This window comes from Agarilytica rhodophyticola (genome assembly GCF_002157225.2).
Taxonomy (GTDB): Bacteria; Pseudomonadota; Gammaproteobacteria; order Pseudomonadales; family Cellvibrionaceae; genus Agarilytica; species Agarilytica rhodophyticola.
Genome location: NZ_CP020038.1, coordinates 115,343 through 173,013, shown reverse-complemented (window position 1 = coordinate 173,013; position 57,671 = coordinate 115,343). Strand labels below are relative to the sequence as shown.

At 42.4% G+C, this 57,671-nt stretch carries 51 protein-coding genes (2 of these 51 running past the window's edge); 15 read left to right on the top strand and 36 right to left on the bottom strand.

What is annotated here, in order from left to right; genetic code table 11:
- The 4 genes from BVC89_RS00765 to BVC89_RS00750 form a co-directional block, all read left to right on the top strand.
- A protein-coding gene (locus BVC89_RS00765; protein WP_086929398.1) for a beta-ketoacyl synthase N-terminal-like domain-containing protein crosses the window boundary here: on the top strand, positions 1-500 show its 3' portion. The gene continues 754 nt to the left of window position 1, outside the view; the window shows 500 of its 1,254 coding nt (coding positions 755-1,254); its start codon lies off the left edge, out of view; the stop codon is at positions 498-500.
- Entirely contained in the window at positions 493-1,245 is a 753-nt protein-coding gene (locus BVC89_RS00760) for an SDR family NAD(P)-dependent oxidoreductase (protein WP_158657728.1), read from the top strand. The genes BVC89_RS00765 and BVC89_RS00760 overlap by 8 nt, the downstream gene beginning before the upstream one ends.
- 5 nt (positions 1,246-1,250) lie before the next feature.
- A complete protein-coding gene (locus tag BVC89_RS00755) occupies positions 1,251-2,273 on the top strand; it encodes a zinc-binding dehydrogenase (RefSeq protein WP_086934453.1) in 1,023 nt (340 codons plus the stop codon).
- 347 nt (positions 2,274-2,620) lie between these two features.
- Positions 2,621-4,579 (top strand): beta-galactosidase, encoded by a 1,959-nt coding sequence (locus tag BVC89_RS00750; protein WP_086929396.1) that lies wholly within the window; start codon positions 2,621-2,623, stop codon positions 4,577-4,579.
- Positions 4,580-4,629: 50 nt separating this feature from the next.
- Here BVC89_RS00750 and BVC89_RS00745 read toward each other — a convergent pair whose 3' ends face one another.
- Positions 4,630-5,052, bottom strand: a complete 423-nt coding sequence (locus BVC89_RS00745; protein ID WP_086929395.1) for a DoxX family protein — start codon at positions 5,050-5,052, stop codon at positions 4,630-4,632.
- Between the two features lie 132 nt (positions 5,053-5,184).
- Here BVC89_RS00745 and BVC89_RS00740 point away from each other — a divergent pair, with 132 nt between their 5' ends.
- From BVC89_RS00740 to BVC89_RS00730, 3 genes are all read left to right on the top strand, one after another.
- Complete coding sequence (locus BVC89_RS00740; RefSeq protein WP_086929394.1) at positions 5,185-6,054, top strand: LysR family transcriptional regulator; 870 nt, start codon at positions 5,185-5,187, stop codon at positions 6,052-6,054.
- A gap of 36 nt (positions 6,055-6,090) precedes the next feature.
- Positions 6,091-7,320 carry a nucleoside recognition domain-containing protein gene (locus tag BVC89_RS00735; RefSeq protein ID WP_086929393.1) on the top strand — a complete coding sequence of 410 codons (1,230 nt, stop codon included), beginning with the start codon at positions 6,091-6,093 and terminating at the stop codon, positions 7,318-7,320.
- Positions 7,321-7,565: 245 nt separating this feature from the next.
- Complete coding sequence (locus tag BVC89_RS00730) at positions 7,566-8,504, top strand: hypothetical protein (RefSeq protein ID WP_086929392.1); 939 nt, start codon at positions 7,566-7,568, stop codon at positions 8,502-8,504.
- Positions 8,505-8,598: 94 nt separating this feature from the next.
- Here BVC89_RS00730 and BVC89_RS00725 read toward each other — a convergent pair whose 3' ends face one another.
- Positions 8,599-11,418, bottom strand: coding sequence for a S8/S53 family peptidase (locus tag BVC89_RS00725; protein ID WP_086929391.1), 2,820 nt, complete (start codon positions 11,416-11,418; stop codon positions 8,599-8,601).
- A gap of 477 nt (positions 11,419-11,895) precedes the next feature.
- Between BVC89_RS00725 and BVC89_RS00720 the strand changes: the two genes are divergently transcribed.
- The gene (locus tag BVC89_RS00720; RefSeq protein ID WP_086929390.1) at positions 11,896-12,204 is read left to right on the top strand and encodes a hypothetical protein; all 309 of its coding nucleotides are present in this window, start codon (positions 11,896-11,898) and stop codon (positions 12,202-12,204) included.
- Between the two features lie 224 nt (positions 12,205-12,428).
- On the opposite strand, the gene glmU is transcribed toward BVC89_RS00720, so the two are convergent.
- The 10 genes from glmU to BVC89_RS00670 form a co-directional block, all read right to left on the bottom strand.
- Positions 12,429-13,787, bottom strand: a complete 1,359-nt coding sequence (gene glmU, locus BVC89_RS00715; protein ID WP_086929389.1) for a bifunctional UDP-N-acetylglucosamine diphosphorylase/glucosamine-1-phosphate N-acetyltransferase GlmU — start codon at positions 13,785-13,787, stop codon at positions 12,429-12,431.
- Positions 13,788-13,893: 106 nt separating this feature from the next.
- On the bottom strand, positions 13,894-14,316 hold the full coding sequence (locus BVC89_RS00710) for a F0F1 ATP synthase subunit epsilon (RefSeq protein ID WP_086929388.1): 423 nt from the start codon (positions 14,314-14,316) through the stop codon (positions 13,894-13,896).
- Between the two features lie 80 nt (positions 14,317-14,396).
- Complete coding sequence (gene atpD / locus BVC89_RS00705; RefSeq protein ID WP_086929387.1) at positions 14,397-15,809, bottom strand: F0F1 ATP synthase subunit beta; 1,413 nt, start codon at positions 15,807-15,809, stop codon at positions 14,397-14,399.
- Between the two features lie 119 nt (positions 15,810-15,928).
- The gene (gene atpG / locus BVC89_RS00700) at positions 15,929-16,792 is read right to left on the bottom strand and encodes a F0F1 ATP synthase subunit gamma (RefSeq protein ID WP_086929386.1); all 864 of its coding nucleotides are present in this window, start codon (positions 16,790-16,792) and stop codon (positions 15,929-15,931) included.
- 62 nt (positions 16,793-16,854) lie between these two features.
- Positions 16,855-18,399, bottom strand: a complete 1,545-nt coding sequence (atpA, locus tag BVC89_RS00695) for a F0F1 ATP synthase subunit alpha (RefSeq protein ID WP_086929385.1) — start codon at positions 18,397-18,399, stop codon at positions 16,855-16,857.
- A 147-nt stretch (positions 18,400-18,546) separates the two neighbouring features.
- A complete protein-coding gene (locus BVC89_RS00690; protein ID WP_086929384.1) occupies positions 18,547-19,083 on the bottom strand; it encodes a F0F1 ATP synthase subunit delta in 537 nt (178 codons plus the stop codon).
- A gap of 11 nt (positions 19,084-19,094) precedes the next feature.
- On the bottom strand, positions 19,095-19,565 hold the full coding sequence (locus tag BVC89_RS00685) for a F0F1 ATP synthase subunit B (protein WP_086929383.1): 471 nt from the start codon (positions 19,563-19,565) through the stop codon (positions 19,095-19,097).
- Between the two features lie 42 nt (positions 19,566-19,607).
- The gene (gene atpE / locus BVC89_RS00680; protein ID WP_086929382.1) at positions 19,608-19,847 is read right to left on the bottom strand and encodes a F0F1 ATP synthase subunit C; all 240 of its coding nucleotides are present in this window, start codon (positions 19,845-19,847) and stop codon (positions 19,608-19,610) included.
- A 59-nt stretch (positions 19,848-19,906) separates the two neighbouring features.
- Positions 19,907-20,839: a F0F1 ATP synthase subunit A gene (atpB, locus tag BVC89_RS00675; RefSeq protein WP_086929381.1), complete on the bottom strand. Its 933-nt coding sequence runs from the start codon at positions 20,837-20,839 to the stop codon at positions 19,907-19,909.
- A 24-nt stretch (positions 20,840-20,863) separates the two neighbouring features.
- Positions 20,864-21,244, bottom strand: a complete 381-nt coding sequence (locus tag BVC89_RS00670; RefSeq protein ID WP_245929271.1) for an ATP synthase subunit I — start codon at positions 21,242-21,244, stop codon at positions 20,864-20,866.
- 985 nt (positions 21,245-22,229) lie between these two features.
- Between BVC89_RS00670 and BVC89_RS00665 the strand changes: the two genes are divergently transcribed.
- Genes BVC89_RS00665 through BVC89_RS00655 form a run of 3 tightly spaced genes read left to right on the top strand, consistent with a single transcriptional unit; the run spans position 22,230 to position 24,320 of the window.
- Positions 22,230-23,825: a carboxypeptidase-like regulatory domain-containing protein gene (locus tag BVC89_RS00665; protein WP_086929380.1), complete on the top strand. Its 1,596-nt coding sequence runs from the start codon at positions 22,230-22,232 to the stop codon at positions 23,823-23,825.
- Between the two features lie 11 nt (positions 23,826-23,836).
- Entirely contained in the window at positions 23,837-24,061 is a 225-nt protein-coding gene (locus BVC89_RS00660; RefSeq protein WP_086929379.1) for a hypothetical protein, read from the top strand.
- Positions 24,039-24,320, top strand: coding sequence for a hypothetical protein (locus BVC89_RS00655; RefSeq protein ID WP_086929378.1), 282 nt, complete (start codon positions 24,039-24,041; stop codon positions 24,318-24,320). Before BVC89_RS00660 ends, BVC89_RS00655 begins: the two co-directional genes overlap by 23 nt.
- Before the next feature lie 35 nt (positions 24,321-24,355).
- On the opposite strand, the gene BVC89_RS00650 is transcribed toward BVC89_RS00655, so the two are convergent.
- From BVC89_RS00650 to BVC89_RS00625, 6 genes are all read right to left on the bottom strand, one after another.
- Entirely contained in the window at positions 24,356-25,819 is a 1,464-nt protein-coding gene (locus tag BVC89_RS00650) for a serine/threonine protein kinase (protein ID WP_086929377.1), read from the bottom strand.
- Positions 25,820-26,578: 759 nt separating this feature from the next.
- On the bottom strand, positions 26,579-27,298 hold the full coding sequence (locus tag BVC89_RS00645) for a PAS domain-containing transcriptional regulator (RefSeq protein WP_086929376.1): 720 nt from the start codon (positions 27,296-27,298) through the stop codon (positions 26,579-26,581).
- Between the two features lie 576 nt (positions 27,299-27,874).
- The gene (locus tag BVC89_RS00640) at positions 27,875-28,366 is read right to left on the bottom strand and encodes a demethoxyubiquinone hydroxylase family protein (protein WP_342752236.1); all 492 of its coding nucleotides are present in this window, start codon (positions 28,364-28,366) and stop codon (positions 27,875-27,877) included.
- Positions 28,367-28,628: 262 nt separating this feature from the next.
- Complete coding sequence (locus BVC89_RS00635) at positions 28,629-28,961, bottom strand: hypothetical protein (RefSeq protein ID WP_216825067.1); 333 nt, start codon at positions 28,959-28,961, stop codon at positions 28,629-28,631.
- 106 nt (positions 28,962-29,067) lie between these two features.
- Entirely contained in the window at positions 29,068-29,454 is a 387-nt protein-coding gene (locus tag BVC89_RS00630; RefSeq protein WP_086929373.1) for a VOC family protein, read from the bottom strand.
- 66 nt (positions 29,455-29,520) lie between these two features.
- Positions 29,521-30,384: a LysR family transcriptional regulator gene (locus BVC89_RS00625; RefSeq protein ID WP_216825066.1), complete on the bottom strand. Its 864-nt coding sequence runs from the start codon at positions 30,382-30,384 to the stop codon at positions 29,521-29,523.
- A gap of 117 nt (positions 30,385-30,501) precedes the next feature.
- Here BVC89_RS00625 and BVC89_RS00620 point away from each other — a divergent pair, with 117 nt between their 5' ends.
- Complete coding sequence (locus BVC89_RS00620) at positions 30,502-31,263, top strand: SDR family NAD(P)-dependent oxidoreductase (RefSeq protein ID WP_086929371.1); 762 nt, start codon at positions 30,502-30,504, stop codon at positions 31,261-31,263.
- Positions 31,264-31,312: 49 nt separating this feature from the next.
- Here the strand turns inward: BVC89_RS00620 and BVC89_RS00615 are convergent, their stop codons facing one another.
- The 14 genes from BVC89_RS00615 to BVC89_RS00550 form a co-directional block, all read right to left on the bottom strand.
- Complete coding sequence (locus BVC89_RS00615) at positions 31,313-31,720, bottom strand: hypothetical protein (protein ID WP_158657727.1); 408 nt, start codon at positions 31,718-31,720, stop codon at positions 31,313-31,315.
- A 38-nt stretch (positions 31,721-31,758) separates the two neighbouring features.
- Positions 31,759-32,184 (bottom strand): Dabb family protein, encoded by a 426-nt coding sequence (locus tag BVC89_RS00610; protein WP_086929369.1) that lies wholly within the window; start codon positions 32,182-32,184, stop codon positions 31,759-31,761.
- Between the two features lie 69 nt (positions 32,185-32,253).
- The gene (locus tag BVC89_RS00605; RefSeq protein WP_086929368.1) at positions 32,254-32,796 is read right to left on the bottom strand and encodes a GNAT family N-acetyltransferase; all 543 of its coding nucleotides are present in this window, start codon (positions 32,794-32,796) and stop codon (positions 32,254-32,256) included.
- Between the two features lie 98 nt (positions 32,797-32,894).
- The gene (locus BVC89_RS00600; RefSeq protein WP_086929367.1) at positions 32,895-33,977 is read right to left on the bottom strand and encodes a DUF4241 domain-containing protein; all 1,083 of its coding nucleotides are present in this window, start codon (positions 33,975-33,977) and stop codon (positions 32,895-32,897) included.
- A gap of 114 nt (positions 33,978-34,091) precedes the next feature.
- Positions 34,092-34,274 carry a hypothetical protein gene (locus BVC89_RS00595; protein ID WP_086929366.1) on the bottom strand — a complete coding sequence of 61 codons (183 nt, stop codon included), beginning with the start codon at positions 34,272-34,274 and terminating at the stop codon, positions 34,092-34,094.
- A gap of 127 nt (positions 34,275-34,401) precedes the next feature.
- On the bottom strand, positions 34,402-34,677 hold the full coding sequence (locus BVC89_RS00590) for a hypothetical protein (protein ID WP_086929365.1): 276 nt from the start codon (positions 34,675-34,677) through the stop codon (positions 34,402-34,404).
- Positions 34,678-34,989: 312 nt separating this feature from the next.
- Complete coding sequence (locus BVC89_RS00585; RefSeq protein ID WP_086929364.1) at positions 34,990-35,610, bottom strand: nucleotidyltransferase family protein; 621 nt, start codon at positions 35,608-35,610, stop codon at positions 34,990-34,992.
- 12 nt (positions 35,611-35,622) lie between these two features.
- Positions 35,623-36,429 (bottom strand): XdhC family protein, encoded by an 807-nt coding sequence (locus BVC89_RS00580; RefSeq protein WP_086929363.1) that lies wholly within the window; start codon positions 36,427-36,429, stop codon positions 35,623-35,625.
- Entirely contained in the window at positions 36,419-37,639 is a 1,221-nt protein-coding gene (locus tag BVC89_RS00575; RefSeq protein WP_086929362.1) for a vWA domain-containing protein, read from the bottom strand. The genes BVC89_RS00580 and BVC89_RS00575 overlap by 11 nt, the downstream gene beginning before the upstream one ends.
- Positions 37,636-38,538 carry an AAA family ATPase gene (locus BVC89_RS00570; protein WP_216825065.1) on the bottom strand — a complete coding sequence of 301 codons (903 nt, stop codon included), beginning with the start codon at positions 38,536-38,538 and terminating at the stop codon, positions 37,636-37,638. Before BVC89_RS00570 ends, BVC89_RS00575 begins: the two co-directional genes overlap by 4 nt.
- A complete protein-coding gene (locus BVC89_RS00565) occupies positions 38,538-41,681 on the bottom strand; it encodes an aerobic carbon-monoxide dehydrogenase large subunit (protein ID WP_086929361.1) in 3,144 nt (1,047 codons plus the stop codon). Before BVC89_RS00565 ends, BVC89_RS00570 begins: the two co-directional genes overlap by 1 nt.
- A gap of 18 nt (positions 41,682-41,699) precedes the next feature.
- Positions 41,700-42,218, bottom strand: coding sequence for a (2Fe-2S)-binding protein (locus tag BVC89_RS00560; protein WP_281260977.1), 519 nt, complete (start codon positions 42,216-42,218; stop codon positions 41,700-41,702).
- A gap of 20 nt (positions 42,219-42,238) precedes the next feature.
- On the bottom strand, positions 42,239-43,093 hold the full coding sequence (locus BVC89_RS00555; protein ID WP_086929360.1) for an FAD binding domain-containing protein: 855 nt from the start codon (positions 43,091-43,093) through the stop codon (positions 42,239-42,241).
- 380 nt (positions 43,094-43,473) lie between these two features.
- Positions 43,474-43,983, bottom strand: a complete 510-nt coding sequence (locus tag BVC89_RS00550; protein WP_086929359.1) for a winged helix DNA-binding protein — start codon at positions 43,981-43,983, stop codon at positions 43,474-43,476.
- Positions 43,984-44,325: 342 nt separating this feature from the next.
- On the opposite strand from BVC89_RS00550, the gene BVC89_RS00545 reads away from it, so the two are divergent.
- From BVC89_RS00545 to BVC89_RS00535, 3 genes are all read left to right on the top strand, one after another.
- A complete protein-coding gene (locus BVC89_RS00545) occupies positions 44,326-47,250 on the top strand; it encodes a TonB-dependent receptor domain-containing protein (protein WP_086929358.1) in 2,925 nt (974 codons plus the stop codon).
- Positions 47,251-47,498: 248 nt separating this feature from the next.
- Complete coding sequence (locus tag BVC89_RS00540; protein ID WP_086929357.1) at positions 47,499-51,137, top strand: hydantoinase B/oxoprolinase family protein; 3,639 nt, start codon at positions 47,499-47,501, stop codon at positions 51,135-51,137.
- A gap of 84 nt (positions 51,138-51,221) precedes the next feature.
- The gene (locus tag BVC89_RS00535; protein ID WP_086929356.1) at positions 51,222-52,439 is read left to right on the top strand and encodes an Nramp family divalent metal transporter; all 1,218 of its coding nucleotides are present in this window, start codon (positions 51,222-51,224) and stop codon (positions 52,437-52,439) included.
- Positions 52,440-52,544: 105 nt separating this feature from the next.
- On the opposite strand, the gene pelA is transcribed toward BVC89_RS00535, so the two are convergent.
- The 4 genes from pelA to BVC89_RS00515 form a co-directional block, all read right to left on the bottom strand.
- Positions 52,545-54,035, bottom strand: coding sequence for a pectate lyase (gene pelA, locus BVC89_RS00530; protein WP_086929355.1), 1,491 nt, complete (start codon positions 54,033-54,035; stop codon positions 52,545-52,547).
- A 414-nt stretch (positions 54,036-54,449) separates the two neighbouring features.
- On the bottom strand, positions 54,450-54,713 hold the full coding sequence (locus tag BVC89_RS00525) for a hypothetical protein (protein ID WP_086929354.1): 264 nt from the start codon (positions 54,711-54,713) through the stop codon (positions 54,450-54,452).
- A 71-nt stretch (positions 54,714-54,784) separates the two neighbouring features.
- Positions 54,785-55,105 (bottom strand): hypothetical protein, encoded by a 321-nt coding sequence (locus BVC89_RS00520; RefSeq protein WP_086929353.1) that lies wholly within the window; start codon positions 55,103-55,105, stop codon positions 54,785-54,787.
- Between the two features lie 668 nt (positions 55,106-55,773).
- On the bottom strand, positions 55,774-57,671 hold the 3' portion of the coding sequence (locus BVC89_RS00515; RefSeq protein ID WP_086929352.1) for a DUF5060 domain-containing protein. It continues 718 nt past the right edge of the window; only the last 1,898 of its 2,616 coding nucleotides appear in the window; the start codon falls outside the window, past its right edge — the gene reads right to left on this strand; it ends in the stop codon at positions 55,774-55,776.

Below are 57,671 nucleotides of genomic sequence, written 5' to 3'. Positions count from 1 at the left end.
CTAGAGGCGCTAATATATACGCCTCAATTAAAGGTTGCGCTAATGCTACAGATAATTTTCACCGAACTCGGAGTAATCCTAGCGGTGATGTTATTTTGCAGTGTATGAAGCATGCTTTAGCTGATGCCAATCTTAAACCTTCAGATATCCAAGTCATTAATGCTCATGGTACTAGTACACCCGAAAATGACAAAATGGAATCCTTGGGCATATCCAGATTATTTAAGAACAATTCGGATAGTTACTTCACAACCTCTAATAAATCGATGATAGGCCATACCTTAAGTGCAGCAGGTGCTATTGAGGCAGCTATTTCTGCATTAATGATTAAACATCAAACCATTGTGCCAACTATTAATGTAATGGATGAATGTGAGTTTGATGATGTTAATTTAGCTTCTAAATTACTCGAAAACATTTCCATTAATAATATTCTTTCGAATTCTTTCGGATTTGGGGGACAGAATGTTAGTTTGGTATTGGGAAAGGTACATGAATAAAACTACATCAAAAGTATTGATAACAGGGGGCGCTTCCGGCATTGGTAAAGCAATAGTAAGAGAGTTATTTAGCGAAGGCTATGACATAGTATTTACTCACAATCGTTCATCTGAAGAAGCTCAAACGCTACTCGCTGAGTTAGCCAATACAGGAAATAATCAAATCTCTGCGCATCAAGTAGATCTCTCTGACCTATCTCAGATAAATAACTTTTTAGCTTCAATTGAAAGTCACAGATTCTCTGGTTTTATTCATAATGCGGGTATGACTTACGATCAGGTGGTCGCGCTGCTCGATGCCGATCATATTACTCAACTTATGAATGTCAATCTTATTTCATTTATGTTAATCACTAAAACGATTATCAGAAACATGTCTCGACAAAAGGCCGGCAGTATTGTGGCTATAGGTTCCATTACGAGTGATACTCCAAATCAAGGTAATGCTGTTTACGCGTCTTCTAAAGCAGGGCTTGAAGCGTTCGTAAAATCGTTGGTTGCGGAATACGGCAGAAAAGGGCTCCGCGCAAACATTATTAAACCGGGTTATATAGAAACAGCTATGTTGAAAAAGTTTGATCAGTATAAAAAGACTATTTGTCATAACATCCCTCAAAAAAGATATGGCCAACCAGAAGAAATCGCGCAAATTGCTTCGTTTCTTATTAGTGAAAAATCGTCATATATTAGCGGGGCGAGTATCACTGCCGATGGCGGCCTCAGTGCCTGTCTTCAACATAGGTAATGTTTATGAAAGCGTTAAGATTACATAAAAATGAGGCTCTACAGTGGGATGATATTGAAGAACAAGTACCCTCAAAAAACACAGTAAAGGTTAAAATTTCACATATTGCACTGAACCACTTAGATTTATTTTCTTACAGGGGAATGGCCTTTGCACAACGGCAACTGCCCATAGTTGTGGGCGCTGAAGCAGCAGGGACTATTGTATCCCTTGGTGACAATGTAGATAGCGCGTTACTTAATAAACGTGTTGTCATTTATTCTGCTAAGGCATGTGGCCATTGTGATATGTGCCTCAAAGGCAAAGAAAATCTATGTACTCAAAATGCGGGCATCTATGGTTTTAATTTGGACGGATTCGCATCCGAAACGGTCGTCGTTCCCGCTAATTTAGTTATCCCAGTTCCTGACGATCTCGACAATCAATCCGCAGTATGCGCACCAATAACATTTGCAACAGTTCACCATATGTTGATGGACAATGCGAAATTACTCAAGGGTGAAACTATTTTGGTTCATGCCGGAGGAAGTGGTGTTGGTTCTACTGCGATATTAATGGCGAAGCATTTAGGTGCTACTGTTATTACAACGGTAGGTAGCAAGGAGAAAGAGCAAAAAGCTTATAATTTAGGGGCAGATTTTGTCATTAACTACAAAGAGAAACGATTTGAGCGGGAAGTAAGAAAATACACCAAGAAAGACGGCGTCGATGTTGTATTTGAACATATTGGCCCGTCTACTTGGTCAGGTAGCTTATTATCTTTAAAAATGGCTGGACGATTGGTTACTTGTGGTTCAACTAGCGGTGTAACTGCAGAAACAAACTTATTACATCTTTACAATAAACAAATCAGAATTATTGCTTCTTTTGGTAGTGCTATCAAAAATGTTGAGCAGTCTTTATTAATGATGTCCAAAGATAAACTACTACCTGTCATTGATGATGTGGTATCCATCGACAATTTTGAGCTGGGGTTAAATAAATTGCGTAGTAGAAATGTATTTGGGAAAATCATTTTAGCACTTTAGTAACGATCTATTAGGCTATGGCCTTTTGACAGGGTACTATAAACAATACTCAACAATTCCTCCAATAGCTCGGGACGACTGTGCCTCGGGCATTGGCTGATGCCGACTTTGCTGCAAATTGCATACTATAATCTGACTTAATGCTAGTACCTTTTCTTGTCTATAATTAAAAACTGCAAACATCTCGACAAGGCTGGTAGATAGTCTCATTACATAAATAAGGCTTACTTTGAAGTCTTCCGCTGCTTCTTGTCTCTTAACTTATTGGCGTAATAATGCTTGATTTCGTATTATTATATGATTAATGTCGGCACCCATATTTATTCTATTCAAAAATCAATCAGACCATGAATACATTTTCTTCTGACCATCTGACTCTTGGCGTTTGTGACTACCCTGAACATGTTCCTGCTGAAGACTGGCCCAAACACAGTGAACAGCAAAAACAAATCGGTCTGGCGATTGTTCGTCTGGCGGAATTTTCATGGACCAAACTTGAACCTGTCGAGGGTAAGTTCGATTGGCAATGGCTGGATGAGGCGATCAATATTTACGCGGATCAAGGATTAAAAATTGTATTGTGCACGCCTACTGCAACACCTCCCGCTTGGTTAATACAGAAATATCCGGAAATCCTGCCGGTAGATGAACAAGGAAGGATTAAAAAATTTGGTTCTCGGCGACACTACGATCACGCCAGCCCGATTTATCGTAAGGAATGTGTACGTATTGTCACTGCGATGGCACAGAGGTACGGTCAACACCCGGCGGTGATTGGCTGGCAAACAGATAACGAACTTGGCCATGAAGGAACCGGATGCTCATATGGCGGCGCTAGTGCTGCGGAGTTTCCCGCCTGGCTAAGAACAAAGTATGGTTCTTTAGACAATTTGAATGAGGCTTGGGGAACAAGTTTCTGGAGTCAAACCTACAACGAGTGGGATCAAATTGAACCTCCTAACCTGACCGCCGTTCGGCAAGCTAATCCCTCCCAGGTACTGGATTTCAAACGTTTTTGTTCGGCTATGATTGAACAGTTTCAGATATTGCAAATCGATGTGTTACGCGCATTGTCTCCAGGACGCTTTATTACCCATAACTTTGTAACATTTTCGGCCGAAAGTGATCTGTATCGTCTCTGTGAAAAGTTGGATTTTGTTGCATGGGACAGCTACCCCGTCGGCATGTTGGAGTTTTTTGCCACCTGGGAGTCTGAGGAAGTGAAGTCGAGCTATGCTCGTACAGGCCACCCCGATCTTGTCAGCTTACACCATGATCTATATCGCGGCTTAAAGGGCGGTACTGGTTTTTGGGTAATGGAACAGCAATGCGGCCACGCAAACTGGGCTCAATACAACCCGCTCCCTGCCGATGGTGCAGTGAAGTTGTGGAGTGCACAAGCTTGGTCTCACGGCGCAGATGTTTTGATGTATTTTCGATGGCGAGCATGTCATATGGCTCAAGAAATTATGCACTCCGGTCTGTTACATCAAAACGGTAAACCTGATAGAGGCTTTCATGAGGTAGCAGAATTAGATCCGTCTAATTTTCCATTAGCCCCTGTCGAAGCAAAAGTCGCCGTTTTACATGATTACGACAGTTTATGGGCCTACGATCAGCAACCTCATAATAAGGATCTAAGCTATTGGCTCCAGTTTACGATGTTTTATTCTGCTCTACGTAAATTGGGAGTCGATGTGGATATTATTCATCCAAGGCAGTTGGCAGATAAGCAATATAAATTGGTGGTTGCCCCTGCGTTAACCTTGATGACCGATGAGATCGCCGAAGCGTTGAATAAATATCATAAGGGATTATTTGTATTTGGTCCTCGAACCGCGTTTCGTAATGAAAGCGGGCGGGTAGCTGAACAGGGGCAATTTGAGAAGATCGAGGCGTTGGTGGGCTGTCAGCTAACCAACTTTGATTCTCTGCGACCTACACTGAAGCAAACCATTAAAGAGCACAATAGCAGCTCTACTATTGAGGCAAGTCTCTGGTGTGAAGGCTACGCACCGACAACAGGCGCTCCCATTTGGTGTTATCAGGGCGGGCCACTAGACGGCCAGGCGGCAGTAAACCAGAATGGCTTAGTCACCGTTGTTGGCGCGTTAAGTTTGGAGCTGATAGAAAAAGTGCTGGTGCATAATTTACAGAAAGCCGAGCTTGACTATATGCACCTGCCTGACGGTGTGAGAGTGAGTCAACGCGGTACTCGAAAGTTAGTTTGCAACTTTAATCAATCAGACGTCTGCTGGAACGGTGTAACGCTGCCGGCAGTAAGTTATCAGTGGCTTACTAACTAAGCCACTATAACGCCCAACCGTAAAAGCATATCAATAACTGCAGCATAGAGTTATGCACTTGCTGGTGATATTGATCGCAATGGCTTGAGCGACTCAACAGCAAAAGCACCATTACCAAGTAGGGCAACAGCGAGAGAAGTAGCCATTAAAAAGGCTGGATACTCCCACCCACCGCCCGCATTATTGAAACCCCAGCCATTGGCACCGTGAACCCATAAGATTGACCCCACAAGTATCGGCAATAGCGTTATTGCCACAAGAGTACTTTTAAATCCCAGTATCAGTGCAAGTCCACCGAGGATTTCAAACCATATTGTAAAATGGGCCAAAAAGTAGGGCAGACCCAGTGATTCAAAAAAGCCTGCTGTGCCGGCAGGTGTAAAGACAATGAGTTTAAGAAGTCCATGAGAAAGATAAACAAGACCAAGTGATATACGCAGTAACGCCGCTGCGTGGCGTGTCTGTGCATTCATAAGTATTCTCCGATTTGTTTAAGGCAAGAAGGAGAAGTATTGCTTTTAGTTAATAATTAAACAATAATCATTTTAGTTAACTCATTGTTAAATAATATTAAACAGTATTAGATAATTGTGGATAAGCTCAACATGATGCGGGCCTATATTGCTGTCTACGAGCAAGGTTCGATGACTAAGGCGGCAAGAATACTAGGCAAAACCAAGGCACTGGTGAGCACTCATATCACCCGCCTGGAGGATTTGCTGGAAACCCGATTGATCACTCGCTCAACCAGGAGTCTTCACTTCACACAAGCAGGTAAAACATATTATCTGCAGAGTAAGCAAATTATCGACAATATAACCAGTCTTGAAGCCAGCCTGAAGCAAAGGGAAACAGAGTTGGTGGGTAGACTACGAATTTCAGCACCCACAACTTATGGCGAACAAAAACTAATCCCTGTGCTTGCTAAAATGATGACGCAGCACCCACAACTTAATTTAGATATTGTTCTCACTGATCGCTATGTTGACCTTGTTGAAGAAGGTTTCGATGCAGCCATTCGCATTGGCCACCTGCCGGATTCTACTCTCATTGCAATCAAAGTCGGTGAAGTGAATATGTGTTGTTGTGCAAGCGCGCAAGCGCTGGATAGGATAAAATCGCCTCAGCATCCTCAAGAGTTAAGCGAGCTCCCTTGTATCCATGATACCAATAGCAATCAGGGAAGGCAGTGGCTATTTTATGAAAACAACTCCCCCTTAAAAGTAAAGTTATCACCATTAATCACCGCAAATGGCGCTGCTGCTGCTGCGAACCTTGCCAAACACCATGTTGGCTTTTGTTATGTACCAGACTTCGCAGTGGAGTCGTTTATTAAAACGGATCGCCTGTACAGTGTGTTAGAGTCTTATTTACCGCCACCACTTCCCATTAACCTTATATTTACTCATCGCCAATATTTATCCCATAAGGTAAGAGTATTAGCTAATGAAATTAAAGCTTATCTATATCAATAGTCATAATGAGTAATTACAAGAAGAGACAATAATCTTATGCTCAACTGGATTTGGCTGACATTTTTTATTTGTGCATTTTTATCCGGCCTAGGGCAATATTTTTTTAATGGAGATAAAGAAGTATTCACCCATTTAGTTACCTCCATGTTTGATATGTCAAAATTATCATTCGATATTGCTTTGGGGTTAGTGGGGATTTTATCTTTCTGGATGGGCATGTTAAAAGTCGCTGAACAAGCAGGCCTAGTTGAGCAGCTGGCAAAATTGTTGGCGCCACTCTTCAGACGCTTAATGCCAGATGTTCCTGCTGGCCATCCTGCCTTAGGCCACATCTCTATGAATTTGGCAGCCAACATGATGGGGCTAGATAATGCAGCCACGCCTATTGGCTTAAAAGCTATGCAGAGCTTACAAGAAATAAATGCAGAAAAAGATACCGCATCTAACCCGCAAATTCTTTTTTTGGTATTAAATACATCGTCAGTGACAATTTTTCCTATCACTATTTTGATGTATCGCGCGCAATTAGGTTCAAATGATCCTGCGGCCGTATTTTTGCCTATATTGTTAGCAACAAGTGCTTCAACCTTACTTGGCCTCCTTATGGTTGTATGGGTGCAAGGATTAAAAATATTTGACCGTGTAGTGGCAGTTTATTTTACGGGCATGGGGCTGTTTTTATTTATATTAATTAGCTACTTATCTCGCCTCCCTCCTGAGCAGCTATCACAAACATCATCATTTATCGCCAACACTCTTTTATTTAGCATTATTATTCTTTTTATCGTAGTAGCGACTATAAGGAAAATAAATGTTTACGAGAGTTTTATCGACGGCGCTAAAGAAGGATTTTCAGTGGCGATCTCAATTTTACCTTACCTACTCGCCATGCTTGTAGCCATTGGTGTGTTACGTGCAAGTGGAATGCTAGACTACTTACTTAGTGGTATACGTTGGTTACTGGAGGGAATAAATGTCGATACCGCTTTTGTTGATGCGCTACCCACTGCATTGATGCAACCATTAAGCGGTTCTGGTGCACGAGCCATGATGATAGAAACCATTAATACTCACGGCGTAGACTCTTTCCCAGCACAAGTTGCAGCAACGATACAAGGTAGTACAGAAACAACCTTTTATGTCATTGCGGTTTACTTTGGCGCTGTTGGTATAAAACGCATTCGCCACGCAGCAACCTGCGGTTTATTTGCTGACATTGTTGGCATTACTACTGCAATATTAGTGAGCTACTGGTTTTTTATGTAACAACTATAGAAAAGTTTATCGTTTTACTTCTGATTTTCTATGCCGTCGTCAGTTGTTTAATGCGACGACTAAAGAATAAAAGCGACACATGTGAAAACTTTTGAGTTCGCACCTCAGTCATTAATACGAGTTAAATATTATAGTAAAAAAATAACTATTAAAATTACCAGAAAAAAGTTTTCTACCTTAGTTTAGTCTCTATAATTGTGTGAAGTTTCGACAACAAATTTAAGGAAGAAAAACAGATGGGCATTACCAAAGCAGGCGGAGTTATCCCTAATAGTATTGGCATTCTAGTGTCTCAGAAACAACCACACATAAAAACTATAAAACAACGAAGAATTTCACCTAGGCGCTTCAAAAACGTAACAGAAACATCTATAAATCCTAATTCGCCTGTAATAACGTCATACTCAGAGGCAGATCAATTTTTTAACTTTCAAAATCGTATAGTCAATACTACAAAAATTCATATGACATACCCCACGATAGTTTATGCTGTTGAGAAACTACTAGGTATACATGGGGTTTTTCATATCGGAGGTGCAGGTATTCAAACATTAAAAGGAAGCAGCTACTACAAAGATAAGCAACTCGTTGGGATTCAAGGTGCCCACCTAAATTTAGGCAGTGGAAAATTTCAAGGTAAAAATTTAGTGCGGATGCTTGGAGATTATTTAGTTAAAAACCCGGATATCCAAGCCGAAAGCCCCTCGCTTAGTAAAGTATTAACTGAAGTATCTACGTTAGAGGGCCAAATAGTCTTCCAGCCAGCATTTATCAACCAGTCAGAACAAGCGATAGAAGTGCAGCTTCACAAGCAATCTATAAATATGACTCAAATAACTTCCGGAATTACCGAGCGATCGCTGCACGATAGAAATCAAATGGTATTGCACACATTGCTTCACAAATTTTCTCAAGGCGTCGCCTCAGATATTGCTGAAAGTGTACTGAGCGAGATTAATAAAGGCGATAGAAAAGAACATACACAACATCGGACCTGCCAACATTCAGAAATTTTTTCAGGTAAACAGTCAGAGTATTTTGACTATATGCTAGAAGAAAAAGGATTTGAAGCAGGAATAAGCGATATTTATCAAGGTGTTAGCAAATATGCTGCTTATCTAAATGAAAACACCGAAAAAGTAATAGAAGAGGTTGCAAAAGCAACAGAGTCTTGAGCTTATTATTCCAATAAATTAGTAGCCAGCACTACACCAAAAAAAAGCGAGCCAAAAGGCTCGCAAATATTACTAACAGAGGTGTTAGAAAGAATTAATTGGGACAAATATTTACATCATCGATACCACATTCGACAATATCACCAGCATTAGATCCATCAGAACATTGAATACGCATCACCACACTAGAACCAGCAGGAATCGCGGTAGTAACTGTATTCCATGCAGCATTTGACCTACTGTCACCATTGCTCACCAAATTAGAAAAGGTGTTACCGCCGTCAGTGGACACTTCTAATCGGAAAAAATCACCACTTGCATCATCGCCATTATCACGCTGACCATGGAAGTAAGCGACAGACAGAGTAGAATTACTGTTGACACTGTAGGTAGGTGAAGATGCGATACAGTTGCCAAGATCCACATCATTAGAACCTGCCGATGTATTAGTAGCGGTGAAGAAAGCATTAGCACCGCTATTGGCATTGCCTACTTGTGTAGTGACACCTCCACTACTTTCTTCAGTGGGTGATGCAACAACATAACTACCAGTGGAGCAGCTAGAAGCACTTGAATTACTCCAACCACCGCTACCGGATTCAAAGCCTTGTTGCACTGTACAAGTAGGCGTTGGCGTCGGTGTTACTGTGGGAGTAGGAGTAACAGAAGGTGTGGGGCCAGAGGAACCACCAGTGGCTACTAAGGCGTATACCGCATCGAGAGCTGAAGTCGCAGTGTGCCCATCCATAATAATGTCATCACCGAGCACCTCAATTGTCCAAGTGCCTGCTTGTGCTCTTTGCACAAATACATTTTCTACCGTATCAATAGTATTGGAGCTACCACCAGGTGTTGACTGATTACCGTTGCGTAAACCATTATTCCCCCAGTACACCGTACCGGAAGGGCTAGTAACTTTTAAACTTAAGTCATTAATTCTATGAACAGCCGCAGCAGGGTTGCCTCGCAGATCGCGATAGACCATGGTAGCTTTTAGAGTGGCATTGCCATTCATAGTCATTGAGTAACTATTGCTTCCTCCTGGTGTAACAATATCACCTTCATCTACCAAGATAGGCAAACGCCAACTATTATCCCTTGCAGTGTCGTATAGGTTTCTTAAATCGGGAGCTCCCCAACCTTGATGAACTCGGCTCATATTAGCAGAGTCTCCACCAGTAAAATCGTATCGATAGGCACTGTGAATCATGAGTGCTTTTGCTGTTGCAGCATGGGGACGTGTATCAAAAACATCTCGTCTTTTGCCAGGCCCACCATCAAAAACACCGTCGGCCCACATCTCAAACATAATGCCAAATGCACCAGCCACAGTTGGTGTGGCTCCGCTGGTGCCACCAAAATCACCATAGGCAGTGTTACTACCATCATCGATCGTTCGGATACCACCATACTGGCCTGCTAAGTCAGGTTTGATACGATTATCTGCAGCAGGACCAATACTTGCGCGACCCCAATTATCATCGCTGCGATCAACGGTACCTTCAGTGTCAAAGCCACCTACAGATACCACATTTTTAGACCAGGCCGCAGGGCGAGAGTCGCGGTTACCGGCATTACTTTGTGACTGCAATTTAACAAGATCTAACTCAAATAATACTTCATCGTATTCAGCCGACCACGTGGTGTATTCCGTCGTACGCGAATAGTCTGTACTGCTCGTTTGGAGCACTGCACGATAGGGCCCATTCGGGTCGACTAACTCAGCCAGATGGCCACGTAGCTGGGATTCTGTTGGCTGGTTATTACCGGGAAAACCACTAAAACGAGAAAAGACAATAGGGCGAGAAGCACAACTCAATAACCCTGGACTCATATTAATGCCTTCGGCATATAGAATACCGGCAATCTCAGTACCGTGATTTAGGCCTCCGGATCCAGAAGCTGCAGGACTGCGCACCAAAATATTTTGATTAGTTAATTCTTGATGGGAGAGGCGATAACCTCGATCATATACTTCAACCCCAACACCCTCACCACAATAGCCAGCTATTTGTTCAACGTAATTAAATTCTTCTCGTTCACGGACTTGATCTAAATCTTCTCCTTCTTCGCCGCGCAAATCAATAAATAATGTCTCGGCTCTTTTACTGACTTTTAATAATTGGGCCGGCGTCAAAGTCGCAGAAAATCTACTACTAGACGCATTTTTTGCCTCGAGGCTTGTGACATAAGCATTTGTAAAATCATCTTTTAAAATAATACCGCCGATAGATTGCGTATATTTAACAAGTTCGGAGCGGTGTTTTTTACTCACGCTCATTATGGAATAAAGCTGGGCTTTGCCGCTATCCGAAGCAATAACATTTTCCAAACCTTCTTGTAATTTGTAACTCGGCAGGTAATCGGCAGTAGCGCGTACAAAATCCATATTGCTAATTGCCGCTTTTGTTTTACCATTCATCAAAGCGATAACTGCATTAGGGGGGAGAGCACTGACAATTTCTACACCTAACTCTGTAAGCAATTTCTGATAACTAGGCAGTGCTTGCGTGTGAAATTGCACGATATATGCATCGATTATATTATTAGCATCGCGAGAATAAATCTCTGGCACCTGACTATTAAGAGTTTGCTGCACTAGAAGTTTATTTGGAACTAGTGGATCAAAAGCAGCAGATCGACGTAGGTGAATAAGCTTATCCGTTTTTCTAGGTCGACTTAATTTATCGCCGTCGATACGTATTTGATATGTTCCATCGGCATTAATTAAAGCTTGCGAACCCAAAGTATTAATATACTTTGAGTTGTTTTCAAGGTTATTTTTTCCTTCTACTTTTTCCTGTGCATCGACAGAAAAATGAAAACCTACACTAGCAAATATTAAAGTAGAGACAGCTAAACTTAATTTATGAAACTTGAAAAAACACTTCGTATTTTTGATATTTCTTTTCACGATAGGACTCCCAATGCTATATATTTTTAGTTGCACCAAGATCAGCCAAAAACTTTACTGGTAAGGCAAGTTAGTGATTGTAAGTTTGTGTTATAGCACGCCGTTTTTCATCTGCGCCTATTTACGTTAACACGTGAACCTAATCGAGATTATGCTATTTCAGAGATAAGTTATGAAGAAAACGCATTTGTCATTTATAGTTGTTTTTCAATTCGATAAAGTTACTCATCCTGGCATCAGATATTGAATACTATTAATAAAATACAATTTTGGAGAGTAATTGCCGGAAGCCATAAATCACATTTATTTTCCGGAAGATAAATTTCCGACGAGTATTACCTTATACAAAACCTTGTCATACTGAACAACACAGGTATTTTATCTACTAAGGAATATCGATACATAGAAAATATTACGTAATTTGAGCTCGTTGTCCGGCTTGCTTTATCTAATAACGAAAAGTAGGAATTATATTTTATGGCGATGAACAAAACACATAATGGCTCTTTTATTATAAGGGGGGCAGATACACCTCCCAGTACCAGAGTAGGTAGACTATATAGAGATAAAATTTATTCTTCTAATAGTGAAAACAAACATATTCTTACCACTACTGATCGTAGTCTAGCTACAAAGATGATGGGAGTAGGGGCTACTATCGTAAATACTAGTGATCCCGACCATGACGAGTCTCTTCATTACAATAATGACCCAAGCCCTGATCATTATCATCTTAGGTTTACTAGTGCTAAAAAAATGCTTTCTGCTGTTAAATCATTATCTTAGATCAAAACAAAAGAGGACTCAAACGATTACTGTGTAAGAAGCTCGAGGACATCGATAATCAAATAGAAAGATATGGAATTATTTTTAGAGCCTACAGATTTAAACTATAAAGTTTAAGATGGCGATCAAAAGCTTTGACTACTATCTTAGTAAAATTGCTTACTAGAGTGCTATCACGACATTAGCTTTTCGTATTATAAAGAACTAATGTCGCAATATTAATTTTATTTTTTTACAGGTCTTTTCCAGCCGCTAATATTTCTTTGGCGGGTACGCGCAACAGCAAGATCATTATCTTTTACATCAACTGTTACTACTGAGCCTGCACCTACAGTAACATTTTCACCCAGGTTTATAGGTGCAACCAGAGCAGTGTTAGAACCAACAAAAACACCATCACTTATTTTGGTTTTAAACTTATTAACACCATCGTAATTACAAGTAATTGTGCCGGCACCAATGTTTACGTCGCTGCCAATTTCTGCATCACCGATGTAGCTAAGGTGACTAACCTTACTACCTTTACCTATTACTGCTTTTTTAATCTCGACAAAGTTGCCAATTTTAGCACCTTCGTTTAACTCTGCTTGAGGCCGTAAACGGGCAAAAGGCCCCACGGTTGCATTATTTCCAACCTGTGCATTTTCAATAACAGTATGTGATTTAATTTCAACGTCATCACCGATGACAGCATCGCTAATATGACAATTAGGGCCAATTTTAACATTGTCTCCTAAGGTGACATCGCCTTCAAAAACGCAATTAATATCAACCAAGCAATCTTTGCCAACTTTAAGTGTGCCACGACAATCAAAGCGAGCAGGGTCTAGTAGCGTTAGTCCTTGGGCAAGTAAGTCCTTAGCCATATTAACTTGGTAAATACGTTCTAGTTCTGCTTGCTGCAAACGATTGTTAACTCCGAGTACCTCACTTTCTTCAGCGGGCTGTGCCGTTTCAATACTCATACCTTCGGCTTTGGCCATTGCGATGATATCGGGTAGTAAGTATTCTTTTTGTACATTATTATTATTTAATTGCGGCAACCAGCGTTGTAAATCTTGGCTTCTAACCGCCATCACACCAGTATTAACTTCTTTGACTTTTTGTTGTTCTAAATTCGCATCTTTATGTTCAATAATGCTAACAACACTGCCGTCTTGATCGCGAATGATACGTCCATAGCCGCTGGGGTTATCGAGATTTACCGTTAGCAAACCCAAAGACTTTTCACCCACTTGAGATACAAGATTTTTCAGTGTTTCGCTTTTTATTAAAGGAACATCGCCATATAAAATTAATACGGTGGAGTCTGCTTGTAGCTGGGGAAGCGCCTGTTTCACAGCATGTCCGGTGCCTAATTGCTCAGTCTGTTGCACATAAGAAATATTTTCACTACCAATTTCAGCGCGAACTGAATCTGCACCATGTCCTACGACAATATGAATATTGTCGGCATCCAGCTCACGGGAACGATCAACTACATGCTGTAAAAAGGGCTTTCCTGCAATGGTGTGTAATACTTTAGGTTTATTTGAACACATGCGCGTGCCTTTCCCGGCCGCAAGAATGACAACATCTAACATTAGTCCTACCATATTTAAAAATTGTGAATTTTAAAATTTACATATCCATAAACAACAAAAGGCAGCCTAAGCTACCTTTTGAATTTTTAACATGTAAGCACACCGGCTATTTTAGATTCTTTCGAATCGCTCTTAGTGTACGTAGCTGCGCCGCAGCTTCTGCAAGTTGTGCAGCAGCTCGTGAATAATCCATACCTTCTGATGAATCTTTCAACGCTTGCTCAGCTTCTTGCATTGCTTTGGTAGCGGCTTCTTCGTCCATATCACCTTCGCGCAAAGCTGTATCAGCCAACACAGTTACAGCATAGGGCTGAACTTCGAGATAACCGCCAGACACATAATACACTTCTTCTTCGCCGTTTTGCTTTTTAACCCTTACAGGGCCTGGATTCAAACCGGAAAGAAAAGGTGCGTGTCCGTATGCAATACCAACTTCACCTTCAGTAGCAGAAGCTACCACTAGCTCAACTAAGCCAGAAAATATTTCCTGCTCGGCACTTACGATGTCGCAATGTACTGTTAATGCCATAATGTTTTTTGCCTATTTCTTTTTGGTTTCCCATATAAAAAAGCATCCTGATTTTTTATATGGGTCGCAGATTAATTTACTTAAGCTGCTTTTTCAGCGAGTTTTTTGGCTTTCTCGATAGCTTCGTCAATGCCACCTACCATATAGAATGCTTGTTCTGGCAGGTCGTCATAGTCACCGGCAAGTAAGCCTTTGAAGCTGGCAATAGTTTCTTTTAATGGTACGATCTTACCGTCTTGACCAGTAAATACTTTAGCAACATTAAATGGCTGTGATAAGAATCTTTCGATCTTACGCGCTCGGTTTACCGTTAGCTTATCTTCTTCAGAAAGCTCGTCCATACCCAAGATAGCAATAATATCCTTCAACTCTTTATAACGTTGCAATACAGATTGCACACCACGAGCAGTCTCATAATGCTCTTGGCCAATAATTAATGGATCAAGCTGACGAGAAGTAGAATCCAGCGGGTCAATCGCAGGATAGATACCTTTAGCAGCAATATCACGACTCAATACAACCGTTGAATCCAAGTGAGCAAAGGTGGTTGCTGGAGATGGGTCGGTCAAGTCATCCGCAGGTACATATACCGCTTGAATAGAAGTAATGGAGCCAGTCTTAGTTGATGTAATACGCTCTTGTAGTACACCCATTTCTTCAGCAAGCGTAGGCTGATAACCCACCGCAGAAGGCATACGACCTAACAGTGCTGATACTTCGGTTCCCGCTAGTGTATAACGATAAATATTGTCGACAAACAAAAGAACGTCACGACCTTCATCACGGAATTTTTCAGCCATGGTCAAGCCTGTCAAAGCAACACGCAGACGGTTACCCGGTGGCTCATTCATCTGGCCATATACCATTGCCACTTTAGACTCGGTAAACTTCTCAACGTTAACAACGCCAGCTTCCTGCATCTCGTGATAGAAGTCATTACCCTCACGAGTACGCTCACCAACACCAGCAAATACAGAAAGACCACTGTGCTCAGTTGCGATGTTGTTAATCAATTCCATCATGTTCACAGTTTTACCAACACCGGCACCACCGAACAATCCAACTTTACCACCTTTAGCAAATGGGCAGATCAAGTCGATAACTTTAATACCAGTTTCTAGCAGTTCAGAACTTGCTGATAACTCGTCGTAGGAAGGTGCTTTACGGTGAATCGATGCGCGCTCTTGCTCGCCGATCGGACCACATTCGTCGATCGGGTTGCCAAGAACGTCCATGATACGGCCCAATGTCTCTTTACCTACTGGCACAGAAACAGGTGCGCTGGTGTTCTCAACTTCAAGACCACGGCTGATACCTTCCGAACCACCCATTGCAATTGCACGAACAACACCATCGCCCAATTGTTGTTGCACCTCCAGCGTAAGCCCTTTTCCGGCTACCGTTAATGCGTCGTATACCTTTGGCACAGAATCACGTGGAAATTCCACGTCAATAACCGCGCCGATAATTTGTACGATACGTCCGCTACTCATGCTCGCTTCCTCGTATACTTAATATTTAAAAATCTAAAAACTTTTGTCGGGATAGTATTAAAGCCAAAATGCTGAATCTATCCTGTTAAATCCAAATTGCGGTAAAGCCTAAAAGGCTATTAAACCGCTGCCGCACCGCCGACGATTTCTGACAACTCTTGAGTAATTGCCGCTTGACGCGCCTTGTTATATGCCAATTGCAGGTCACCAATTAAATCACCTGCATTATCGGTGGCACTTTTCATAGCAATCATCCGGGCTGCCTGCTCACATGCGCCATTTTCCACTACAGCTTGATACACTTGAGACTCGATATAACGCATCATTAAACCGTCGAGTAGGGAATTAGCATCAGGCTCGTACAAGTAATCCCATGAATGCTTTTTCAGTTTTTCATTATCGTCAGCTTTCAAAGGCAACAACTGCTGGATAACAGGACTTTGCGTCATCGTATTAACAAACTCATTGCTCACCAAGTAAAGGCGATCGAGTTTACCGTCAACAAAACCATCCAACATAACTTTGACACTGCCGATAAGATCCGTCAGTACAGGTGTCTCACCAATATCCCGCACACTTGCAACGATATTGCCACCTACGCTGTTAAAGAAAGAAGCACCCTTAGCACCGATCATGCATAAATCGACATCGACTTTTTTGTCTGCCCATTCTTTACTGTGTGAAATAACAGATTTAAACGCATTGATATTTAAACCACCACACAGACCGCGGTCAGTCGATACCACAATATAACCAACGCGTTTTACTTCACGATCAGTTAAATATACGTGCTTGTATTCAGGATTACCGGCAGCAATATGTCCGACTACGGCGCGAATACGCTGGGCATAAGGCTTACCAAGTTCCATTCGGTCTTGTGCCTTACGCATTTTACTAGCGGCAACCATCTCCATCGCGCTGGTAATTTTTTGCGTATTTTTAATGCTACCAATTTTGGTACGTATTTCTTTTCCGCTAGCCATAACTCTTTTCTACTTTTGCAGCCTTACTTACTAGGAATTTTTATGCTGAAAAACCTTGATACTTACCAAGTCTGAGTAGACTTAAATTCATCAAGAGCAGATTTAATTCCATTAGCGATATCGTCATTGAAATTACCGGTGCTATTGATGCTTTCCATCAATTCAGCTTTTACACTGTTCATGAATGAAAGCAACGCAGCTTCGAAGTCACCGATTTTAGCAACGTCGATATCTTTCAAGTAGCCTTTATCTGCCGCATAAACTACAACTGCCATTTCGGCAATACTTTGCGGAGTGTACTGCTTCTGCTTCATCAACTCGGTTACGCGCTCACCATGTTCAAGCTGTGCTTTTGTGGCATCGTCAAGATCAGAAGCAAACTGTGAGAAAGCTGCCAATTCACGATATTGAGCAAGTGCTGTACGAATTCCACCGGAAAGCTTCTTAATGATCTTAGTCTGAGCCGAGCCACCTACACGAGATACCGAGATACCCGCGTTCATCGCAGGACGAATACCCGCGTTGAAAAGATCTGTCTCAAGGAAGATCTGACCATCTGTAATCGAAATTACGTTAGTAGGTACGAAGGCAGATACGTCACCTGCTTGAGTTTCAATGATAGGCAGTGCAGTTAAGGAACCGGTTTGACCTTTAACCTTGCCATCAGTGAATTTTTCAACGTATTCGGCATTTACACGAGCAGCACGCTCTAGTAAACGTGAATGCAAATAGAAAACGTCACCAGGGTAAGCCTCACGACCGGGAGGTCTTCTTAACAACAATGAAATCTGGCGATAAGCCCATGCTTGTTTAGTCAAATCATCATAGATGATCAGAGCATCTTCACCGCGATCACGGAAGTACTCACCCATGGTACAACCGGCGAAAGGCGCCAAGAACTGCATAGATGCTGGGTCAGAAGCTGTCGCAGCAACAACAATGGTGTGTTCCATTGCGCCGTGCTCTTCCAATTTGCGCACAACCGCTGCCACAGACGATGCTTTCTGACCGATGGCAACATAGATACATTTAATACCCGTACCTTTTTGGTTGATGATGGCATCCACAGCAACCGCAGTTTTACCTGTTTGACGGTCACCAATAATAAGCTCACGTTGACCGCGACCAATAGGTACCATGGTATCCACTGCTTTAAGACCAATTTGAACAGGCTGGTCAACAGATTGACGAGCGATTACCCCAGGAGCAATTTTCTCAAGGGCATCAGTCATTTTTGTTTCGATTGGGCCTTTACCGTCGATAGGGTTACCCAAGGCATCGACAACACGACCCTGAAGTTCTGGGCCAACAGGAACTTCCAAGATACGGCCAGTACATTTACAGGTTTGTCCTTCAGCAACACCTTGGTAATCACCAAGTACTACCGCACCAACGGAGTCGCGCTCAAGGTTCAAAGCGATACCATAAACACCGCCTTCAAATTCAATCATCTCACCGTACATTACTTCGGCAAGACCATGCACACGAATGATACCGTCAGTTACGGAAACGACTGTACCTTCATTTTGTGCTTCAGTTGTCACCGACAAATTGTCGATACGCTGTTTTATTACTTCACTAATTTCAGAAGGATTCAGCTGTTGCATACTGTAATTCCTTAAACTTTAAATCGAGTTCTGGTCAAATGCGTGTCTGCTATACAGTCAGGACACAATAAAAGTGCATTGTTTTTAAAAACAGACAAACGCACGTGAACAAATGTCTTCTACTACTAGCGCTTTGGGCCAGTTTGGTTAGGCATTCATTGCTTCGGCAAGCTTAGCCAAACGACCGCGTGCAGATCCGTCGATAACGGTATCGCCCGCACGAATTAATGCACCGCCGATAAGACTTTCGTCTATGGTGGTTTTTAACTCAACGTCACGGTCTAATTTCGCTTTTAAGGTTGTCGCAAGTTTTTGCTCAAGATCGGAAGAAATCTCAAACGCCGTTTGAATCTCGACGTCGACTGTCTTTTCTTGATTGGCTTTGTATAACGCGAATAATTCATAAACTTGGGCAAGTAACCCCAGTCGATTGTTAACCGCTAACACGTTAATAAAATTAACCTGTTGTTGGTTAAGCACATCACCGCAAACTTCGCCAAACTTAAGGCCTTTATCTGTGCTTGTCAGATTCGGCGAAGACAACATGGCTTTCACGCTGGCATCCATTGAGACTGACGCTGCTTGAGCCAAAGCTGTTTGCCAACCTTGCAGGTCTTTAGCTGCTCGCGCATATTCAAACGCAGCTTTAGCATAAGGTCGAGCGAGAGTAATTAGTTCTGCCATTTAGCCCTCGCTTAAAGATCTGCGGCAAGTTTTTCGAGCATTGCGTTGTGCGCACTTGCATCGACAGAAGCACCAAGAATTTTTTCAGCACCGCTCAACGCAAGTACAGCCACTTTGCCACGCAATTCTTCGCGTGCTTGACTGACAGAGCGCTCAACTTCAGCTTCCGCCTGTGCTTTAACACGGTCTGCTTCTGCTGTTGCTGCATCTTTCGCTTCTTCAACGATTTGCGTCGCACGCTTGTTGGCTTGCTCAACAATAGTCGCTGCTTGATCTTTCGCTTCTTTTAATAATTCGGCCGCTTTCTTTTTGGCAAGTTTCAGGTCTTTGTCTGCATTGTCAGCAGCTTGAAGACCATCAGCGATACGCTTTTCTCTCTCTTCCATTACTCCTAAAAGAGCAGGCCATACAAACTTCATGCAGAAAAAAACGAACACCAAAAAGGTCAGAGATTGACCGATAAGTGTTAAATTAAGATTCACACCAACACCTCACGAATTCAAATGTGTTTTAGATGGGTGTTCTTACAGACCAGGCGCTACAGCGAAGATCAAGTACATACCAATACCAACACCGATCATTGGAACCGCATCTAACAGGCCAGCCATAAGAAACATTTTACCTTGCAGTGCAGGTGCTTGCTCTGGTTGACGCGCAGAAGACTCAAGAAGCTTGCCACCTAAAGCGCCGAAGCCGAATGCAGTACCAAGAGCTGCCAGACCGATAAGAATAGCTGCCGCCATATAAACGATTGCTTGTTCCATGTTTACTCCTATTGAAATATAAAAAAATAAATAAAGTTAAAATGTAAAATGAAAAATTCTTAATGTTGTTCGTCGTGAGAATCGAATGCCATTCCCATATATACGATGGTTAACACCATAAAAATAAACGCTTGCAAGGTAATCACGAGGATGTGGAACACCGCCCATGCCCATTGCAAAATGCCTCCCATCACGCCAAACACCAAGCCTAAACTAAACAGAATAGCAATCAGAATAAAGATTACCTCACCTGCATACATATTGCCGAACAGACGTAGACCTAGAGATACAGGCTTCGCTACTAGCGCTATGGTTTCAAGAACAGTGTTAATAGGGATGAGAAGAATATTGAGATACCACTTTTCCTTAGGTGCAAAGAACGGGTGACAAGTAAGCTCTTTAATAAAGCCCCACACGCCTTTTTCACGGCAGCTAAAGAAGATCATCATGCCGAAAACAGTAAACGACATACCAATGGTTGCATTGGGATCGGTTGTTGGTACCACTTTAAAAAATATATGGGAATCACCACTGACGACAGCTGCAGCATGAGGTAGCCAATCAACAGGAACTAGATCCATTAGGTTCATCAGGAACACCCAACAGAAAATCGTTAGCCCTAATGGGCCGACTAGGCGGCTTTTGTAGTGAAATAATTCTTGTGACGTAGTGTTGACAAAGTCAACAATCAACTCGACAAAGCTCTGTATGCCGGTAGGTTTGTCTGTCGTCGCATTTTTAGCAACGCGATAAAAAACAAAGCTGAAAATTAAACCTAACACCACACTCCAGCCGAGTGTATCTAAGTGAAAAGCATTAAAGCCCATTTGCGCTGCTTCTTCAGAGCAATGAGCAAGTGTCCATACATCATTCTCAACAACTGATCCATCACAATGTTTTGCACCTGCAGACAATTTACCGTATGTCATATTTTGCAAATGGTGCTGTATATATCCGGTAGTGGTTAGTGCTTCGCCGCTTTCACTTGCCATAGTGTACCGTCAAACCTATTTCTTTTAATTTGATTTTGGCTGGCTGCGCATCTTTACGATTTTTGCCGCAACAAACCACTGTAATACGATCATAAAACTAAAACCCACAAATAGAGCAGGGCTATGTATTGGTTTAACAAAGCGATAAACCAAAATGAAACCCAATGCTGCTAATACGAGTTTTCCCGATTCTCCAGAACTAAAAGACCGTGCTATTAATGGCGCGTACTCAGCACCACTGTAGCGAAATGCATAGTGGACAAAGTAAAGGTTTGGAATAATGTAGATTAAACTCCCCAGAACAAAAGAATAAGCTATACCGACATCATTTATTGCTAGTAAAGAACCCACTAGAGTCAACAAAGACAGTTGATATTTTGCGCTATACCAAACGGGGGATGTCACGATCAGATCACCCTTAACCTATATTTTAGTAACGTTCTTTGCGCTACTTTATAATGAATTGAGCTTCATAAACTGCGCATCTATCTTACTTATTTAGAATAGCTGGCTTACAAATCAGCCGATAAGATCAAGACCTAAACCAAAGTTTGAGCCTGCTTAATAATTCTCAATAAACTACATTAGAGAAGGCTTTTAAAAGACACTATTGCTAAAACGCAAATACTTCGCTTAATTCAACATGTTTCTCTTAAGTTTTACTATGTAAGTTTTACTGCAAAAGAAACAATGTTTTTTACCTTATACACCCTTTTCAGCTTGCATGATATTTAGCCGTCGGTCAGGCGAAGGCGATTATAGGGAGTATGCCTTCGAGTATCAACTATTATGCCCGCTTTGTTGCGTGATCTGTCGAAATAATTGTTCCAGCTGAGATAGCAAAATTTTATTCTACTTTGCCCAAGCAGGATCATAGATAATGTTAGAGCAAATGACGGAATCGAACAGTCATATTGGCGCATTTAGAACTAACAAAGTCGGAAATTTGGCATCGATATTTAAGTTTAGAGCCTGTTAAGACTAATTAAGCTACACCTGCTGGTAAGCATTTTTTCGAGTAGCTAGGCAATACAAACGCCGTTTAGTTATTCTCGGCAATTGCTCCTCGGCTCTGGCTACCTCGACAAATGCTCCTGCTTTGTTCTAATACGCTACGTCCTTGCAGCTATGCTTCGCCCTGCCTTACATATCCTTATGTTCGTGCATTGCTCTAATTACCTGTATCTATACAGGCATAAATGAGTGTGTGTTAACAGGCCCTAGGCAGAACTATTTATAACGTGTTTTCGTTTATGAGCAAATACTGTCGCTTCTATTTATCTCCTTCCATCTCCGACTTTTGCCAACTTATACCTAGCACTTGTTTGACCAACCTATTAGTGTTATTCCTCCTAGCCAACACATCACCTCGTATCCAAGAGTACATTTAATGAAGTTCGCAGCAGCACTTTGTGTTCTACCAGCAATATTTGTCGTCGCTTGTGGCGGCGGTGGAAGTGAGAGCAGCAATAGTAATAACTCACAGACTGTGACGATCCAAGGCAAAGTCACTTATGACTTTGTTCCTCATACAAGCGGCGGAGCCTTAGATTACAATAACACCTCAAGACGTCCAGTCCCCTCGGCTAGGATTCAGCTACTTGATTCAGACGGTAATACTTTAGATGGTAGCAGTACCGATGCTGACGGTAACTATCAGGCCGAAGTCCCTGCTAATGCAGAAGTACGTGTGCGTGTCCTGGCTCAATTTGATAGCCAATTTGCCAATATCAGTGTTACCGATAATACTCGAGGCAACGCCTTATATGTGCTTGATGGCGAACTAAGAAATAGCGGTAACAGCAATTCGAATCGAGACCTCCACGCTGCCTCGGGTTGGACCGGATCAGGTTATGGTAACGAGCGGGCGGCAGCACCTTTTGCCATCCTCGACTCCGTGTACCAGGCAGTAAAGTTAGTACAGACCGCAGATTCCAATGTTTCCCTTCCTGCGTTGGAGATGCGCTGGAGTGTCAACAATATTGCGGTGGTCTCGCAAAATGCTGCCAGCGGCAGAATCGGTACCTCAAAATTTGATGGCACTAATATATTTATTTTGGGGCATGAAGATAATGATACTGACGAGTACGACCGTTCCGTCATTCAACATGAATTTGGCCACTATTTAGAGCGCACACTATTTCGACTCGATAGTGAAGGTGGCAGGCATTCTCGCCGGGATCAATTAGACTCTCGCGTTGCCTTCAGTGAAGGCTGGTCTAACGCCTTTGCAGCAATGGCATCTAGCTCTACAACTTATCAAGATTCTATGCGCAAAGCTCAAGCTTCGGGTTTTCGTTACTCACTTGAGAATAATACCATTGCCAATCTTGGCTGGTATAGCGAGAATTCTGTCAGCCAAATTGTCTATGATATATATGATAGTGATAGCGACAGCAGCGACAACATTAGCTTGGGCTTTACACCGATATATCAAGCAATGCGCTCCGACGAATACCGCAGAGGGACAGCTGTAACGAATATATATTCATTTACGGATGCGTTGAAAAATCGCCTGCCGATCAATGATGCAGGCGCTATCGATGATCTGATGGAAGCCAACGATATTTTCGGCACAGGGCCCTTCGGCATTGGAGAAACCAATAATGGTGGCCAATCTATTAGTTTACCGGTGTATCATGAACTAAGTGTCGGCGCCAAAGTGAACTTATGCAGCGATAAAGTCCCTCAGGTCTTTAATGGTATAGGTGTCAGACGCCTTGTCAGACTGAATATCAGCCAAAACGACGACTATACTATCCGAGCAGAAAAGACGAGAGGGCGGATAAATACCAACCCCAATATGCGTATTTATAGAAACGGCAGTCAAATTTTAGAGCTGGACAGCTCAGTAGTAGATATCGAGAGCCGAGATGACGTACAGCTCGACGCTGGCGACTATCTTATCGAGTTGTTTGACTTGAATAATATGACTTTTGGCTCAAACCCAGGTGGTCTTTCGTGCTTTGACCTGAGTATAAATTAAGAGAATATCTGATGAAGAAATTACACCTTTTACCCTTACTTACCGCATTTGTCTTCACGGGATTTGATACTTTTGCCGATGTTAAACACGCCCACCAGCATTATCAAAAACCCGGCGCAGCAATTAGACTGGCCCAGCCTCAATCGATTACGCTAGATCCATACTCACAGAAAACCGTCGAAATCTCATTTAATACACCCCCTAACAGGAGAGTTGGTACTCACACACAAACCTAAACCGGGTATTACTGCCGATGCTTCAACTAACGAATGGAAATTTGATTTAAACTCTGGACAACCTAAGATTTCACTTGATGTAAGTAGTAATGAAGCAGGGCAGTATCACATTATGTTTCACGCACAGATAAGTCATGCAGGTCAAAATAGTTCCCGCGTGTTTGGTATTCCCGTTTATGTTGGTGACCAAAGTAGCCCTGCGATTCAGAAAAAGCACCCGGAAGTTATTTCAATGAAAGCGCAAGAGACCGTTAACTAAATTAAGTCGAGACTAAGGATTGTTGAGGTCGGTGACTATTTTAATACCTTATCAAACAACCTCTTTATAGGGTTTCTCTTATTCTTGTATTTATCCCTCAGCTCAAGTAGCTCAGGGTGCTCAGGCGACAACTCAAGTCCAATCGTTACATGCCTCAGGCCTTGTCTATATTCTTTTCTATTAAAAGCCTGAGTTGCCAACTCAGTATATTTCTCAACCACACTATCAAGCCCCTTGAGCGCTACTCCATTTTCTGGCTCTATTGCTAGCACTAACTTGTAGTAATAAATAGCGTTGTCGCCCTTAGGCCGATTTAATTGAGTTTTTTCAAAGCGCTCTGCAGCCAGTTGGATATAACGTTTTACCAAACGCTCATCCACATCATTCAGGCCTTCTAGCGCTTCCTCACTGTCAGCCTCCAACGTGAGGATTTGGTTGAAATAATAGCGAGCATTGTCGAATTCTGGCTGTATCAAACGATCTTCAGACAAACTTTGCTCAGCCTTATCCAGCAATAACTTTATTTCCCGTTCGGTCTCACTTTCATAAGTGACTAAGTAAACCAATAACAACAATACCGCCCCACCGAAACCAAATATAAACGCTTTTTTATATTGCTTTATTCTCAGTACAATGCCCTCGATATCGACACTTGGGAAAAAAGCAGACCGAATCATAGTTGCATCATTATCACCCGGACTTTCATTTAAAAGAGCATCAATAGCGGCTATTAACTCATCGACTGTGCTGAAACGTTGATCTGCTTGTTTGGCCAACATTTTTTTAAGAAGAGCTTGGTATTTCTTCTCAACAGGTGCGTTTTCAACAATTGGTTTCTCTGTGTGGTTTATTGCAGTCGCAGCAAAATTATTTCCTTTAAACGGGTTTTCACCTACGAACAACTCTAAAAGAACAACGCCTAAACTGTAAATGTCGGATCGCTGATCCAAATGTCTGCCACATATTTGCTCGGGGCTACTATAAGATGGGCTTCCCACGGAGCTACCTGCTTGCGTGAGGTCGGTATCGATAGATAAGTTTTTTGCGATACCAAAATCTGACAACGCTACAGAGCCATCTTCACGAAAAAGAATATTCGCCGGCTTTATATCTCGATGAATAATGTCATTTTGGTGGACAATACTTAAGCCTTCAGCAACTTGCCTTATCAAATTTAAAGCGTAGCGCTCGTCAACTTTCTCTATTTTTAGCTGATTTAAGTCACCGCCAACTAAGTACTCCATCGATATAAATGGGCGGCCATCTTCCAAGTGTGAAACATCATAGATGGTAACAATTCTAGGGTGGCTTAAAGCGGCAATAGTGTGGGCCTCAGAGAAAAACCGATCTTTAGCGCTGGGATCACTGAAGTCTGAAAGCACTTTTATTGCAACCCGCCGGTTTAGGGATTCCTGAATGGCGAGATACACTGTCGCCATGCCCCCCTTACCTAATAGGTTATGTATGGTGTAGCCTGGAATTAATATAGATTCAGTCATTGGCAGATACTGCAATAAAGCGATTCTGGACGTATAGATTTAAAGATAATATAACAAATAGTATGGCTTTGGTTCTGTTTACGGTAAATCCTGGGCCAATCAGTATTATCAGTCATCTATATCCCTTTGGGGCAATTATCACTACAAAAATTACCTCCAAATCTTAACAACCCCGACTAAGTCTCATACTGTCACTTATTTAAACTAGCTATTGCCATACAAGAAGTCATTTCAGCACTAGTTCAGGACTCACCAGCTAACTTTTATGCCATATTCAACAAATGTCCGAGCAGTACAAGTGTTACTTGCAGGTATCGGAAAACACCATTTCGGCTAACTATCCGGCAATTGAAGTAAACTCGGCAGGAATACGCAGAATGAAACTACCTGCAGGACACACACTATGTCGCTATATTCAGCTTACCTTAAGTAGTGACCATATCCTATATCAGAGCCTGGGGTAACGCACGAGACTCGATTCTAGTCAGAACAGAAAACCAATCGAACTATTTAACTCTTTACCCTAATAAGGAGTTTAGTTATGAAATTACCATTTACATGATGATTGTTGGCTAGCATCACTGTATTGGCAGTGATTACCACAGAAGCACAGAGAACATCTTATTGATTACTCTGCACTGAGGCACTTGTCCTAATCGCGAAGATAAAGTAGAAGAAGGCTGGCTTGATCTTATTGCGCGCTGAATTGTTAAATCTCTATCGAGCATGTTTACAAGCTCTATTTGCTTACGTAACACTTTAGCCTAAATTAAAATGTTGCTTAATCAAAAAATGATAGCTCCCCCCCACAGGAATAGATATCTCTTTTTCAGTACTCATATTTAATGATAAGCCTTTGTCTTTTTTAACAATTTCACATACTTTATCAAGGTCAACAATAAAGCTACGATGGACACGCTTAAAGCTATTAATAAATAACGTATTGCCCAAATCCGATAATGACAAATTACACAAGTACTCACCACTATCTGTATGCAGGGAACAGTAATGTCCTTCCGCTTTAATATAAATCACATCTTCTAAATCCACTAAAAGAATACTGTTATTTTTATAAACTGGCAGCTTTTTAATAAGTAAAGGCTCGCTAGCAGCCTTCGATGTTTCGGGAATTCCCGAAGCCACATCAGTGAGATCATAAAAAACCATACACGTGCCTATCGCCACTTTCTCACCGTACATTTTACTAACTTTAATCATCAAAAGCCGATCGATAGCATTGATCATCATCGATACAGGAGGCGGTGAATCCATTGGGCACTGTGACTCTTTCAAAAGCATTTGAACCTTTTCTTGGCTTTTGAAAGGATGAAAATTGATGATATTTTTACCTAGAGGCTGCTCTTTTAAACTACCAAGGATATCGATAGCCACTGCATTCATAGCAGTAACTTTATTTTCCTGATCAAGCCAAACAATGCCCGGATCAAATTGTTGTAGTTTATATTGAAGAGTTTCCAACGAGGCCTCTCTTACTCACTTTTAAACATTTATTTTTAATGGATGAAAATTATATGACTATTGTAGATTCACAATAGTCATATTCAGTTTAACCCAGTGAGGGAAGTCGCCACACAGTATCCGTTTAGCATCAAAAATTTGCAACCTTTTCTACAAACTGCCTATGTTTTTCACAACTAATCAGACAGTAGTAGGAGCACGAACACACTCGACATAGAGTGTCATCTTACTCTGCATATAATTAAAAATATCATTAAATAAAGTATGCTATATAAACTATTGCCAACCAAAAAATAAGGCCCGTAAAACCAGCTCTCCAACTATCGATTTGAGCATCGGATTTAAATACTTTTTTCAGAATTAGATATCCTGGAAGCTTTACAGCATATTGGAAAAAAACTTCCACAACAAAATGCCACAACATTCTGAATATACCGCCTGCCAATTCTCCAGCTATTCAACGAGAGGCATATAAGCACTCCTCCTTGTTATTTGGCACATTAAAAAATTTTGCGCAGAGTGCCCCTTATGACATTCTAATATAGAAGACTTACAAACTTAATAAATAGTACATACTTATAGTTTTGTTGACAGCCATATGGCAATTTTAGTTGAGCTCTTAACTAAGCCAAAGATTGGCTTGTAGATTAAAGAATTTTTACCAAGACTCTCACCTATACTTTGGTGGCGTTCTTCATCAGCTCTGATACTAAGTACCGCATTATATGTTTCTTCATCGTGTTCTTTCAAAAATTTTAGTTGCCATTCTAAATGGTGCAACACTGTAGATTCAATGGCATTAGTGCAAACCCATATAGCATTACGCCCTAGTATCGCGGTAAAAAAACCAAGTATACAACCACTAGATACCCAAAACCACAAGGCATAGCAAGATCGCGTAGCACGTTTTTTAAGTAAGCTATCAAAAATTTCGAAATGCTGATTTTCATGAGATAGCATTTCTTCTAATTCTAGAACGATATCTTTATAAAAAAACTTAGCGACAAATAATTGAGCTTTATAAATATTAATAGCACCTAACTCTCCAGCATGATCTACACGAATAATCCTTTCAATTTCTCTCTTATATTCGATTTTTTAGTTCCTTTGGGATTGTTCTATGTCATACGTATTTTTAGCGGCACAAATTTAACCTGCTTCGGTAGTACCTTCGACCATGTAACAAACTGGGATAGTTACGTTAATAATCTATAAACCGAATACAGACTGCTCTACTTAAATTTCATTTTCCGCTATAACTTCAGTTTCTTGTTTTGACTCAGCTATAAGCCATCTTGGCAACGAGCCTAGCCTAGCTGTTTACTCTTAATTACTTAAACAAGTCTCTAACTTTTTTTCCTATAGCAATAGGGTCAGAGTCTTTATCGATGCATACGGAAACGTGCCCTGAAGGAATCTGAAAGACATATTGGAAGAAATTGCCATATTTGATTAACAGATAATCTAAACCACCACAATCAAGATTACCTCTTTGTGAAGCTGCTGTAAGCATTACTGGATTAACAATTAACTCTTCGTACTTATCCGATTCAGAGCTGCTCGCACCGTCTGTATTTTCCTTTGATTTTTTTTCTAATTTTCCATTTTGATAGATAGCGACATACCTGACATCATGTGAAATTTTAAATATATTTTCGATCATTAATTTCTCACGCTTGGGTTTTATAAAGCTAATGGATAAAATACTACATCATAATTATAAAAGGACACAGGGTTTTTCTTTTAAAGATCACGCACTCAGCACTTTATCATGTATTTGCACCTTTGCCTCTATGAAAAACTGCTATTTTGTTACCGTCTAAATCACGGAAATATGCGGCAAAGTAGGCGCCGTTATTTCTAGGACCAGGTTCGCCTTCGCATTTTGAATTTAGGCTAAGCGCAAGCTCATATATATCTTTGACAAGGCGATCGCTATCTACTTTTAATGCGAGCATGGTGCCATTGCCAAAAGTAGCTACATCATTATTGTGAGGTTTAGTTATCGCAAGTTTGGTGCTTGATTCTGGGAATTCGTAAAATACAACGCTATCGGTTTTAGCAATCTGTTTAGCACTAAGCAGAGCTAGAACTCTGTCATAGTATTGTATAGCTAAATCGAGGTTGTTCGTTCCAAGTGTTAAATGTGAAATCACTTTCTGTATCTCCTAGAGGTATAACGTACTATAAACAAAGCTTTACTTATTAGAATATTACATCTCTCATTGACGAAATTCTTTTATCACAAAGTTTATAAAACTTCTGACTTTAGGCGTCATATTTTTATACCGATAATATATCATAGATAATTGTCGTTCACCCAAATGCCAATCAGATAACACTCTAAGCAAAGTACCAGATTCAAGATCTTTTTTAAGAAGTATTTCGGGCTGAATAATGATACCTAACCCAGATTTAGCGGCACTAAGCAAAGCATAACCATTGTTCACGGTAATCATACTTTGAGCTTTATGCTCTACTATATTTTCATCGTTATAAAATTTTAGTGGTGTATCAGCAGTTTTGGTAAAGCTTATCACCTCATGTTCTTTAAGATTTGTAGGGTGAATAGGTGTGCCATGTTTGGCTAAATATTCGGGCGCAGCACAGACCACCATTTTATAAGGCATTAGGATTCGTTGAATGATACGACTATCTGGGATAGGCCCAATTCGAAACGCAATATCGATACCTTCTTCAACGATATCCAGATTCTGATCAGTCAACATAAGCTGCAGTTTGACTAAAGGTGATAACTGCCGATATCGCTTTAATGCTGGCATCAACATTGTTGTCGCAAAGGTGACCGGTGCCGTAATGTTCAATACACCTTGCGCTTCACTCGATTGCGCTTCCGCCTCCATTTCAGTAATAGCCACTCGTTCGAGTATGTCCTTACATTGCTCAAAATAGTTTTTGCCGAAGTCCGTTAAACTCTGCCGACGCGTTGTCCTGTTAAGTATGCGGGTACCAAGCCTAGCTTCTAAAGCAGCAATATGCTGACCAACCATAGCCGGAGTTAATTTCAGCTGCGCTGCCGCCGAACTCATAGAACCGGCTTCTACAGTCGTGACAAAGGCTTTCATTGACTGAAAAAGATCCATTTGATAGTAATACTTTAAAGTAATTAAAGAAATTCACTAATTATAAACTCAAAGAAGTTAATTATCATACTTGTTCAGTAACTTATTATTGAAGGTATTATGATCAATTCACGATTTTGTAATAAGAGTATTCTTATCACCGGTGCTGGTACGGGTATGGGCAAGGCTACAGCACTAAGGCTAGCGAGAGAGGGTGCTCAATTAGCGCTATTAGGACGAAGAGAAGAACCCTTACAACAGCTTGCATCACGGATTGAATCACTTGGGGGGAGCTGTATGATTTTGCCTTGCGACATAACAGATATAGCGTCGCTGGCTAAGTCAATGCAGCGCATCAAAAAGTCATTTGGCAAACTGCATGGCGTATTTGCAAATGCCGGCGTATTAGGGGATTTATGCCCCGTATCAGACGTCACACAAAACCAAGTAGATAGTGTAGTCAACACCAACGTAAAAGGAACACTGGCAACAATACAACAATCTTTATCAGTAATGGACTCCGGTGCCATTGTGATAAACGCTTCGTGGACGGCATCTGCAGTTATGCCTGGAGCAGGCGCTTATGCAGCAACCAAAGGGGCACTATTGAGCTTGATGACAACTCTTGCTGTGGAGCAAGGTCAGCATAACATAAGGGTCAACGCAATTAGCCCAGGTATAATTTTAACGCCAATGGCCGATGAAGTTCTCGATCCAGACTTATCAATAAAGTTGGCGAATCAAGCCGCCTTAAAGCGCAATGGAACACCTGAAGACGTATCTGGAACTGTTGCATGGTTACTATCCGATGACGCAGTTTACGTTAGCGGTCAGAATATAACGATAGATGGCGGTTATACGATTGGAGGGGTAAGGTTATAAACAGTGGCGCCTCTTACGGCGCCCAGTCAACTTAACTTGTTACATATAGTTAGTGTTTAATTGTAAAACCATCTACTGGTATATTTTCTATGTAGTCTGGATGGTACATATCTATGTAGACTGAATAAGTTTTGTTTTTACATTTAACATCATATAAGTCCATCATGAATCCATATGGGCTAATACCTACACTCCCCACTCGCGAAAAACTTTTGACTGCACGGCCGTCAGGGCAGATCAATCGCTTTAAATAATCTCTTTGCCCCTGGGGACCATCCGCTTTAATCGGATTGCTTGCTGATATTCCGAGAGGATGTTGAGATATATTTGCATAATTCGGTTTCACACAACTCTTTCCACTTAATTCCGGAATTTCACAGCCATCCATTTTCTGCTGAGTAGCCGTGCACCCATACAGTGAAGTAACCGTTAATATAAAAAGTAATGCCTTCATCATCTTCCTTTAAATGTAATAACTTTAGTGTAGATAACAGCTTACAGCGAATTGTACGCATCGTAGACAATAACTTTTTTCCATAAATGCTGAGCATCTTTCACAAATTTTAGGTGGACAGGCTCTTTCTGATATTTATCTTGATCTTCTTTGCTGGAAAACGTCAATACCAATGCATAAGTGTATGAACTATCAACCACTTCTCGTTCACTGGGCGCAGCAGTGCCAATAAATTTGCTTTTAACATATTTAGAATTATCGATAAACGTTGTTAAATGCTTCTCGAAAGCCTTTCGATCTTGCTCACTGTTAGGTTTTTTCAACCAAAAATATACACTATGTAAAAACCCACCAGATCCAATAACCGTCTGCTTACTTGGCTTTTCTTCAGCTATAGCATTGAGTGACAAACTCAGTGTTGCACACAAAAATAAACTGCTCCAAAAATTATTTTTTTTTCCAAACATAGAATTAAATCCCCATTTTTAATCAGCTGTTAAAATAACGAACAAAGTCCGAAAATAAACAAAACGCTGCTAACTGTCAATCTCTTGTCCGATTGGTTTGATTCCACTATTTTTTCGCGGAAGTCTAAAAATATCACGCTCTAAGCCATCGGGGAATTTACATCGATTACTCTTTACGCCACCAAGCTTTGTAACAAGATTACGTGCGGGTAGGTTTTCATCATTCATATACGTTTCTACGTAATGCCAATTAAACTCAGAGTAGGCATATTCAATTGCAGCTTTGGATGCTTCAATAGCATAGCCTTTGCTACGTGCACAGGGAAGTAGCCACCACGTTAGTTCTGTTGGCCAGCCCTTACCTTTCCAAAATCCACATGTACCAACAAAACTATTTGTCTCTTTTTCTTTGAGCACCCACACACCAAATCCCAGCAAATACCAGGAGCCTAGGTCTGCTTTGAGCCTAGCCCAAATTTGCTCATCTGAAAGTGGGCCGCCATAGAAGTGAGAAGCTTGCTGACTCGAATAAAATTTCAAATAGGTGGAAAATGCGTCTTGGCTTGGGGCGAGAAGCAACAAACGCTCCGTTTCTAGAGAAGGAATTTTCATTTAGATGAACACCTGAAATTTAATATATGAAAATAATAATTAAGCGCCAGCTTGCGAGTGCCCTAACTCATTTGTTAAGTAATTAATGCCACACAATTTTACACTGAAATATAAGTTCCTTCCTCATCTTCTTGAACGAGGATCAAAAAGTCGATGTATAAGGAAACGATTTGTTCTTGTTCATTCACCCCCCAAAAAGCGGGATATGCACCATCACCAAAACCACTACTTGTAATTACACAATCGTGCTGATCTGACATGGACACCACTTTCGGCTGACCAGAAAGACACCATTCGCCAAACAATCTTTCTTTTTCAATTCGGCTACAATCCAGAAGGTTAGCAACATCAAAAATCGCAAGATTTCCTGCATCGACCCCATAAACACCATTACCACTTGGTGTATTTGCTGCATACCATTTTACTGGTACTTCATCCTTACAAAATTTTACTCTAATTCCAGCAACCCGGTTATGAATTGTGACTGTTTCTACTGGGTATTCACCAGGACTTACTTTTTTATGTAGAGGCTCAAAATCGTAAATGTCATATCCGAAATCTAAAATTCCCAAGATACCTGAGCTAACTCGAAACCTTCCTACTTCCTCCAATTTTGCAATACCTTCTAGGTTAGCAAGTTTGATATGCCTATCTTTTTGAAAAAGAATATTTTCATTGAGATTTAAGTTTTCTTGTCGATCAATAAAAGGGGCACTTTGCATGCTAAGTGCTAATGTATCAGTATGCTTATTACGGTCTATAACAGGTTCTTTAGGAGGATAAAACAAGGTAAATATGCTTGATATTAACCAGCCACTACTTTCATCTCTTTTCAGATCGTAAGCATGGTAACTTAATGAATTCAATTCTTCGTCATACATTTCAGTATAAACTTGAGCTAAGTCTCCTTGAACATCGCATTCGGTGATTTTTTCCCATTGGAGATCATGATCTGCTTTTGACCCAAATGAATTTCTTGAATCCGAACGGCTACCACTTATAAAATGCGCTACTTCCAACTCTGATACAAGTTTTCCCCAATATTCAAAATCAACATTGTCCCCCATTTTCTTTTGCGCAGTAGACCATTGATCATGCCAGTGCAAAATAAAGACATTAACTCGCTCTTCAGGGGAGCTTAAAGCAGCACTATAATCTCTCTTGTTCTTGGAGGTACTCATAATATCTTTAATATACGAAGCTGATTGATTTTCTATGTTATAGACATTCTGTAAAAATACATACTTAAATAAGTAAAGCCTTTTGGGTACTTTGTACAGATATACGTATTAATCCTATCTCGATTCTGAGCTAGGAAATTTTTTCTTTTTACCAAACACACCTACCCAGAATAGCCCCTCAAAAATCACTCCAAGAATAATAAATGCGATACCCCCCACGGGAACACCGAAAACGTAGCAGGCTATTGCAGTAAAAAAACATCCAATGGTTAGCGCCACCCTAACTAATCTATTCATTTAATATCCTCTATTTTTATCTATATGGATGAGCAATTATTTCCATGCGGGCTACTAATACCTAATTTTGTTACATTTTATTTTACTTAAACATCCAAAGACCAACCCAATCCGTGTGGTGTTGTTGTCAGTCAGCGTTGTCAGCAAGATAACGAACTCTTACTTTTTTATCAGCAACAATACTTGTAATAACAGTGGATAACATTGAATCGAATGCTGCGCTTTCAGTTCTCACGGCCGCAGATCCACCTTCTTCGTAGTTTACCCATAAGTGGGCAACAGATTCGTTCAACTGCGATGTACCGATAAAATAGTTTCGAATCTTTTTGTCACATTCTGTTACAGCATTTGCGAAACTGAAAGGGAAAAAAATCAACAACAATAAAATACTTCTTAAATTCATTATTTACCTCTATCTACAATAGTGAAACCTAATATGCATATAGGTCGTTACTTATTTTGTCGCGAACAGTCACAAACCACATAAATTTGAGAGACAAGTAGGGGCAAACAGGGAAGGTCTCCTGGAAGGGGTACTTAGACGGAAACTTTCCCTTTACTATTTCTCCAAGTAGTAATAATTTAACTTTCCGCGCTGCAATAATACAAGGAGTTGTAACAACATGGAACCATCTTCTTATCTTAATCCTATTGAATCCTGCATATGCAAATTGCTAGGTAAGTTGTAGGTTGAATTCTGGTATTAAGGTGGCAGTTATTGCACGTCGAACTGACCTAGGATTTGAGTAGCATCAACCATGGTATCGATATCGCTATGATAGCGCTTATGATTGACTTCTAGCTTGATAACTTTATCGGGATTTTTTTCGATAAGTTTGCGACAGCCCAGGTGCACTCCTTCGCTATCAACGTTCATGGCTTGTTCTGTGGTGAGAAAAATAGGATTGCCTCTTTGCCCTTGGTGGTAGGGAACGAGTATTGTCTTTTCTTTATTTTCATCAACCACTGTTTGGATAAACTTGGTATGTAGGTAGGTGAGATCATCAGGTGTGAGTAAGGGCTGATCGCCCAGCCCAACCACAATATAAAGATTATGCTTGGCAATAGCTTGTAGACCGCAGCGAAGAGAACTGAGCTGGCCTTGTTGGAAGTTGGAATTAAAAACAATATCAAGGTCTAAACCAGCCAATGCTTCGCGCACTTGCGCGTGCTGGTGACCAACCACAACGGTAATGTGTTCGATGCCTGCACCGCTATAATTGCTTACCACATGGCGTATCATAGGTTTACCCTGAACAGGAATAAGTAGTTTATTTATCGCTCCCATTCGTTGGGATAAGCCTGCAGCAAGAATAATGGCACTGACATTTTTCATAGCATTTTTGCCTTAGGCTTTACTACAACAGGATGTCACAGAAACTGCTGGCTTTTTAGGTTTTATATTGGTATCGAGGCTTTGTTGTATTCTTCGATTTTTAAGCTCGACCACTTTTGCCATAATAGACAAGGCAATTTCTGAGTGGCTAATAGCACCAATATCAATACCTGCCCGAGCGCTAATTTTTTGTATCGTTTGCTCACTGGCTCCCATCTCCTGTAAACGTTTGATAAGTGCCTTAGCTTTCTTATTGCTGGCGACCAGTAATACATGCTCAGGGTCATAATTTAAAGCATTTTGTATAGCCTCAATATCACCTGTACCTTGAGTGGCAATAATAGCAACACGAAATTGTCCACCGAGTTTTTCATTAGGGTAGGGCAGGGACTTTTGCCAAGCAAAACTCATGGCTAAATCTTCACTGTATTTGGCAATACTCTCAGCCACAGGTGTTTGGCCATACAGCAATATTGCCTGCTCATTGGCAATTGGTTCTAGGAAAATATCCACTGTCCCTTCACTGGCACAGTGAGAAGGGTAGCAGGGCATATAACTAACAAAAGCATGTTCGGGGCAGACTCGAATAGTAATAGCTTTGTTATCTTGCAATATTTTTGGCGCTAGTTTTTTAACAACACTCTGACAACATCCTCCTCCTATCCAGCCCGATAAGTTTCCATCTGGGGTAATAATGGCTTTATCCCCAATATTGGCAGAGGTGGAGTTTTCGGTATTAATAACATTAGCGAGAATACATGGCGTTTGCTGCTCTTCTGCCGCAAGTAACTGATGGTACATCTGCTTGTTAACCGACATTAGCCACCCCCTGATGAGTTGGATTATGCGCTTGTGCCATAAGCTCAGTTAAATCATAAAGGCAACGAAAATTATGAACAGGAAGTAGATGGTCGATATAGGGTAGAGCACCTTTTAGCGCAGCAGTTTCCACCTGATATTCATTATCTTTCATTAAGGGCGATAGCCAAATAATACTGCGATAGCGCTTTTTTAAGGCTTTTAAACGCTGCTGCAATTCTGCCGCAGGGTCGGTATCAAGTCCGTCACTGTGAATAATAAAATGGTGGATACTCCGATTACCAGCCCGACTATTGGCCACGCCGCGTTTTTGCAGCTCGGCGATGCTGTGGGCAATACGTGTTCCACCACCCCAAGTCGTGTTCAGTAAAGCGAGCTGAGTTTTTACCTTGTGCAACTGATGTTCTCTAAGGGCGCTGGAAATATCCACCAGGCGAGTATTGAAAATAAACACACGGGTATCTGGCAGAGTGCGCATAATTGCCAGTGAAAAAACTAAAAAAGCATTACTGTAACCGGACATCGACCGACTGACATCCACCAGCACAGTAAAACGTGGAAGGATTTTGGGCTTCTTGCGCCAAACCAGCTGAAATAAGTCACCGCTATGTTTCAAGTTATGCTGAATACTTTGGCGCAAATCAATCTGCTCTCCTGCATGGGCTTTTACTTGTTTACGCAATTTTTTGGCGAGCAATCGCGCTAACTGGTGGCAGCTTTCAGTAAAACGCTGGAGCATGCCTTCATCTTCTAAAAAACCAAAGTCGATGTGTTCATTCAGTTCTTTAGCCGAGGCCAAGTCAGACATGGCTTGGCTAGCTCCAGCCTGGGTCTCCTGTTTCTCCTTAGGGCTAGCGTGCTTACCAAGTTGATCCGTATCACCTTCGGACATGATCTTGGCAGCGGCTTTACTCGATTGAGACCTTTGCTTCACTCCTGTTACCTTGCCTTTGTTCATCCAAAACTCAGCATATATCTGATCAAAGTTATGCCACTGCTGTTTGTTCTTACAGAGTAAAGTGCGCAGGGCATTTTGGAAATGGAAGCGATCGTTGAAGTTATTTTCCGCCAACAAGGTTTGGGCAATTTTTTGTAAATTAACATCCACCTGAAAGCCATAGGCGGCCAGGTGGCGAATAAAAATCACCAACTTTTCTTGCATAGCCCTTAGCTGATGACGATCGAACTGCAAGTCAAGTTGATCGCTCATACTACTGTGCTCACCACTTTATTGAGGGTAATAGAGTCTAGCGTTTCCCGATCTTCCTGATATTTCAGCAGACACACTAGCGAATCATGGAGGCTAGATAGGTCTTGATCGAGGCTGCGAAAACCCAAATTCATCAATGCTTCAGCCCAGTCTAGAGTTTCGGCAATTCCTGGTACTTTGCGTAATTGCATACGCCGCAACTTTTGCACGAAGCGCACTAGCTGCTCAGTAAGTGCTTTATCCAAATGGGGTAACTGCAAATGGACGATCCGTAATTCATCCTCAACGCTCGGGTAATCAATATAGTGATATAAACAGCGCCTGCGTAAGGCATCACTTAGTTCACGGCTCGCATTAGATGTCAGAATCACATAGGGTTTAGTGCTGGCCTTTATAGAGCCTAGCTCTGGAATGGTAATCTGGTATTCCCCTAAAACTTCCAGGAGAAAAGCTTCAAATTCATCGTCCGCCCGGTCAATCTCATCGATGAGCAGAATAGGGGATTTGGGTTGACGTATGGCCTCTAATAGCGGCCTTGCTAACAGATATTTCTCGCTGTAGATGGCATCTTCAATAGCGTCGACGGACTGGCCTTCTAACAATTTAATGCTGAGTAGTTGACGCTGGTAGTTCCATTCGTAAACGCTCTGGTTAAGGTTCAAGCCTTCATGACACTGCAAACGAATAAGCTTTGTAGCCAAGACTTCACTGAGGCATTTGGCCAGGGAAGTCTTACCAACACCGGCTTCCCCTTCTAGCAATAAAGGTCGGTTAAGACGGTACATTAGATAAAGGCTAAAGCTTAAACTTTTCGAAGCTAGATATCCCTGGGCTGCAAGGCCATCCGCTAGAGTTTTCTCGCTGAAGCCCTGCTCAGTACCACCCGATGCTTCCATCATTATTTTTTGCCACCGAAGAGTTTCTTGATCATATTGATAACGATGGAAAACGCGAAGGCGATACCACTCATCTTTTGTGGCTGCTGTTGCAAGCGCTCTTGGGCGGCTTGCGCTTCAGCACTATCACCACCACGAGCTAGAACATGATCTTGATAACGGATACCAAACTGATCCAGTAATTGATCTGCAATCTGCCCAATCATGCGGCTACCAAAGGCCGCCAATTTGCCTCGCACTTGGAAGGTGGAATCGCCGATCAAGTCAAAACCTTGAGAGGTTTCGACAATCTGTGCGGTCAGTTTCATCTCTGCTGAGGAGGTACCCTTAGAGTCTTGCCCCGAGCCTGTCATCTGCAAAATCCGCTGGTGGTGATCTTGATTTTCAATGGTGATTTTGCCGTTGAAGGACATGCTGATGGGGCCAACCGCTATCTCTACAACCGCAAGGTAGTTATTCTCATCCTGCCTTTCGGTAACACGCCCTCCGGGGAAACAACCCGCTAATAGATCGATGTCCTGGAGAATTACCCAGCCATCGTCGGCGCTGGCGGCAACGCTGAATTCTTTGTGCACAAACATGCCGTTGTCATCTTCAACAATAGATTCGGGCATTGCCTCCCTATTCGTTGCTGGTGCCGCGTCATTGGCGTGTTCAGTAAAATCCGCACTTACCTTTTTTATCATGGCTTCAGCAGCAGCAGATAACTGTGAATCGGCCAGCCCCAAGGCATTAATTTGTTGCCATACACGATGAGCCGTATGGGGCATATCCAAATGGGTGACACCTAGATGGGCAAAAGCATCACTAACCGCTGAAGTAAAGCAGGGGATACTGCCAACATGAGGAGACTCGGCCACACCTTTCGCACCAATCGGATGATGAGGCGAAGGGGTGATGGTATGGTCTGTTTCCCAATGGGGAGTCTCTACTGCTGTCGGCACAAAGTAATCCATAAAGGTATTGCCCAAGATATTGCCATCTTTATCAAAGGGTAGCTCTTGACCAAAGGCCACAGCAAAGCCTTCGGTTAACCCGCCATGGATTTGCCCTTCAATAATCATGGGGTTAATGCGAGTACCGCAGTCATCAAGGGCATAAAAACGTCTAACTTTGGTTTCCCCTGTGCCTTTATCAATATCCACTACACAGATATATGCACCATAGGGATAGGTAAAGTTTGGCGGATCATAGTAGTACACAGCCTCTAAACCCGGCTCCATACCATCGGGCAGGGTGTTATAGGAAGCAGCGGCAATTTCGGCCATGGTTTTTTCAAGGCCGGGGGCTCCCTTCACCGCAAACTTATCCCCTTGCCATTCTAGGTCGTCGGCGGAAACTTCTAATAGATGGGCTGCAATTTTCTTAGCTTTGTCGCGGATAATACGGGAAGCCTTAGCCACCGCAGCACCGGCGACCGGGGTCGAGCGGGAACCATAAGTACCCAGGCCATATGGGGCGGTATCAGTATCGCCTTCTTCGATTGTGATTACGTCGGAATGGATACCTAACTCAGTAGCAATAATCTGGGCGTAGGTGGTAGCGTGGCCTTGCCCCTGAGTAATCGTCCCCATTCTGGCCATAATACTGCCGTCGGGGTGCATACGAATCTCGGCACTATCAAACATGCCGACACCGAGAATGTCGCAGTTGCGGGTAGGGCCAGCGCCAACAATTTCCGTAAAGGTACAGACACCAATCCCCATTAACTCTCCCTGCGCCCTTTTTTCCGCTTGTTCTTTTAGCAAGGCAGGATAGTCAACCGCGTCCATTACTTTTTGCAAAGCATAGTGGTAATTGCCACTGTCTAGCTGCCAACCTAAGGGCGTATCGTAGGGGAATTGCTCAGGCTTAACGAAATTTCTCATGCGAATTTCAGCCAGAGATACGCCGATCTTTCTGGCGAGTAAATCCATCGTCCGCTCGATCACATAGACCGCTTCAGTAACGCGAAAAGAGCAGCGGTAAGCGACACCGCCCGGTGCTTTGTTGGTATAAACACCCACCACATTCAAGTAGGCCTGGGGTACATGATAAGAGCCTGTGCATATGCTCATAAAACCCGCGGGCCATTTGGTTGGCTGAGCTTGTGAATTAAACGCACCGTGATCACCCAGCACATTGACTCGCAGAGCTTTAATTATGCCGTTTTCATCGGCGGCAATTTCACCACTCATAAAGTAGTCCCGTGCCCAAGCCGTAGTGGACAAGTGCTCTGTGCGATTTTCCACAAACTTCACTGGAACACCCAACACTATTGAGGCAACAATCGACACCACATAGCCAGGATAAATACCCACCTTATTACCGAAACCACCACCAATATCGGGAGAGACAATGCGCACTTTACTCTCAGGAATACCCGATAAGGACGACACCACCGTGCGCACAACATGGGGCGCTTGGGAGGTGAGATAAACGGTCAAATTACCTTTAACAGGATCAAAAGCCGCGACACTGCCACAGGTTTCCAAGGGTGTTGGGTGTACCCTGGGATAGTACATATCTTCTTTTACTACCACCGGAGCGCGAGAAAAAATATCATCGGTATCTTGCTTATCACCCACCTCCCATTGAAAGATTTTATTAGGATGTGGGCTTTGCCCTGCAATACCGTCAGCACTAGCACCATCACCACTAACTAGATCGGGCCTAACAATGGGCGCGTCTGCATCCATGGCTTTGTAAGGATCTACCATAGGCGGAAGAATTTCGTATTCTACTTCCACTAATTCCAAAGCATCTGCCGCTATATAGCGGTCATCCGCCACCACAGCAGCCACTTCTTGGTACTGAAAATGGACTTTTTCATCCGCCAATACCGCTTGTTGATCACCGGCCAAAGTCGGCATCCAATGGAGGCTTAAAGGCTTTAAGTCGTCGGCAGTCAGCACCGCATGCACGCCGGGCAGGGCGAGCGCTTTTTCTTTATTAATCGAGATAATTTTGGCGTGGGCATAAGGGCTGCGAACCATATCCACAAACAGCATGCCAGGCAGTTTTATATCATCGACATATTGCCCTTTGCCTTGCACGAACTTCGGATCTTCCTTGCGCCGTCTGGCACAACCGACCCCCTGTACTTTGTTAGCTACTGGGTCTATTTTTTCCTCGACCACTTCACTTGCTTCTGCTTGAGTATTCATGAGGAGCCCTTCTTTTTATTATTCTGCTGTCGCTACTTCTTTTAGGTTTTTACTGGCCGTCATTACGGCTTTAATAATGTTTTGATAACCCGTACAACGGCATAAGTTACCGGATAAGCCCCAGCGGATTTCCTCTTCCGTTGGCTCGGGATTTTCCTGCAGAAATCGGTAGGCCCGCATCATCATTCCTGTAGTGCAAAAACCGCACTGTAAACCGTGTTCTTGGATAAAAGCCGCCTGCACCGCATGCAGGCCTTTATCATCGGCCAAGCCTTCCACAGTTACGATATTTTTGCCTGCCGCTTGCACCGCTAATAGCGTGCAGGATTTAACAGACTCACCATCAATATCAACCGTACAAACACCACAGTGGGAAGTGTCACAGCCAATATGCGTACCCGTCATATTGAGTTTTTCTCTAATTGCGTGGACCAGCAGCGTTCGATCTTCTACTTCTACCTCAGCAGTTTTGCCATTGAGCTTAAAGCTTATTTTTTTATGAGACATAGGTTTTTGGGACATGGGTTTTTGAGACATGGGAGCCACCTTATCGGCTTTTAAGCCATAGCATCGTCGAGTGCCCGTCTTAACATTTCACCGGCCATGTTAGTTTTATATTGGCTATCACCGCGCTGATCTTTAGCGGGTTCACAGGCTTGCATAGCAAGGTGCACAGCCGCGTTAATGCTGTCCTCAGAAATAGAGGTGGAATTGAGCAGATACTCTGCCTGCTCTGCACGGAAAGATTTCGGCCCTAAATTAGTCAAAGCAATGCGCACTTCACGACATTGATTGCCTTCTTTAACTAAGGTCAGAGCACAGGCCGCAGTGGCGAAATCTCCGGTTTTACGTTTTAACTTGCGAAAGCCAAAAGGCCGCGAGGCCACAGAAAGGGGGATACTGATACGAGTTAGTAATTCACCTTCTTGCAGAGCGGTTTGATAAGTGCCGAGAAAAAAATTATCCGCCTTAACCAAACGAGTACCTTGTGCAGAAGCCAAATGAAAGGTGGCATCTAAGGCCAACATGACGGAGGGGTGATCATTCCCCGGATCACCGTGGGCAATATCTCCACCAATAGTACCGCGATTTCTTACTTGAGGATCGGCTATTAGACGCGTAGCTTCCACCAATAAAGGGCATAACTTCTTTAACTCTGGGTGGTTAAGAATGCTTGTTTCTGTCGTGGTAGCGCCAATATCAATAACCTTATCCTTTACGGTAACTCCCTTTAATGCATCAATACCCGCCAAATCAATAAGTTGCTTAGGCTCAGCAAAACGGAATTTCATCATTGGCAATAAACTGTGGCCACCAGCTAAAACTTTTGCTTGCTTGCCATAGGTATCGAATAGTGAGAACACCTGCTCTAAATCAGAAGGCGCATGATAAGTAAAATTGGATGGGATCATAATTCACTCCGCGCATGGATCAGGTTCTATTAAGAATTAAGATGGAACTGCGGCCCTGAATAATGACTTTTTTTAACATCCCCAGAAGGGCAGATTCAAATACCAATTCCTCAATAGGGTGGTTGAAAGCATGAATGGGGGTAATCTTTGCATGGAGGAATTATGAGGGTATCTTGACTGGGGAAATAGATGTGACAGCTGAGGAGACTTAGACGCCAGACGTCAAAGGGTATTCTATATTTTTATGTGGCCTAATTAAGTGAGCGTTTTGGTTCTAACCCCAAATGAATTAGCACCAGAAACCCGGTGCATCATAAGAGAATAAAAGATCTATACGCCGGCCCCAAGTACTAAAACAACGACCACGGCGCCGGTCACACTTAGATTGAAGCCGCAGCTCTAGCAGCTTGATCATAAAGACCTGACAGTGATCTGAGAGTTGCTGCAATAGAAGAAAGCTCTTCCGAGTTTTTTTCTATATTCGTCAAGCCCGAGACTAAACAATGCTCACGGATTTCGCGGTATTCATCACACAGCTCCTTGCCCGCAGGAGTTGTAGCATAATACATCTCCTTACCTCGCTTTGAGCCTACAATTAAACCAAGTTTTGCCAGCCTCTTGAGGGAATAATTTACCGTGTGAGTATCTTCAATGTTGAGCATAAAACAGATATCTATGCGGCGCTGCTCATTATCTCGATAATGAATATTATGCAAAACCAAAACATCGATTGGATTAAGATCCTGCTGGCCTGCGGCGGCAGCACACCTGATCATCCACTTTGTAAAGGCGTTATAAAAAATGGTCAGGCCAAACTCAACCTCAGACAACGGCCAGCCCTCTTCTGTTGCCAAGTTACGAGACGATACAATTTTTCTATTTTGATCCATATTATAAAAGCACCTAAAAGAAGGTAAATAACCTATAAAACGTCGTTACTATACCTACATTTTTTTAATATATCGATGTCAAATATACCACCATCACCCTGAATTATTACTATCTTTTTACTACCTTTTCCTCATATCGCTTTCCCTCTTAACCACTACAAAAGTCGCGCTCCAAAACAGGGAGAGTAATAACAATTAGCACCACAAAGACACAAAACCAACAAAAAATCGAAAACACACTTGAAAAACATAAGTTTTATATTGACAAATTGTTAATGTATTAAGAGTATAGGCTGTAATGGTGGCGTAAAAGTCATTTATATCGCCGATTAGCCGACCACCATGAACAATAAATCAACACTTCGGCACAAGATTGCAACTGCACTACGTTTAATAGCGCCTGGGGAGGGCAATACAGTGAAAATCAGCAACAACGCTTTTACTTTTGGGGAGCTGAAACATAGATTTTGGCGAGTTTACGTTCCCAATCCATCGATCCAATCTACTGAAGAGACAATGGCTACCTTGGGGGGAAAACTGAAAATGAAGCGCTCAAGCCGAATTACTCAACATGCCAAGGGCTCTGCAAAGGCTATTTCCGCTTCGTTAGCTATGGCTATTGCCCTAGTAAATGCGCAGCATACAAATGCACAAGATAACTCACCCAGTGCAGATGCGAACATAGAGGAAGTGACTGTTACAGGCTCACGCATTCGTAGAAAACAACAAGAGGATTTTGCTACTCCCCTATCGTCGTACAGCAATGAAGACTTTGCTAAAAACGGCGCTAATGACATTCGCGATTTGGTGGAATTGCTACCAATTAACTCAGGCGCACAGAATAACGCAGACAACCTTACCCAAAACTTCACCGCTGGCACCAACAATATCAACCTTAGAGGTTTAGGTGTTTCCGCTACACTAGTACTGCTTAATGGTAAGCGCCAAGTACTATCGGCAGCTCAAACCAATGACGGTGCGAGCTTTGTGGATACCGCAGCGCTTGTACCTAAGCTTGCAATTGAACGAGTGGAAATCCTTAAAGACGGTGCTTCGGCCGTTTACGGCTCCGACGCTGTAGCAGGTGTCGCTAACTTTATCACACGAGATAATTTCCAAGGCGCGGAGTTCCAAGCAGAATATCGCGAAAGAGCCTCTGACGGCGACCAAAGCGACATCAATTTCGATCTGGCTGTTGGTGGAGACTTTGGCGAATCTGGACACATGTTAATAGCAGCAAGCTATCTTAAGCGCACGAGCTTAGTCGGCAATGAAGTAGACTGGATGCGAGTCGGTGATAGTAATAGCGGCTCAGGAAACCCGATGAATTTTGTCACCAGCCAGGGCGTAGTGGCAGACCCAGACTGTGAAGCTGATGGGGGAATTCTGGATGGTACTCGCTGCCGATTTGACTTTGGTCCACAAATTACACTAGTGCCGAACGAACAAAGATTGCAGGGTTTTGCACGCGCAACCTGGGATTGGGACGAAAGCACTCGTGTTTGGACAGAAATAGGTTTTGCTCGCAACGCAATTGACCGAGAAGTATCACCAAGCTTTCCTGTGCTAAGCGCAACAACCGTGCCCGCTGACCACCCTAACTTTGATCCACGCATCATATCAACGCCGGAAGAGCTGCGTCTTATTGGACGACCATATGGTGCGAACCAACCGACAGAAGTCAACTTTTATGATCACCACACAACCCGCTTTGCAATTGGAGCCGATGGCGATTTTTCTGATAGCTTACGCTGGGAGTTTTCATATGTTGCCGGTCAAAACGACCTTACAATAAACCTCAGAGACGTGAATGTAGACAATTACCAAAGGGCATTGAACGGCTTCGGTGGCAGAAATTGTCAAGCGAATGAAACGGGTGCACGAAATAATAACGACCTAGGTTGTTTTACATTCAACCCATTTGACACTCAACAACTCGCATCAACAACCCTGTCTAATGGCGACGTCGTCAGTCCTGACGGAATCTTGCGCGAATATATTATTGGTGAGTATCTTGCCGACGCTGAATCCACATTAAAAGTTGCAGAGTTTGTCATTTCAGGCGAAATGTTCGAACTCGCGGGCGGAGAAGCTGGCTTTGCTTTAGGCGTTCAGCACCGACAAGAATCATTAAAATATGTTTACGACCACGTATCTATTAACGACGGCTGGGGATTTTTGATTGGGAACCCTAACTTTGAAGGGGATACGGAAGTTAGCGCTGTTTTTGCAGAAGTCCTACTGCCATTTACCGACAGCTTTGAAGTGAGCGCTGCACTGCGCCATGAAGACTATGGCGATGGTGTCGGTTCAACAACAGACCCTAAACTGTCGGCTCTTTGGAGACCCTCAGAAGGAATATCATTGCGTTCATCAATTAGTACATCATTCAGAGCACCATCTGTTTTCCAAACTTCAGGGGTGCAAACTAACTTCAGCAACTTTACCGACGACTTTAATCTTACGCCCAATGATCCTACTGACGATGTTACTACCTTCGGTGGCGAGCGTGCCAATGGGGACCCAAACCTAGATCCAGAAACGTCAACAGCCTTTAATTTTGGTACCACACTTAACCTTAGCGACAACATTAAGCTAAGCGCTGACTACTGGCGCTTTGAATTCGAAGATGTACTTACCAAGGAAAACGCACAATCTATTGTTGCAGCGGAAAACGCCGCGCGTCTTATTGATCCAAATGATTTCGATGAGCGCATTCAGCGTAATGAAGCGGGTCTAATACAAGTAGTGAACGTTGCATTTATTAACGCCAATGAACTTGAAACTGACGGTATAGATCTTTCCCTTTACGGCACTTTCGAATCAGATGTGGGAACCTTTATTCCGTCATTAGATTTAACTTACGTCCTGTCCTATGACATCACCCAAGGAGGTGTAACAATTGATGGTGTCGGTTCACGCAATGGTACTAATGTGGGCAACCCCACCCCAGAGCTGAGAGGTAACCTAGGGCTAAACTGGTACTCAGGTGCACATAGTGCGAATATCTTTGCACGATATGTGGATAGTTACAGAAACGATGGACGAGATACCGCAACCATTGACGAATTTATTACCTTCGACGCTCAATACAGTATCGATCTCGGTGATTTTCTACGAGATGATTCGCAAACAACCCTGACTATCGGTGCCGTAAACATCACCGATGAAGATCCTCCCCACGTAAACATCTCCGGCAGCTACGATTCCCGTACACACGACCCCCGTGGCCGCCGCGTTTATGTGAGAGTAGGTACAAAGTTCTAACCCCTTTCAATAGATCATTCTTTCTTTCGGGGGGAGCGAGCCCCCCCGCTTTTTTACACTCCCATTATTTTTGAGATTGTGTCACGACCACCCCGGCTATGCACGAGCGAGAAATAGGAGCCATCAGGCATCATCAAAACGGCCTAAACACAAATAAAACGTTGATATTTTATTTGCGTTTTGGCAATATATTACTAATAGACAATTGCCTTCCAACTCCGTCCAAATCATAGTACTGAGGTTTTCCTATGAAATTAGTAACACCTAAATCCAAGTCAGACTTATGGCAGTTTTGGATAGATAGGGGAGGAACCTTTACAGACATTGTCGCCAAAACACCGGAAGGTGAGCTGAAAACCAAAAAACTATTATCAGAAAATCCCGAGGCTTATGTCGATGCAGCTTTGCATGGCGTACGCTTATTTCTGGGGATAGAAAAGGATGCACCAATCCCTTCTGAACGTGTAAAGTCGATCAAAATGGGGACGACTGTTGCCACTAATGCATTGCTAGAAAAAAAGGGCGACCCTACGCTTCTCGCAATCACCGCAGGTCTAGGAGATATTCTTGAAGTCGGTTATCAAGCAAGACCTGATACCTTCGCCATGAATATCAAAAAGCCAGAACTCATTTATGATCAAGTGATAGAAATTGCGGAACGTATACTGCCAGACGGCCGCGTAGAACTTGCATTAAATGAAGACCTAGCCCGAAAAGCACTGCAAAGCGCTTACGACCAGGGTTTACGCTCAATAGCCATAGTTTTCATGCATGCCTATAAATATCCTCAACACGAACAGTTACTGGCAGATATCGCGAAGCAAGTAGGTTTCACACAAATCTCTGTTAGCCATGAAGTAAGCCCTCTATCTAAAATAGTTTCCAGGGGCGAAACAACAGTCGTTGATGCTTACCTTACTCCAATACTGCGCCGCTACGTTGATCGTATATCCGACGCGCTCAACAATGGAGATGACGCCAAAGGTCGATTGCTATTTATGCAGTCATCTGGAGGTTTAGTGGACGCAGATAAATTTCAAGGACGCGACTCCATCCTGTCGGGTCCCGCTGGTGGAATTGTCGGCGCAGTACATACTTCAAAACTCGCAGGTTTTGATAAGATGATTGGTTTTGATATGGGAGGAACATCAACCGATGTGTCCCATTATGCTGGCGAGTTTGAGCGAACCTATGAAACAGAAGTTGCTGGCGTGCGCATGCGTGTACCCATGATGTATATTCACACTGTCGCAGCTGGCGGTGGCTCGCTTTTGACCTATGAAGATGACCGCTTCCGTGTAGGCCCCGACTCAGCCGGAGCAAATCCAGGGCCGGTGTGCTATCGACGAGGAGGAAAGCTCGCCGTTACAGATATCAACGTTTGCCTAGGCAAGATCCAACCGGAATATTTCCCCGCAATATTTGGCCCAGAACAAAACCAAACGCTAGACCGTAACGCAACCGTAGCGGCGTTCAATGAAATTAGTGCGTTAGTCGGTGATGGACGCTCAGCAGAAGACGTTGCCGAAGGTTTTCTTGAGATCGCAATTGAACATATGGCCCAAGCGATTAAACAAATATCCGTTTCGCGCGGCTACGACGTCAAAGAATATGCGCTAAATTGTTTCGGCGGTGCAGGCGGGCAACATGCGTGTCTAGTGGCAGAGCACCTAGGTATCAAAACTGTTTTATTACACCCCCTGTCGGGAGTTTTATCCGCATACGGGATGGGTTTAGCAGATATTCGTACAGAACGTCAGCAAGTAGTAGAACAAACCTTAATACCTGAAGCGGTGACACAGTCACATTCTTACGCTGCGCAAATGCTCAGACAAAATACAGAAAACCTTATTCAACAAGGAGTTTCTGAGCATGAGATCGAACACGATGCATTTGCTCTTGTGCGTTACAAAGGGACGGACACAACCATCAAAATAGCGCTGACCGATGTTATACATATGCGTGAGTCCTTCGAGTCACACCATATGCAACGCTTTGGCTTTATAGCCCCGGAAAAAGATCTAATAATTGAGACAGTCATTATGGAATCATATGGCGGTCGAGAAAACCAACAAGAAGGGCAGCGTATAGAAAAGAGCACAACGGAGCCTCCGGTGGAAGCTACCCGCAATACCTATGCAAAAGGCAAGTGGCATAAAACTCCCGTGTATAAAATTGAATCCCTGGACTATGGCCACGTATTGCATGGCCCGGCAATAGTTATCGAGCCGACAGGCACTATAGTGATTGAACAAAACTGGATTGGCAGAATGTCTGATCGATGCCATCTGATATTGGAATATCAAGAGCCCAAAAATGTCAGCATTAACTCGAAGGTAGATTTAGATCCAGTAACTCTGGAGGTATTTAATAACTTATATATGTCAATCGCCCAGCAAATGGGGATTATGCTGCAAAATACCTCGCAATCAGTCAATGTCAAAGAACGTTTAGATTTTTCATGCGCTATTTTTGATGCACAGGGTAACCTTGTGGCAAACGCACCCCATGTTCCAGTTCATTTAGGATCAATGGATTCAAGCGTTAAAGTATTAATTGATAATAATATCGATATCCGTCCTGGTGACGCGTTTGTGCACAACAACCCCTACAATGGAGGTTCTCACCTACCCGACGTAACCGTGATTTCTCCGGTGTTTGACGAAGACGAGAAATGCATTATTTTCTTTGTTGCCAGCCGCGCGCACCATGAAGATATCGGCGGAGTTGCCCCTGGTTCTATGTCTCCTACTGGTCGTACCATATACGAAGAAGGCATAATGTTCGACTGTGACAAACTGATTGATCGCAACACCTTTCTTACGGAAGATATCCGCAAAATACTGACCGATGCACGCTACCCTGCACGAAACCCTGATCAAAATATTGCCGACTTAATGGCCCAGGCTGCAGCTAATACAGCTGGCGCAGATGAGTTACGTAAGCTGGTGGTAAAATATGGTATGGAGACCGTAACGGCTTATATGCAGTATATTCAAGACAATGCCGAAGAAGCTGTGCGTAAGGTTATCTCACGGCTTAATAATGGTCATTTCACTTACACGCTCGATTCTGGCGAGCGCATTGTCGTTACTATAAATATCGACAAAGAAAAGCGCGAAGCCGAAATAGACTTCACCGGCACTGGCAAGCAATTAGAAAATAATTTTAATGCCCCGCAAGCAATTACTCGCGCTGCAGTACTTTATGTGTTTAGGTGTTTAGTTGACGATGACATACCGCTAAACGCGGGCTGTATGAAACCTATTAAAACAATCGTCCCCGAGGGCTCATTACTCAACCCTCGACCACCCGCTGCGGTTGTCGCGGGTAACGTGGAAACAAGCCAAGCATTAACTAACGCTCTTTTCGCCGCCATCGGGGCATTAGGCTCTAGTCAGGGCACCATGAATAATCTGACATTTGGCAATGAAAAGTACCAGTACTACGAGACAATTTGCTCTGGCAGCCCGGCAGGAAAGGGGTTCGATGGTGTGGCTGCAGTGCATACACATATGACCAACACACGCCTAACCGATCCAGAAATTATGGAGCAGCGATATCCAGTGTTGTTACAAGAATTTTGTATAGACCGAAATTCAGGAGGCAAAGGACAATGGAATGCCGGAGATGGTGTTAGGCGTTCTATTCGCTTTTTAGAAGATATGGAATGCTCAATTCTATCGGGACATCGCGTTGTAGCACCTTATGGTCTATATGGTGGAGAGACAGGCCGTTTGGGAGAAAACAGCTTAGTCAGAGAAAATGGGGAAACTATAGCTCTAGGTGGATGCACTCAAGTGAAAGTAGGCAATGGTGATGTTGTTACTATTTGTACGCCCACAGGAGGTGGCTTCGGTTCCCCTAAAGAACGGGATACAGAGTAAAGATATACGCGCGGTGTAGCTTGCTAAAGGAATAGCATCAATTGTGGATCAACGTTAAAAATAATTTATTAAAACAAAGATGTTATGTTATCAAAATTAAAAAATATTGGTCCTGGCGCACTTGTCGCCGCCGCATTTATTGGGCCTGGCACAGTCACCACATGCACCCTTGCAGGTGCTAACTTCGCCTATGCTTTAATCTGGGCGCTTGTATTTGCAACAGTAGCAACAATCGTTTTACAGGAAATGGCAGCTCGACTTGGTGCCATTGCAAAAATGGGGCTAGGAGAGGCACTCAATACTATTTTTGCTCAGTCGTTTTGGAAATGGCTGCTCTTTGCGTTAATCATTGTTGCAATATATCTGGGCAACGCCGCCTATCAAGCCGGAAACCTTTCCGGCGCTGCACTTGGAGTAGAAGCGGTGGTAGGTGATCACCCCTATACCTACAGTATTGCTGTCATTGTTATTTCTTTAAGTGCATCACTTTTACTTTGGCTAGGCACATACAAACACATTGAACGCATGCTCATTGCACTGGTTTCAGTGATGGCGGCCGCATTTATTTTTACATTTATTACAGTAAAGCCAGATCTTTTTGCAATAGCCAAAGCTATCGCAACTCCGCAGATTCCGTCGGGTAGCTTAATGACAGTCATCGCGCTTATTGGTACAACGATTGTTCCTTACAACCTTTTTCTCCACGCAGCTGCCGTGAAATCTCGATGGTCAGGAGAGGAAGGACTAAAAAGCGCAAGGACAGATACTACGATAGCCATAGGTGTGGGTGGGCTTATTGCGATTCTCATTGTATCAACCGCTAGTGCAACAATCTTTGGCGAGGGATTAAAAATCACCAACGCTGGAGATATGGCTAGACAACTAGAGCCCACATTTGGCATTTATTCAAGATATGTTCTGAGCATGGGCTTACTCGCTGCCGGACTCAGCAGTGCCATCACCGCTCCTCTGGCAACCGCCTATGCTATGTCAGAAATTATGCAGCTAAAAGGCGGCATCAAATCACGTGCTTTTCGTGGTATTAGCTTAAGCGTGATTTTAATCGGAGCAACAATCGCTCTTACCGGCATCAAGCCGATAACAATTATTATATCTGCACAATTTGCAAATGGTCTTCTATTACCCATTATCGCGGGATTCTTACTTTTCGTAATGAATAATCGCACTTTTTTAGGAAGACATGCCAATGGTCCCATTGCCAATATTTTTGGTGGCATCGTGCTTTTGGTTGTTACCGGGCTCGGAATCCGTTTGGTCGCCAAAGCGACCGGTTTTATATAACGCTGATGTTGAAGTCCGTGCTTATTATTTGAAGGCTATACCTAATGGTATAGCCCGAGTACTTGCAAGCATGAACCAACCTGCATGATGACACGCTTCTCTGTTCTATCTCCCTTCGGGTACTTCAACCAGTATCGAGTCTAAGTTACCCAAATCATTTCCAGTTGCCTCAATACGCAGAGTATTGGTTTTTCCGGGTTTAAGCTGAACCTGAAAATCTTGCATGCGCCATGTTGTCCAATCACCTGTAGGAGATACCTTGATGTTAGTAGATTTACCATTGACAATTAATTTACCTTTGCGGCTTTTATCTTTGCCTAACGCCCAACGTAAGCTGATAGTCGATGTGCCACCTTCACCACCCTCCACATTTAAAAACTCGATAAAGCTTCGATCTGAAAAGTTAACGAAACCATTGCCGGTGTAACCCGAATGATCGTTGTCTATATCCACATTTTTACGATTATCGGCTTCTTCGGCAGCAATATCGATGACTTGTGTATGATCCACGTACCATTCCATAAATCGTTCCTCAACCTCAAGACCGTTGTCATTAATCCATGAATAACCGTTTCGTCGTTCATAGGGCATTTCACTATAGTCAAAATAAATATTGCTATCTCTGTCGGCAAAAAAAGGCCTGTTGTCATCTAAGGTATAAAATCTTGCCCATAGATCGCGGGATCCAGGAGAGGCGACTAGACGTTTATCCTCTTTACCATTACTATTTATAAACCTCTCATGTTTCTTATCCACAATGACATTTTCGGCATACCATTGAGAGGCATAATTTATGGCATTTTTAACTTCGTTTGATGGCTTATCTATTCCCATAAGTAACGTGATAATCCCTTTAGATTCACCGCCACTCAATGACGGCAGTTCATAGCTTCTAGCTTTTGCCGGCGCTAGTGTGTCTTTATCATGTTGCGCACACCAAACGGTTAATAGGCCATTTTGAATATATTGTGTATCCAATATATTCTGTATCCCCTTTTCAAAAGCGATACCTGCTTGTTCAGCCAATGTGTCGCTAACGGTAATAGAGTAGGTATCATCTTGTTGTGAAACATGTTTTAAAATCTGCAAAGCATTTACCATAGCATGGTCGTTAAAAGTAATATGCCTGGAGTAGCCACCATTGTTAGGGTATCTTTGTGGGAAGCCACCATTATCATATTGCATTTTCAATAGGTATTTCACACCGTTGATAAATGATTCTTTAATATCAGATTTTAGATCTTCGTCTGACACACTCCGATAAACTTTCGATAAGTATTCCAGCTCCAGTTTCATGGCTTTGTTATCAATTGTGCAGCGAGAACAATCGCGATATTCTCTTTCAATTTCTCGTTTTTTATCGGAAGATAATTTTAGGTGCATATCTGTATTTTTTGGCCATCCTCCTATATCCGCTTGATAAAGTATGACATTCTTAGCGATTCTAATGGCTTCTTTAGAACCAAAGTTGTGATCCAACCCCTTGCCTTCAACAATTTCTTTCCATTCGTAATCCTCTAATTTTTTACTAAAGCTGTACTGGGAAAGTAGAAGTATAAAAAGGGCTATCATGCAATTACGAAATATACCAATCATTTTTGATCCTTTTCATTATTGGTTTAAATATAGAAATTTTGTTATATCGTGCCTAATCAATATCGATTTTTGGCTGAGGTATTGTGCTCTGATTATTTTACTTACAATATTACAAGGAATTACATCGATAGATAATTAGATGCCATGTAAACAGTTTTTATTTCGGAGAAATTATTGAAGGTTTTTGACTATAATATTAAAAAAAACGAATATTATTTTTTCTTAAAAAATAAATTTAAGCCTAGCAATATTGTTGAATAGAAAGTTTATTAATAAATGAACCTAGGGGGAGTATATTTGAAGAACACCCCATCCTTGGGGTTTGGACAATGTACTATAAAATGCACTATAAAGAGTGGCACAACATTGTTAGTAGTGATATTTACCTTTTATTCGTATACCTACTATCCAGGGTTAATTATCCGGATCACAATTGTAAGCGAAGTTAATTTTTTGACTCACCGCGAAAACCATTGGCATGGCAGATAAATACACTTGTTTATCTGGACTAATTAAAAATCTTGTTTTTAACTCTCCCAAACATTTATGCTGTTGCCCATCCACCAGATACACATCTATACGATCATCCCAGATATTGATATCTTTGATTTCAAAATTTCCGAGCGTATCATGCTCATTTGCTGCACTTAAACCAATGCTCGAAACTAGAAATGCCAAACCAATTAAAAACTTAATTTTTATAATTTTGTAGCTAGTCCTTAATTTATAAATCTAAAACCTTTGTTAACTCATTCATTTATCCACGCATAATTAAAAGTTGGGAAATTGTCATAACACCCGGCTTCTCCAAAAGACACATTTTTGCCAGACATTTGAGCCGCGAGTATAATCGACAATACAGACTCACCATTCGGCGCGGTAATACTCCACCGAAAAGACCCGTCGTTAGAGGGACAGTTACTATCACTTGTTATGGCCCCCTCTACATATGCAAAACAGGTATTGTTGTGAGTGTGGCAACCGACACGAACGACCTTTTTTGTTTGTATGCTCGCATGTGCGATACCGTGCATGCCTAAAAGAAAAACAAATAGAAATACTTTTTTCATTTTAAAATTCCATATTAACATTATTCAGTTAGCGCCGAGCCAGACCACGCACGTTAGCACGCCCTTGCTCGATGCTTGAGTAGTTGGTTAAAACCCAGTGCTAGCAGCAAAGCTAAAAAGCCCGATAACACTGTAGCCACATAGGCAATCAGCCCTGCTGTTGACATTTGGAAATACTAACGCTTCAAGCACTCGCTTTCAGGTGTTTGAAGCGTTGTACCACCCCTACTAAGGGTTAGCGAGAATGCAGAATATATCCTAGATAGCTAGCAGAGGGAAGTTTGGGGTGTGATGATAATACAGCCTGCTTGATTAAGCCAATAGCATTTGATTTGTACCCACGGGACGGGTTCTGGAAATTTACGGGGCAGATGGAGCTTGGTGTGCTGGAATTGGTAGTCGTAGTAGCCTTTGCGGACTTTAAGTGCGCGCAAAGACGCGGGTTGCAAAGTTTTATTTTTAGTTAAAAACTTTCCTGTTCCTGATAGGTGAACAGAAACGAAAAATTTTCCCTTTTAGATTATCCAAACAGCGATAATTTAGCTTTCGCACTATTATAGTACAAGTCGTAGACAGCAGGGGAATCTTTGCGTAGAAGAATTATGATTGTATTTTTATTAGGAAAATACATGTAAAAAATACCCCATCCTTGGGGCTGATATGACTAACTAAGGAGTAAAAGTAACTTCAAGTTCTGGTGAAACAGAACCTTCAGATGAGCTAAATGCAGTATCGTTACCGCCGCTTTCCATTTCTAAAATAAGTGACACAGCACCATTAGTGGCGACGGATGAGTCAAGCTCAAAACTATATTGGCTGCCATCGTTCCATGCACCACTTAAACTGCCAAGTAAGGCACCTTTAGTAGGAGCGTTACTAGCGTTCAGGTTATTTTCATTCCAGTTGTTGCCAACACCGCGGTAAACATTGATGACGCCATTACCAGGATCAGAGGCAACACTTACATTCAATTTAACATCGCTAACATTTCCACTCACACCTGCAATATTAAATTTCAGGTAAGCAACACGGCGGCCATTTTCAACGCGCAGAATATTGATGTTTTGTCTGTTACCTGATTGTAAGTAAGCGTCATCGGTGGCATTGAAGTTTAAAGTTTTAGGCTCAGCTACGGTACCAACCGTAAACTGTATGCTTTCTTCAGTGGTAGCATTGTCATTATCTGTAACAACAGCTTTTAATGTATAAGTGCCTTCAGCAAGATTTTTTAAAGCTGCGTCTTGATCTCTATCGCCCCATAAGTATGGGGTAATATTTTCCTGACGCACAAAAACATCGTTCAAAAACAGCCTTACATTGCTGACACTACCGTCTGCGTCGTTAGCATCCACGTCGACGGTTAGGTTATCTCCAACACTTAAATTCTGACCATCAAAAGGTGCGGTAAAACTCGCCGTTGGGGGAATATTATCGCCACCAGTGCCACCATCACCGGTAAATAAAACCACCCAATCTTCATTAGATGAGTTGGGCGGATTACCAAGCGCAACAGAGCCACCACTGACATTCGTTGCTGCGCCAACAAACTGGCCTGTACGTGGGTTGTACCAGCGCTTAGTATAATTTCCAGGCGCAAGGCTTAAGGTACCGCTTGGGCTGGCGTCTGGTAAGTAAACAGCATAAACTTCACCGGCTTTGAAGAATACTTGGCCGCCACCGAAAGCACCACTTTCTCCACTAAGTAGGCCATCGTTAGGTTGCATTTCCCAGAACGGTAAGTTCTTTTGCATAAAGTCGCGTGCATACCACATATAACGATACATATCTTCGCGTGTGCGGAAATCCTCGGTACGCATATCACCGCCAAGCGGTAGATTATGGTAACCAAAATACCATTCAATACTTCCTCCACTAAAATACACATCGTAAAGTACACGCTTACGTAAATCAGCTGCATTTTTATCAGTTAAACCTGAACCCGCCGGATTATTCTCATCGAGATCAATAACAAGTGGGCGACCATTATTGGCCGTACGCTGACGCATTGTTTCCGTGTACTCGTTAGCACGATCCGGGTTGTACTGGATTGAAGTCGTATCAAATCTTGCATCGCCTAGATGGGGATTATATTCGTTAATTTGGTTGGGTTTTATATGGAATGTCACCTGATGTTTTGCCCAATCCAAAGCACTAATATAATCAGCAAATGCACGTAAATTAGCATCGGAAAAATCATTTTCTTCACTTAAGTTCCATTTAATCGCCATTAGATATCCAAAACGGGCAATTAATTCACGATAATATAATTTACGTTGTACCCCTAAGTTGCCTCCATCAAACCAGTTTTCATTACCCGATTCTGTTTCCGCTAAGACAACATTTAATGCCAGACCTTTTTCTTGCGCGTGATTAAGAACAATATTCCATTGATTAAGTTTACTTATATCGTAATGAGTCTTATCAAAATTATTGTTATTGGGGCCGACAAAAGGATAGGTTTCGCGGCCATCGCCACCAAGGTTCATGGGCAGAAAATAGATTGAGTTTATATTCTCAGTACTTAAATAATTTAACGCACCGATAATAGCTCGTCCATCGAAGCCGC

Bases quoted from the DNA above. Each gene is read 5' to 3' on its own strand.
- atpG (WP_086929386.1), bottom strand. From the start codon at position 16,792: ATGGCTAGCGGAAAAGAAATACGTACCAAAATTGGTAGCATTAAAAAT.
- BVC89_RS00550 (WP_086929359.1), bottom strand. From the start codon at position 43,983: ATGGATCAAAATAGAAAAATTGTATCGTCTCGTAACTTGGCAACAGAA.
- atpE (WP_086929382.1), bottom strand. From the start codon at position 19,847: ATGGAACAAGCAATCGTTTATATGGCGGCAGCTATTCTTATCGGTCTG.
- BVC89_RS00620 (WP_086929371.1), top strand. From the start codon at position 30,502: ATGATCAATTCACGATTTTGTAATAAGAGTATTCTTATCACCGGTGCT.
- BVC89_RS00555 (WP_086929360.1), bottom strand. From the start codon at position 43,093: ATGATCCCATCCAATTTTACTTATCATGCGCCTTCTGATTTAGAGCAG.
- BVC89_RS00595 (WP_086929366.1), bottom strand. From the start codon at position 34,274: ATGAATAGATTAGTTAGGGTGGCGCTAACCATTGGATGTTTTTTTACT.
- BVC89_RS00590 (WP_086929365.1), bottom strand. From the start codon at position 34,677: ATGAATTTAAGAAGTATTTTATTGTTGTTGATTTTTTTCCCTTTCAGT.
- BVC89_RS00745 (WP_086929395.1), bottom strand. From the start codon at position 5,052: ATGAATGCACAGACACGCCACGCAGCGGCGTTACTGCGTATATCACTT.
- BVC89_RS00755 (WP_086934453.1), top strand. From the start codon at position 1,251: ATGAAAGCGTTAAGATTACATAAAAATGAGGCTCTACAGTGGGATGAT.
- BVC89_RS00665 (WP_086929380.1), top strand. From the start codon at position 22,230: ATGAAGTTCGCAGCAGCACTTTGTGTTCTACCAGCAATATTTGTCGTC.
- BVC89_RS00635 (WP_216825067.1), bottom strand. From the start codon at position 28,961: ATGATCGAAAATATATTTAAAATTTCACATGATGTCAGGTATGTCGCT.
- BVC89_RS00540 (WP_086929357.1), top strand. From the start codon at position 47,499: ATGAAATTAGTAACACCTAAATCCAAGTCAGACTTATGGCAGTTTTGG.
- BVC89_RS00545 (WP_086929358.1), top strand. From the start codon at position 44,326: ATGAACAATAAATCAACACTTCGGCACAAGATTGCAACTGCACTACGT.
- BVC89_RS00710 (WP_086929388.1), bottom strand. From the start codon at position 14,316: ATGGCATTAACAGTACATTGCGACATCGTAAGTGCCGAGCAGGAAATA.
- atpD (WP_086929387.1), bottom strand. From the start codon at position 15,809: ATGAGTAGCGGACGTATCGTACAAATTATCGGCGCGGTTATTGACGTG.
- pelA (WP_086929355.1), bottom strand. From the start codon at position 54,035: ATGATTGGTATATTTCGTAATTGCATGATAGCCCTTTTTATACTTCTA.
- BVC89_RS00730 (WP_086929392.1), top strand. From the start codon at position 7,566: ATGGGCATTACCAAAGCAGGCGGAGTTATCCCTAATAGTATTGGCATT.
- BVC89_RS00520 (WP_086929353.1), bottom strand. From the start codon at position 55,105: ATGAAAAAAGTATTTCTATTTGTTTTTCTTTTAGGCATGCACGGTATC.
- BVC89_RS00740 (WP_086929394.1), top strand. From the start codon at position 5,185: ATGATGCGGGCCTATATTGCTGTCTACGAGCAAGGTTCGATGACTAAG.
- BVC89_RS00760 (WP_158657728.1), top strand. From the start codon at position 493: ATGAATAAAACTACATCAAAAGTATTGATAACAGGGGGCGCTTCCGGC.
- BVC89_RS00615 (WP_158657727.1), bottom strand. From the start codon at position 31,720: ATGATGAAGGCATTACTTTTTATATTAACGGTTACTTCACTGTATGGG.
- BVC89_RS00535 (WP_086929356.1), top strand. From the start codon at position 51,222: ATGTTATCAAAATTAAAAAATATTGGTCCTGGCGCACTTGTCGCCGCC.
- BVC89_RS00570 (WP_216825065.1), bottom strand. From the start codon at position 38,538: ATGATGGAAGCATCGGGTGGTACTGAGCAGGGCTTCAGCGAGAAAACT.
- BVC89_RS00600 (WP_086929367.1), bottom strand. From the start codon at position 33,977: ATGAGTACCTCCAAGAACAAGAGAGATTATAGTGCTGCTTTAAGCTCC.
- BVC89_RS00720 (WP_086929390.1), top strand. From the start codon at position 11,896: ATGGCGATGAACAAAACACATAATGGCTCTTTTATTATAAGGGGGGCA.
- BVC89_RS00565 (WP_086929361.1), bottom strand. From the start codon at position 41,681: ATGAATACTCAAGCAGAAGCAAGTGAAGTGGTCGAGGAAAAAATAGAC.
- BVC89_RS00625 (WP_216825066.1), bottom strand. From the start codon at position 30,384: ATGAAAGCCTTTGTCACGACTGTAGAAGCCGGTTCTATGAGTTCGGCG.
- BVC89_RS00690 (WP_086929384.1), bottom strand. From the start codon at position 19,083: ATGGCAGAACTAATTACTCTCGCTCGACCTTATGCTAAAGCTGCGTTT.
- glmU (WP_086929389.1), bottom strand. From the start codon at position 13,787: ATGTTAGATGTTGTCATTCTTGCGGCCGGGAAAGGCACGCGCATGTGT.
- BVC89_RS00605 (WP_086929368.1), bottom strand. From the start codon at position 32,796: ATGAAAATTCCTTCTCTAGAAACGGAGCGTTTGTTGCTTCTCGCCCCA.
- BVC89_RS00750 (WP_086929396.1), top strand. From the start codon at position 2,621: ATGAATACATTTTCTTCTGACCATCTGACTCTTGGCGTTTGTGACTAC.
- BVC89_RS00735 (WP_086929393.1), top strand. From the start codon at position 6,091: ATGCTCAACTGGATTTGGCTGACATTTTTTATTTGTGCATTTTTATCC.
- BVC89_RS00650 (WP_086929377.1), bottom strand. From the start codon at position 25,819: ATGACTGAATCTATATTAATTCCAGGCTACACCATACATAACCTATTA.
- BVC89_RS00580 (WP_086929363.1), bottom strand. From the start codon at position 36,429: ATGTCGGTTAACAAGCAGATGTACCATCAGTTACTTGCGGCAGAAGAG.
- BVC89_RS00660 (WP_086929379.1), top strand. From the start codon at position 23,837: ATGAAGAAATTACACCTTTTACCCTTACTTACCGCATTTGTCTTCACG.
- BVC89_RS00575 (WP_086929362.1), bottom strand. From the start codon at position 37,639: ATGAGCGATCAACTTGACTTGCAGTTCGATCGTCATCAGCTAAGGGCT.
- atpA (WP_086929385.1), bottom strand. From the start codon at position 18,399: ATGCAACAGCTGAATCCTTCTGAAATTAGTGAAGTAATAAAACAGCGT.
- atpB (WP_086929381.1), bottom strand. From the start codon at position 20,839: ATGGCAAGTGAAAGCGGCGAAGCACTAACCACTACCGGATATATACAG.
- BVC89_RS00585 (WP_086929364.1), bottom strand. From the start codon at position 35,610: ATGAAAAATGTCAGTGCCATTATTCTTGCTGCAGGCTTATCCCAACGA.
- BVC89_RS00610 (WP_086929369.1), bottom strand. From the start codon at position 32,184: ATGTTTGGAAAAAAAAATAATTTTTGGAGCAGTTTATTTTTGTGTGCA.
- BVC89_RS00560 (WP_281260977.1), bottom strand. From the start codon at position 42,218: ATGTCTCAAAAACCCATGTCCCAAAAACCTATGTCTCATAAAAAAATA.